This is a genomic window from Citrobacter sp. Cpo061, assembly GCF_030332845.1.
Classification (GTDB): Bacteria; Pseudomonadota; Gammaproteobacteria; order Enterobacterales; family Enterobacteriaceae; genus Citrobacter; species Citrobacter portucalensis.
Window position 1 is genome coordinate 1 of the sequence record NZ_JAOWHB010000013.1, and the last position, 57671, is coordinate 57671.

52 protein-coding genes (1 of these 52 running past the window's edge) are annotated in these 57671 nt (G+C 53.5%); 37 read left to right on the forward strand and 15 right to left on the reverse strand.

Annotated elements, in window-relative coordinates:
- Positions 1 to 317 precede the first annotated feature (317 nt).
- The 5 genes from OGX97_RS00605 (at position 318) to OGX97_RS00625 (ending at position 7237) form a co-directional block, all read left to right on the forward strand.
- The gene (locus OGX97_RS00605; RefSeq protein WP_279851027.1) at positions 318 to 1949 is read left to right on the forward strand and encodes a sensor histidine kinase; all 1632 of its coding nucleotides are present in this window, start codon (positions 318 to 320) and stop codon (positions 1947 to 1949) included.
- The gene (dcuR, locus tag OGX97_RS00610) at positions 1946 to 2665 is read left to right on the forward strand and encodes a two-component system response regulator DcuR (RefSeq protein ID WP_008786975.1); all 720 of its coding nucleotides are present in this window, start codon (positions 1946 to 1948) and stop codon (positions 2663 to 2665) included. The genes OGX97_RS00605 and dcuR overlap by 4 nt, the downstream gene beginning before the upstream one ends.
- Positions 2666 to 3382: 717 nt before the next feature.
- On the forward strand, positions 3383 to 4723 hold the full coding sequence (gene dcuB, locus OGX97_RS00615) for an anaerobic C4-dicarboxylate transporter DcuB (RefSeq protein ID WP_003031873.1): 1341 nt from the start codon (positions 3383 to 3385) through the stop codon (positions 4721 to 4723).
- 96 nt (positions 4724 to 4819) lie between these two features.
- The gene (fumA, locus tag OGX97_RS00620) at positions 4820 to 6466 is read left to right on the forward strand and encodes a class I fumarate hydratase FumA (RefSeq protein ID WP_008786974.1); all 1647 of its coding nucleotides are present in this window, start codon (positions 4820 to 4822) and stop codon (positions 6464 to 6466) included.
- Between the two features lie 147 nt (positions 6467 to 6613).
- Positions 6614 to 7237 carry a DUF2238 domain-containing protein gene (locus OGX97_RS00625; protein ID WP_279851026.1) on the forward strand — a complete coding sequence of 208 codons (624 nt, stop codon included), beginning with the start codon at positions 6614 to 6616 and terminating at the stop codon, positions 7235 to 7237.
- Positions 7238 to 7257: 20 nt separating this feature from the next.
- Here the strand turns inward: OGX97_RS00625 and OGX97_RS00630 are convergent, their stop codons facing one another.
- From OGX97_RS00630 to melA, 3 genes are all read right to left on the reverse strand, one after another.
- Positions 7258 to 7512, reverse strand: a complete 255-nt coding sequence (locus tag OGX97_RS00630; protein WP_032942140.1) for a SemiSWEET transporter — start codon at positions 7510 to 7512, stop codon at positions 7258 to 7260.
- A 2-nt stretch (positions 7513 to 7514) separates the two neighbouring features.
- Positions 7515 to 8945: a melibiose:sodium transporter MelB gene (gene melB, locus OGX97_RS00635; RefSeq protein WP_279851025.1), complete on the reverse strand. Its 1431-nt coding sequence runs from the start codon at positions 8943 to 8945 to the stop codon at positions 7515 to 7517.
- 92 nt (positions 8946 to 9037) lie between these two features.
- Entirely contained in the window at positions 9038 to 10393 is a 1356-nt protein-coding gene (gene melA, locus OGX97_RS00640) for an alpha-galactosidase (protein WP_008786970.1), read from the reverse strand.
- Positions 10394 to 10662: 269 nt separating this feature from the next.
- On the opposite strand from melA, the gene melR reads away from it, so the two are divergent.
- The 7 genes from melR to pmrB all read left to right on the forward strand — a co-directional run bounded on the left by melR (position 10663) and on the right by pmrB (position 20181).
- On the forward strand, positions 10663 to 11595 hold the full coding sequence (melR, locus tag OGX97_RS00645) for a transcriptional regulator MelR (RefSeq protein WP_003826756.1): 933 nt from the start codon (positions 10663 to 10665) through the stop codon (positions 11593 to 11595).
- A 237-nt stretch (positions 11596 to 11832) separates the two neighbouring features.
- Positions 11833 to 14094 carry an arginine decarboxylase gene (gene adiA, locus OGX97_RS00650; RefSeq protein WP_279851030.1) on the forward strand — a complete coding sequence of 754 codons (2262 nt, stop codon included), beginning with the start codon at positions 11833 to 11835 and terminating at the stop codon, positions 14092 to 14094.
- Between the two features lie 320 nt (positions 14095 to 14414).
- The gene (locus OGX97_RS00655; RefSeq protein WP_286591761.1) at positions 14415 to 15176 is read left to right on the forward strand and encodes an AraC family transcriptional regulator; all 762 of its coding nucleotides are present in this window, start codon (positions 14415 to 14417) and stop codon (positions 15174 to 15176) included.
- A 127-nt stretch (positions 15177 to 15303) separates the two neighbouring features.
- Entirely contained in the window at positions 15304 to 16641 is a 1338-nt protein-coding gene (adiC, locus tag OGX97_RS00660; RefSeq protein ID WP_057068400.1) for an arginine/agmatine antiporter, read from the forward strand.
- Positions 16642 to 16787: 146 nt separating this feature from the next.
- The gene (gene eptA, locus OGX97_RS00665) at positions 16788 to 18425 is read left to right on the forward strand and encodes a phosphoethanolamine transferase EptA (RefSeq protein WP_048236317.1); all 1638 of its coding nucleotides are present in this window, start codon (positions 16788 to 16790) and stop codon (positions 18423 to 18425) included.
- A gap of 4 nt (positions 18426 to 18429) precedes the next feature.
- On the forward strand, positions 18430 to 19098 hold the full coding sequence (gene pmrA, locus OGX97_RS00670) for a two-component system response regulator PmrA (RefSeq protein WP_008786966.1): 669 nt from the start codon (positions 18430 to 18432) through the stop codon (positions 19096 to 19098).
- Positions 19099 to 20181, forward strand: coding sequence for a two-component system sensor histidine kinase PmrB (gene pmrB / locus OGX97_RS00675; RefSeq protein WP_279851024.1), 1083 nt, complete (start codon positions 19099 to 19101; stop codon positions 20179 to 20181).
- Here the strand turns inward: pmrB and pmrR are convergent.
- Complete coding sequence (gene pmrR / locus OGX97_RS00680; protein ID WP_003826741.1) at positions 20175 to 20264, reverse strand: LpxT activity modulator PmrR; 90 nt, start codon at positions 20262 to 20264, stop codon at positions 20175 to 20177. The genes pmrB and pmrR overlap by 7 nt on opposite strands.
- A gap of 569 nt (positions 20265 to 20833) precedes the next feature.
- The gene (gene proP / locus OGX97_RS00685; RefSeq protein ID WP_003826737.1) at positions 20834 to 22336 is read right to left on the reverse strand and encodes a glycine betaine/L-proline transporter ProP; all 1503 of its coding nucleotides are present in this window, start codon (positions 22334 to 22336) and stop codon (positions 20834 to 20836) included.
- 699 nt (positions 22337 to 23035) lie between these two features.
- On the opposite strand from proP, the gene kdgT reads away from it, so the two are divergent.
- A complete protein-coding gene (kdgT, locus tag OGX97_RS00690) occupies positions 23036 to 24034 on the forward strand; it encodes a 2-keto-3-deoxygluconate transporter (protein ID WP_003826735.1) in 999 nt (332 codons plus the stop codon).
- Positions 24035 to 24064: 30 nt separating this feature from the next.
- Here kdgT and OGX97_RS00695 read toward each other — a convergent pair whose 3' ends face one another.
- Positions 24065 to 24958: a diguanylate cyclase regulator RdcB family protein gene (locus OGX97_RS00695; RefSeq protein WP_003826733.1), complete on the reverse strand. Its 894-nt coding sequence runs from the start codon at positions 24956 to 24958 to the stop codon at positions 24065 to 24067.
- On the reverse strand, positions 24955 to 27312 hold the full coding sequence (gene crfC / locus OGX97_RS00700; RefSeq protein ID WP_279851022.1) for a clamp-binding protein CrfC: 2358 nt from the start codon (positions 27310 to 27312) through the stop codon (positions 24955 to 24957). The genes OGX97_RS00695 and crfC overlap by 4 nt, the downstream gene beginning before the upstream one ends.
- Positions 27313 to 27853: 541 nt before the next feature.
- On the opposite strand from crfC, the gene OGX97_RS00705 reads away from it, so the two are divergent.
- The 16 genes from OGX97_RS00705 to phnP all read left to right on the forward strand — a co-directional run bounded on the left by OGX97_RS00705 (position 27854) and on the right by phnP (position 39986).
- A complete protein-coding gene (locus OGX97_RS00705) occupies positions 27854 to 28189 on the forward strand; it encodes a zinc ribbon domain-containing protein YjdM (protein ID WP_003031835.1) in 336 nt (111 codons plus the stop codon).
- A gap of 139 nt (positions 28190 to 28328) precedes the next feature.
- Positions 28329 to 28778: a VOC family metalloprotein YjdN gene (gene yjdN, locus OGX97_RS00710; protein ID WP_032942129.1), complete on the forward strand. Its 450-nt coding sequence runs from the start codon at positions 28329 to 28331 to the stop codon at positions 28776 to 28778.
- 132 nt (positions 28779 to 28910) lie between these two features.
- On the forward strand, positions 28911 to 29699 hold the full coding sequence (phnC, locus tag OGX97_RS00715; protein WP_125363590.1) for a phosphonate ABC transporter ATP-binding protein: 789 nt from the start codon (positions 28911 to 28913) through the stop codon (positions 29697 to 29699).
- A gap of 23 nt (positions 29700 to 29722) precedes the next feature.
- Positions 29723 to 30739: a phosphonate ABC transporter substrate-binding protein gene (phnD, locus tag OGX97_RS00720; RefSeq protein WP_060683108.1), complete on the forward strand. Its 1017-nt coding sequence runs from the start codon at positions 29723 to 29725 to the stop codon at positions 30737 to 30739.
- A gap of 133 nt (positions 30740 to 30872) precedes the next feature.
- Entirely contained in the window at positions 30873 to 31652 is a 780-nt protein-coding gene (gene phnE / locus OGX97_RS00725) for a phosphonate ABC transporter, permease protein PhnE (RefSeq protein ID WP_016155398.1), read from the forward strand.
- Positions 31653 to 31672: 20 nt separating this feature from the next.
- Positions 31673 to 32398 carry a phosphonate metabolism transcriptional regulator PhnF gene (gene phnF / locus OGX97_RS00730; protein ID WP_020996086.1) on the forward strand — a complete coding sequence of 242 codons (726 nt, stop codon included), beginning with the start codon at positions 31673 to 31675 and terminating at the stop codon, positions 32396 to 32398.
- Entirely contained in the window at positions 32399 to 32851 is a 453-nt protein-coding gene (phnG, locus tag OGX97_RS00735) for a phosphonate C-P lyase system protein PhnG (RefSeq protein WP_048227460.1), read from the forward strand.
- Positions 32848 to 33444, forward strand: a complete 597-nt coding sequence (phnH, locus tag OGX97_RS00740; RefSeq protein WP_008786957.1) for a phosphonate C-P lyase system protein PhnH — start codon at positions 32848 to 32850, stop codon at positions 33442 to 33444. Before phnG ends, phnH begins: the two co-directional genes overlap by 4 nt.
- Positions 33444 to 34511: a carbon-phosphorus lyase complex subunit PhnI gene (locus OGX97_RS00745; protein WP_235125785.1), complete on the forward strand. Its 1068-nt coding sequence runs from the start codon at positions 33444 to 33446 to the stop codon at positions 34509 to 34511. The genes phnH and OGX97_RS00745 overlap by 1 nt, the downstream gene beginning before the upstream one ends.
- Positions 34512 to 34557: 46 nt before the next feature.
- Positions 34558 to 35349, forward strand: coding sequence for an alpha-D-ribose 1-methylphosphonate 5-phosphate C-P-lyase PhnJ (gene phnJ / locus OGX97_RS00750; protein WP_049259807.1), 792 nt, complete (start codon positions 34558 to 34560; stop codon positions 35347 to 35349).
- The gene (gene phnK, locus OGX97_RS00755; RefSeq protein ID WP_003844769.1) at positions 35346 to 36104 is read left to right on the forward strand and encodes a phosphonate C-P lyase system protein PhnK; all 759 of its coding nucleotides are present in this window, start codon (positions 35346 to 35348) and stop codon (positions 36102 to 36104) included. The genes phnJ and phnK overlap by 4 nt, the downstream gene beginning before the upstream one ends.
- Before the next feature lie 317 nt (positions 36105 to 36421).
- Entirely contained in the window at positions 36422 to 37108 is a 687-nt protein-coding gene (phnL, locus tag OGX97_RS00760) for a phosphonate C-P lyase system protein PhnL (protein WP_003826708.1), read from the forward strand.
- Positions 37105 to 38241 (forward strand): alpha-D-ribose 1-methylphosphonate 5-triphosphate diphosphatase, encoded by a 1137-nt coding sequence (gene phnM, locus OGX97_RS00765; RefSeq protein ID WP_103015272.1) that lies wholly within the window; start codon positions 37105 to 37107, stop codon positions 38239 to 38241. Before phnL ends, phnM begins: the two co-directional genes overlap by 4 nt.
- Before the next feature lie 2 nt (positions 38242 to 38243).
- Positions 38244 to 38798 carry a ribose 1,5-bisphosphokinase gene (phnN, locus tag OGX97_RS00770; protein ID WP_008786953.1) on the forward strand — a complete coding sequence of 185 codons (555 nt, stop codon included), beginning with the start codon at positions 38244 to 38246 and terminating at the stop codon, positions 38796 to 38798.
- Entirely contained in the window at positions 38785 to 39219 is a 435-nt protein-coding gene (gene phnO / locus OGX97_RS00775; RefSeq protein ID WP_008786952.1) for an aminoalkylphosphonate N-acetyltransferase, read from the forward strand. Before phnN ends, phnO begins: the two co-directional genes overlap by 14 nt.
- An 8-nt stretch (positions 39220 to 39227) precedes the next feature.
- Complete coding sequence (gene phnP / locus OGX97_RS00780) at positions 39228 to 39986, forward strand: phosphonate metabolism protein PhnP (protein ID WP_235125792.1); 759 nt, start codon at positions 39228 to 39230, stop codon at positions 39984 to 39986.
- 52 nt (positions 39987 to 40038) lie between these two features.
- Here phnP and OGX97_RS00785 read toward each other — a convergent pair whose 3' ends face one another.
- The 4 genes from OGX97_RS00785 to OGX97_RS00800 all read right to left on the reverse strand — a co-directional run bounded on the left by OGX97_RS00785 (position 40039) and on the right by OGX97_RS00800 (position 43522).
- Positions 40039 to 40380 (reverse strand): HigA family addiction module antitoxin, encoded by a 342-nt coding sequence (locus OGX97_RS00785; protein WP_008786950.1) that lies wholly within the window; start codon positions 40378 to 40380, stop codon positions 40039 to 40041.
- A gap of 20 nt (positions 40381 to 40400) precedes the next feature.
- Positions 40401 to 40703, reverse strand: coding sequence for a type II toxin-antitoxin system RelE/ParE family toxin (locus OGX97_RS00790; protein WP_032942116.1), 303 nt, complete (start codon positions 40701 to 40703; stop codon positions 40401 to 40403).
- Positions 40704 to 40858: 155 nt separating this feature from the next.
- A complete protein-coding gene (yjdP, locus tag OGX97_RS00795) occupies positions 40859 to 41188 on the reverse strand; it encodes a DDRRRQL repeat protein YjdP (protein ID WP_003031807.1) in 330 nt (109 codons plus the stop codon).
- Positions 41189 to 41257: 69 nt separating this feature from the next.
- A complete protein-coding gene (locus tag OGX97_RS00800; RefSeq protein WP_235125812.1) occupies positions 41258 to 43522 on the reverse strand; it encodes a hybrid sensor histidine kinase/response regulator in 2265 nt (754 codons plus the stop codon).
- A 114-nt stretch (positions 43523 to 43636) separates the two neighbouring features.
- Here OGX97_RS00800 and OGX97_RS00805 point away from each other — a divergent pair, with 114 nt between their 5' ends.
- From OGX97_RS00805 to OGX97_RS00830, 6 genes are all read left to right on the forward strand, one after another.
- Positions 43637 to 45160, forward strand: a complete 1524-nt coding sequence (locus tag OGX97_RS00805; RefSeq protein WP_153753885.1) for a sugar ABC transporter ATP-binding protein — start codon at positions 43637 to 43639, stop codon at positions 45158 to 45160.
- The gene (locus OGX97_RS00810; RefSeq protein ID WP_008786947.1) at positions 45153 to 46148 is read left to right on the forward strand and encodes an ABC transporter permease subunit; all 996 of its coding nucleotides are present in this window, start codon (positions 45153 to 45155) and stop codon (positions 46146 to 46148) included. The genes OGX97_RS00805 and OGX97_RS00810 overlap by 8 nt, the downstream gene beginning before the upstream one ends.
- A gap of 88 nt (positions 46149 to 46236) precedes the next feature.
- Positions 46237 to 47178: an ABC transporter substrate-binding protein gene (locus OGX97_RS00815; protein WP_003826688.1), complete on the forward strand. Its 942-nt coding sequence runs from the start codon at positions 46237 to 46239 to the stop codon at positions 47176 to 47178.
- Between the two features lie 120 nt (positions 47179 to 47298).
- Complete coding sequence (locus OGX97_RS00820) at positions 47299 to 47982, forward strand: D-lyxose/D-mannose isomerase (RefSeq protein WP_032942114.1); 684 nt, start codon at positions 47299 to 47301, stop codon at positions 47980 to 47982.
- 14 nt (positions 47983 to 47996) lie between these two features.
- On the forward strand, positions 47997 to 48857 hold the full coding sequence (locus tag OGX97_RS00825; RefSeq protein ID WP_008786944.1) for a ketose 1,6-bisphosphate aldolase: 861 nt from the start codon (positions 47997 to 47999) through the stop codon (positions 48855 to 48857).
- Positions 48854 to 49858 (forward strand): carbohydrate kinase family protein, encoded by a 1005-nt coding sequence (locus tag OGX97_RS00830; protein WP_103285877.1) that lies wholly within the window; start codon positions 48854 to 48856, stop codon positions 49856 to 49858. The genes OGX97_RS00825 and OGX97_RS00830 overlap by 4 nt, the downstream gene beginning before the upstream one ends.
- Before the next feature lie 137 nt (positions 49859 to 49995).
- Here OGX97_RS00830 and OGX97_RS00835 read toward each other — a convergent pair whose 3' ends face one another.
- Positions 49996 to 50727 carry a response regulator transcription factor gene (locus OGX97_RS00835; RefSeq protein ID WP_234691939.1) on the reverse strand — a complete coding sequence of 244 codons (732 nt, stop codon included), beginning with the start codon at positions 50725 to 50727 and terminating at the stop codon, positions 49996 to 49998.
- Positions 50728 to 51015: 288 nt separating this feature from the next.
- Here OGX97_RS00835 and fdhF point away from each other — a divergent pair, with 288 nt between their 5' ends.
- On the forward strand, positions 51016 to 53163 hold the full coding sequence (gene fdhF, locus OGX97_RS00840; RefSeq protein ID WP_126957355.1) for a formate dehydrogenase subunit alpha: 2148 nt from the start codon (positions 51016 to 51018) through the stop codon (positions 53161 to 53163).
- A 91-nt stretch (positions 53164 to 53254) separates the two neighbouring features.
- Positions 53255 to 53938, forward strand: coding sequence for a Sel1 family TPR-like repeat protein YjcO (gene yjcO / locus OGX97_RS00845; protein ID WP_032934129.1), 684 nt, complete (start codon positions 53255 to 53257; stop codon positions 53936 to 53938).
- Between the two features lie 78 nt (positions 53939 to 54016).
- Here yjcO and gltP read toward each other — a convergent pair whose 3' ends face one another.
- The 3 genes from gltP to nrfF form a co-directional block, all read right to left on the reverse strand.
- Positions 54017 to 55327: a glutamate/aspartate:proton symporter GltP gene (gene gltP, locus OGX97_RS00850; protein WP_020996087.1), complete on the reverse strand. Its 1311-nt coding sequence runs from the start codon at positions 55325 to 55327 to the stop codon at positions 54017 to 54019.
- 344 nt (positions 55328 to 55671) lie between these two features.
- Positions 55672 to 56283, reverse strand: coding sequence for a heme lyase NrfEFG subunit NrfG (nrfG, locus tag OGX97_RS00855; protein ID WP_003826658.1), 612 nt, complete (start codon positions 56281 to 56283; stop codon positions 55672 to 55674).
- Positions 56280 to 57671, reverse strand: the 3' portion of a protein-coding gene (gene nrfF / locus OGX97_RS00860; protein WP_279851028.1) for a heme lyase NrfEFG subunit NrfF. 822 nt of this gene lie beyond the right edge of the window; the window shows 1392 of its 2214 coding nt (coding positions 823-2214); its start codon lies beyond the right edge, outside the window — the gene reads right to left on this strand; the stop codon is at positions 56280 to 56282. Before nrfF ends, nrfG begins: the two co-directional genes overlap by 4 nt.

Here is a 57671-nt window from a genome sequence, read left to right on the forward strand (position 1 = left end):
TGGAGGCGCATTATAGGGAGTTTCCTGCGGCCCGCAACCCTTAAATGACAGAAAAATGACTGACTGCTGCATTCCACAGCAAAACCCCGCCTTATACCCATTTACGCACAGAGTTATCCACAATCGTAAGGAAATTATCTGTAAGCGTCCCTGAAAAGGGAGAGAATCGGTATGAAAACCTCTATATAGAAAGAAATTCACTCTACGCTATATAAAGAAGAAGGACTGACAACTTAAGCGCCATAATCCCTACCACCTTTGAATTACGCACCCCATCAGGCAATAATACCCGCACAAACCGTGATTTCAGGACCGTGATGAGATACTCCCTGCAACGTACTGCTATACGTAAACGCCCGATGAAGCTTGGCACCACCGTGATCCTCATGGTTAGTGCAGTACTCTTCTCCGTGCTGCTTGTCGTTCATCTGATTTATTTCTCGCAGATCAGCAACATGACGCGCGATGCATTAGCGAGTAAAGCGCTTGCGGTCGCGCGAACGCTAGCCAACTCTCCGGAGATCCGCCAGGGACTAATGAAAAAGCCCGAGGAAAGCGGCATTCAGGCGATTGCCCAGGCGGTGAATAAGAGCAACGACTTTTTGTTTATCGTCGTCACTGATATGCAAAGCATTCGTTACTCCCATCCCGAAGCGCAGCGAATCGGTCAGCCATTTAAAGGTGATGACATATTGCTGGCCCTGCAGGGTAAAGAGAATGTCGCCATTAATCGCGGATTCCTGGCTAAAGCTCTACGTGTATTTACTCCTATCTATGACGAACATCACCGGCAGATTGGCGTGGTGTCGATCGGCCTTGAGCTAAGCCGGGTGACTGAGCAGATCAATAACAGCCGCGGCAGCATCATCTGGTCAATCTTATTTGGCGTACTGGTTGGACTGCTCGGTACATGGGTATTTGTCAAAGTCCTCAAGCGCATTCTGTTTGGCCTGGAGCCTTATGAAATCTCCAATCTGTTCGAACAACGCCAGGCGATGCTGCACTCTATAAAGGAAGGTGTTATTGCCGTTGACGAATGCGGTGAAGTGACCCTGATTAACCAGGCTGCGCAGGAGCTGCTGGATTATCACAAATCACAAGATGATGCCCAGCTCTCCACACTCAGCCATGCGTGGTCACAGGTGGTCGATTTTTCACAGGTACTACATGACGGAACGCCACGCCGCGATGAAGAGATCATGGTGAAGGATCGGCTACTCTTAATTAACACGGTCCCGGTACTCAGCAACGGTAAAATCATCGGTGCCATTTCAACCTTCAGAGATAAGACTGAAGTCCGAAAACTAATGCAACGTCTGGATGGTATGGTCAACTATGCCGACGCACTTCGTGAACGATCCCACGAATTCATGAATAAATTGCACGTGATTCTGGGATTATTGCATCTGAAAAGTTATAAGCAGCTTGAAAATTACATCCTGAAGACCGCAAACAATTATCAGGAAGAAATTGGCTCACTGTTAGGAAAAATAAAATCACCGGTGATCGCAGGATTTTTACTCAGTAAGATTAATCGCACATCTGATTTAGGCCATAGTCTGGTCATTAGCAATGAAAGCCAGTTACCGGAAAATAGCAACGAAGATCAGGTGGCGGTGCTGATTACCGTTCTGGGGAATCTGATTGAAAACGCCCTGGAAGCGCTAGGTCAAGAACCTGGTGGTGAGATCAGCGTATCCTTGCATTATCGACACGGCTGGTTGCATTGCGAAGTGAATGACGATGGTCCGGGGATTGCCCCCGAAAACATTGAGCACATCTTTGAGAAGGGCGTTTCGTCAAGAGGAACCGAACGGGGCGTTGGTTTAGCGCTTGTTAAACAACAGGTTGAAAACGTTGGCGGTAATATTTCCGTCGAGTCTGAACCAGGGATCTTCACCCAATTTTTTGTACAGTTACCGTGGAATGGTGAGAGGGCCAGCAGATGATCAATGTCTTAATTGTCGATGACGATGCAATGGTAGCGGAATTAAACCGCCGTTATGTCGCGCAACTCTCCGGTTTTCACTGCTGCGGCACAGCCTCCACGCTGGAGAAAGCAAAAGAGATAATCTTTCATAGCGGTCATCATATCGATCTGATTTTGCTAGATATTTATATGCAAAAAGAAAACGGTCTGGACCTGCTACCGGTTCTGCACAGCGAAGGTTGCAAGTGTGATGTCATCGTCATCTCTTCCGCCGCTGATGCCACCACCATCAAAGATTCACTTCACTACGGTGTTGTTGACTACCTGATCAAACCTTTCCAGGCTTCCCGGTTTGAAGAGGCGCTCACCGGCTGGCTGCACAAGAAAAATGAGATGGACAAGCATCAGTATTATGAACAGTCTGAGCTTGACCAGCTGATTCACGGCAGCTCTTCCAATGAACAGGAAGCACGGCGCTTACCTAAAGGGTTAACGCCACAAACGTTACGCACGCTGTGTCAGTGGATTGATGAGCACCAGGATCAGGAGTTCTCCACGGATGAGCTGGCCAACGAGGTCAATATCTCGCGCGTCTCTTGCCGTAAATACCTTATCTGGCTCGTCAATTGTCACATCTTATTTACCAGCATCCATTATGGCGTGACCGGCAGACCTGTTTATCGTTATCGCGTGCAGGCTGAACACTACTCATTGCTTAAACAATATTGCCAATAAATACACTTGGGATTATTTGTTATTTGAAAGTAACAATTATTAAAATAATGAAAAATCCCAATTTCACCAGCTGGCACTGTAAAATTATAAATTTGCGTTAGATCAAATATATTTGTATCCGGCATGTTAAATGTATTATTTTAATATTGACAAACATCACACTGTTTTTAATTTCAAAATCGCTAACAAAAGTTAATTAAGTATTATCTAACTCGCAGAGTGTGTATTTTTACCCATAAAGGATTAGTCTGAAATTAACCAGACATACAAAATCTAGACTGGTAGCAATGGAGACCATGCTACGTACCATGGACACCGTACATTTTTGTGAGCAAATAAAAGTATCCCCACGCCAACTTCATCACATCATGAAATGGCGTGACCGTGATCACATAAATAACCCACTCACTCATTCTGTCGGTGGTTCATGTAATAGCGGAAAACGCAAAACAGATAAATTACAGCGTCAACCGCGGCTCTCCATGTTCAGCTCTGCTTCCCATCGCCTGAGGATTCTCTCCTCTGATCAAAGCCACAGAAAAAAACTAAATATCGCCATAACTTTAAAAAAACATTCTAGCAAGACATTTGAACATTAATCGCAAATACGGACATATCGAATACTGACCATTTTTTGATGCTTATTCTGGCAAAAAAGAATGTGGCACAGATCCATTTTTCAAAAAATTGACTGGGTTTTTCGCGAGGGTAAATAAAATGTTATTTAGTATACAACTTCTCATAATATTAATATGTTTGTTTTATGGTGCCAGAAAGGGCGGTATCGCGCTGGGTTTATTAGGCGGTATCGGCCTGGTCATTCTGGTTTTCGTTTTCCATCTCCAGCCGGGTAAACCACCTGTAGATGTCATGCTGGTTATTATTGCCGTGGTGGCCGCATCGGCAACCTTGCAAGCCTCCGGCGGCCTTGACGTTATGCTGCAAATCGCTGAAAAGCTGCTGCGCCGTAACCCAAAATACGTTTCCATCGTCGCACCTTTCGTTACCTGCACCCTGACGATTCTCTGCGGTACAGGGCACGTAGTATACACCATCCTGCCAATCATTTATGACGTTGCCATTAAGAACAATATTCGCCCGGAACGTCCGATGGCGGCGAGTTCTATCGGCGCGCAGATGGGGATTATCGCCAGCCCGGTTTCTGTAGCCGTGGTGTCACTGGTGGCAATGCTGGGTAACGTAACGTTTGAAGGCAAGCATCTCGAATTCCTCGACCTGCTCAGCATCACCATCCCGTCTACCCTGTTGGGTATCCTGGCGATCGGTATCTTCAGCTGGTTCCGTGGTAAGGATCTGGATAAAGATGAAGAGTTCCAGAAGTTCATTTCCGTACCTGAAAACCACAACTATGTGTATGGCGATACCGCCACGCTGTTAGACAAAAAGCTGCCGAAAAGCAACTGGCTGGCCATGTGGATCTTCCTGGCTGCTATCGCCGTTGTTGCCGTGCTTGGCGCGTTCTCTGAGCTGCGTCCTACCTTTAGCGGCAAACCGCTGTCAATGGTGCTGGTTATCCAGATGTTCATGCTGCTGACCGGTGCGCTGATTATTATCTTGACGAAGACCAATCCCGCTTCAATATCTAAAAACGAAGTCTTCCGTTCCGGTATGATCGCGATTGTGGCGGTGTACGGTATTGCCTGGATGGCCGAAACAATGTTCGGCGCGCACATGACAGAAATCGAAGGTGTGCTGGGCAATATGGTGAAAGAGTATCCGTGGGCCTATGCAATTGTTCTGCTGCTGGTATCCAAATTTGTAAACTCCCAGGCAGCGGCGCTGGCAGCGATTGTTCCGGTCGCGCTGGCAATCGGGGTTGATCCCGCGTACATCGTGGCTTCTGCTCCGGCATGTTACGGTTACTACATTCTGCCGACCTACCCGAGCGATCTGGCTGCTATCCAGTTTGACCGTTCCGGCACCACCCACATCGGCCGCTTCGTTATCAACCACAGCTTCATTCTGCCTGGCTTGATCGGCGTAAGCGTATCCTGTGTCTTTGGTTGGATCTTCGCCGCAATGTACGGTTTCCTGTAATCACAGTTCGCGTGCCGTCCACGTTGGTACGGCACGCCACCATGAAGACACAGAGAATTTTAAAATTCCTGAGAAAAATGAAAAGGCTGGAAGCAAATGTCAAAAGTTGAATTCACTTACCAGGCGGCTTTCCCACTGGGGGAAGACAAAACTGAGTACTACCTGCTGACATCCGATCACGTCAGCGTCGGCGAGTTTGAAGGCGAAACAATCCTGAAAGTAGCCCCTGAAGCACTTACGCTACTGGCCCAGCAAGCCTTCCACGATGCCTCCTTCATGCTCCGCCCAGAACACCAACAGCAAGTCGCCTCAATTCTCCATGATCCCGAAGCCAGCGAAAACGATAAGTACGTGGCGCTGCAGTTCCTGAGAAACTCCGAAATCGCCGCCAAAGGCGTGTTGCCAACCTGCCAGGACACCGGTACGGCAATCATCATGGGTAAAAAAGGTCAGCGTGTTTGGACCGGCGGCGGCGATGAAGCGGCGCTCTCCAAAGGCGTATTTAATACCTATATCGAAGATAACCTGCGCTACTCGCAAAACGCGGCGCTGGATATGTACAAAGAAGTAAATACCGGCACCAACCTGCCCGCACAGATCGATCTGTACAGCGTGGACGGTGACGAATACAAATTCCTGTGCGTGGCCAAAGGCGGCGGCTCAGCCAACAAAACCTATCTGTATCAGGAAACCAAAGCGCTGCTGACTCCCGGCAAACTGAAAAACTTCCTGGTTGAGAAAATGCGCACGCTGGGTACCGCAGCTTGCCCTCCGTATCACATCGCATTCGTTATTGGCGGTACGTCAGCGGAAAGCACCCTCAAGACGGTGAAGCTGGCCAGCACACACTACTATGACGCGCTGCCGACTGAAGGTAATGCTCACGGCCAGGCGTTCCGCGATCTGCAACTGGAACAAGAACTGCTGGAAGAAGCGCAGAAACTCGGCCTTGGTGCTCAGTTCGGCGGGAAATACTTCGCACATGATATCCGCGTGATCCGCCTGCCTCGCCACGGCGCGTCCTGCCCGGTTGGTATGGGTGTTTCTTGCTCCGCAGACCGTAACATTAAGGCCAAGATCAACCGCGAAGGGATCTGGATTGAAAAACTGGAACATAACCCAGGTCAGTACATTCCGGAATCTCTGCGCCAGGCGGGCGAAGGCGAAGTGGTTAAAGTTGACCTTAACCGCCCAATGAAAGAGATCCTCGCCCAGCTCTCTCAGTACCCGGTTTCTACTCGTCTGTCACTGAGCGGTACTATCATTGTTGGTCGTGACATTGCCCACGCGAAGTTAAAAGAACGTATTGAGTCCGGCGAAGGTCTGCCGCAGTACGTGAAAGATCATCCGATCTACTACGCAGGTCCGGCCAAAACGCCTGCAGGCTACCCGTCCGGTTCTTTAGGTCCAACCACCGCGGGTCGTATGGACTCCTACGTTGACCTGTTGCAGTCTCACGGCGGCAGCATGATCATGCTGGCAAAAGGTAACCGTAGCCAGCAGGTGACTGACGCCTGCCACAAACACGGCGGCTTCTACTTAGGCAGCATCGGTGGACCGGCAGCGGTACTGGCGCAGCAGAGCATTAAGCATCTGGAATGCGTGGAATACCCGGAGCTGGGTATGGAAGCTATCTGGAAAATCGAAGTAGAAGATTTCCCGGCTTTCATTCTGGTCGATGACAAAGGCAACGATTTCTTCCAGCAAATCGTCAGCAAACAATGCGCTAACTGCGCGAAGTAACCCATTCGGCCCGGCACTGGACTGGCACTAAATTTTTGGCGTCAGTCCAGCGATCCCCCCGGGCCAACTTTATCCCCCCATTTACTGGTATTGAATTTTTGCCGTTCACAGGGAATAGTGACCTTTTCCATTACGTGTGAATTCGCAATGCTCCGCACTCTGAACCCCACAATCTTGCGCACCGGCGCATTGATCCTGGCGCTGATTCTTATCTACACCGGTATCTCTGCCTCGGAGAAAATCACCTGGCTGATGGAAGTCACGCCAGTCATTATTGTCGTCCCGCTGTTGCTGGCTACCATGAAGCAGTACCCATTGACGCCGCTGCTTTATACGTTGATTTTCTTGCACGCCATCATTCTGATGGTAGGCGGGATGTATACCTACGCCAAAGTCCCCGTCGGTTTTCAGGTTCAGGAATGGCTGGATCTCAGTCGAAACCCCTATGACAAGCTGGGCCACTTCTTCCAGGGGCTGGTACCAGCCCTGACGGCAAGAGAGATTTTAGTGCGCGGCAATATTGTCCGTGGTCGTAAGATGCTGGCATTTTTGGTCTGCTGCGTAGCACTGGCGATTAGCGCAATGTATGAACTGATCGAATGGTGGGCTGCGCTGGCAATGGGACAAGGTGCGGATGACTTCCTTGGCACGCAGGGTGACCCGTGGGATACCCAGTCGGACATGTTCTGCGCCCTGCTCGGTGCGTTAACAACGGTCCTCGCACTGGCGGCCTGGCACAATCGGCAGTTGAAAACGGCCGGAGAGCGCTAACGCTTCTCCGGCAATCTACGCTACCTACTGCGGTACTTGATAACCAAAATCGGCAAGGCGAACAACAGTGTCAGAAAGTTCGCCATGCTGACGGCAGTATCTTCAATCAATAATCCGTAAATCAGCCACAAAACCAGCCCGCACACAAACATCACATACATCAAACCGGAGATGCCTTGCGTATTGCGGGTGGTAATAACCTTAATGGCTTGCGGCAAGAAAGAGAGCGTCGTCAGGCTGGCCGCCAAATATCCAATCAACGAATGCCATTCCATCGCTACGCCTTCACATCGCCTGGAGCCACTACCGCAATAGCCGGGATATCCGGTTGCTCATAGTGCTGCGGCACCTTGCGATACTTATCCAGTAAATGGATCTGGATCCTGCGCAGGGTGTCGCCATTCAGTCGATAAAAGCGGAAATACAGGACTAAGGTCACCACAAAAAAGAGTGCGGGTAGCGCTATCATAATAAACTGCATGCCAACGATGGTTTCGGCAGACTGCGCGACATTTGGCGCGTAATTAATCACTCCGAGTATCAACGCGATAAAGAAAGCGGCAAATGCTGACCCACCTTTTACCACCATTGTCTGCACCGAATAAGCGATACTTTCACAACGAATATTAAGTTTGTATTCGCCGTAATCAACGGTATCTGCCACCATAATGACCTGCAACACCCAGAAAAGCGCAGAACCAATATTCAGTAAAACACCCGCTATAACAATCAGTAAGATATTATGGAAATCTGCCAGCGCCATCACCAGTAGTACGCTACAGCTAAGCACCGGCAACACCGATGCCCCAGCCCACAAGATCCGTCGTGACAACGCGTTTACCAGCCGAGGAAAGAAAATCAGCGTCAACAGGTTTGCCGCACCTGCGTAAGACATGTAGTACGGGAAGAGACTTGCATCGCCAATGACGTAGGTAAAATAGTAAATGGCAAAGCCAGCAATGATATTGGATGCAATATTGTAAGCCAGTGCCATACCTAACAGGCAGGATAGCTGGTCATTTTTATAGATAAGCCCAACGATCGCTTTCAACCCAAGACGACTGCTGTCTGCCGTGGCCTCACTGCCTGACGAATAAACCTCATGCACATTCCGTAGCGTCACAACGGTGGAAACGATAAAGAACGCGATGAGAATTAGCGTAAACATCTGAAAACCAAAACCACGATCTGCTCCGCCAACATAGCTCACAAAAGGCAGCGTCACGCCTGCGGTAACAAACCCAGAAAGGCTGGCGAAGAAACGGGGGTACGGCACCAGTTGTTCACGCTCGCGTTTATCCAGCGTAATGGTTGGCACCAGTGACCAGAATGGAATATCCATAATGGTGTAGGTCATTCCCCATAATATATACGTCACGCAAACAAATACGACCTGCGCAGTACCCTCAAAAAGATGTGCGCTAAAAAGCAAAAACAGCACCAATGAGTTCGCCAGCGTACCGAGTAAAATCCAGGGTTTAAATTTCCCCCAGCGCGATCGGGTGGCGTTCACAATCCAGCCCATGATGGGATCGTTTACCGCATCCCAGATCCTTGCCGCCAGGAACAACGTTCCGACCAGCCCCACCGATAATCCCACTACGTCGGTGTAGTAATACATCAGGTACATGTACACAATACCGATGGCGAAATCCTTACCAAACGCTCCAAATCCATAACTGAGTTTTGTTGTCAGAGATATGCTCATAGGGTATCGGGTCGCTGTTACCAGCGCCCGCCTTCTGTAAGAGGAAACGTCAGAGGTTAAACGCCGGATACAATGCCCGGCGTGATTGTGTATTAACGGTGCAGCCAGGCCGGCAGCCAGTCGCCGTGAGACGCGATCAGGTCGTCCACCAGCGCATAAATCTCTTCAATCCCCAGTACCGCGGCGGTATGCGGATCCATCATCGCCGCGTGATAAACGCGATCGCGATTCTCCGTCAGGATGGCTTCCGTTAGCAGGGTCTGAACATTGATATTGGTTTGCATCATGGCCGCCAAATGTGACGGGAGAGTCCCGACTTTCGTTGGCTGAATACCATTTGCATCGACCAGACAAGCGACTTCAACGCAGCAGCCTTGCGGCAGGTTATCGATCAGATTGTCATTGCGAACGTTGCCATACACGACGCTCGGTTCACCGGTCCAGATAGCGTTCATGATAGTGCTGGCATATTCGCGCGACGGTTTAATGTCGATCCGCTCAGCCGTTTTGTACTCTTCCAGCTCTTTTTTCCAGTTCGCCAACTGTTCCACACAACGTTTCGGATATTCATCCAATGGCACCTTATAGCGCTCAATCAGATCTTCACGCCCCGGTTTGATAAACCACGGCGTATATTCGGCGAAGTGCTCCGACGATTCGGTGACGAAGTACCCCAGTTTTTTGAACATTTCATAACGCACAATGTTCTGGCAACGGGTATTACCGTGAATATTCGGTTTCGGCGCCTGACCGGATTCATAGGCCGCCAGCAGCTCCGGGTAGAGATTCACATAGGCACCGTCCGCCGTTTTGCGCTCCAGCTCCAGATAAAACGCCATATGGTTGATCCCGGCACTGCGATAGCGCAAAGAAGCAGGGTCGATGTTCAGATCGCGGGCCAACTCCTCCGCCGTCCCCTGCACCGAATGACACAACCCAACCTGCTTAATATGCGGATAGCGCGCATACATTGCCCAGGTGTTCATTGCCATCGGGTTAACGTAGTTAAGCATTGTGGCCTGCGGACAAACTTCGGTCATATCCTCACAAATCTGCCATAAATGCGGGATGGTACGCAGCGCGCGCATGATGCCGCCCGGCCCCAGCGTGTCGGCAATCGTCTGCTCCAGGCCATGGCGTTTACACACCGTAAAATCGGTGACGGTACAAGGTTCATAGCCGCCGATCTGGAAAGCGACCACCACAAAATCAGCATCCTGTAATGCTGCTTTTTGATCGGTATAGCAGGTGATTCGTCCAGACGCGCCCGCAGAATCCATCAACTTGCGCACAACAACGTGTGATTCTTCCAGACGCGTAGGATCGAGATCCATCAAGGCGATATGCGCAGATTTAAGCGCATCGCGGTGAAAGACGTCCCCAAGAATATTTTTGACGAAAATCGTGGAACCGGCGCCGATAAAGGTAATTTTGGGTGCAGACATCATGACTCTCCAGAACATTAGTGAACACAGTCATGGTGGCACAGCGCATAGATGAAAACCTCCGACTTCCCTGCTGAGCATTCCCATAAACTCAGATCATCACTCTGCGCCCTATTGGATCTGAGTTTATGGGACAAAATCACCCAAAAAGCAGAGTATGCGGCCGCAAAATGTCGCTATGCTCAATGGTAACGGTCCAATTTGTGTCCTGATTCTCAGCCTTAATACGTGTTAAATGACATGATTCTGATAATTCAGGAAATGGAGCAACCATGAGTACATTACCGACATCGCCTCTCCCTCCCGATCCGCACATGTGCAGTAGCGATGAAGAACAAACCCGCAGCCCGCTATCGCTGTACTCAGAATATCAACGGATGGATATCGAGTTGCGCTCACCGCATGCTATGCCTGCCAGCCACTGGCATGGGCAGGTGGAGATCAATGTCCCGTTTGATGGTGACGTCGAGTACCTTATCAACAACGAAGTCGTGCAGATAAAACAGGGACACATCACGCTATTCTGGGCCTGTACACCGCATCAGCTCACGCGTCCGGGCAGTTGCCAAAGTATGGCTATCTTCAATTTACCGATGCACCTTTTCCTCTCCTGGCCGCTGGATCGCGAGCTGATCAACCATGTTACCCATGGAATGGTCATCAAATCGCTGGCGTCGCAGCAGTTGAGCACCTTTGAGGTTCAGCGCTGGCAACAGGAACTGAGCAACCCGAACGAACAAATTCGCCAGCTCGCCATTGATGAAATTGGTCTGATGCTCAAACGGTTTAGCCTTTCCGGTTGGCAGCCTATCCTGGTCAATAAAACCTCGCGGACCCACAAAAACAGCGTGTCGAGGCACGCCCAGTTTTACGTCAGCCAAATGCTGAGCTTTATTGCCGACAACTATGATCAGGCGCTCACCATCAACGACGTCGCGGAACACGTGAAGCTCAACGCCAACTACGCGATGGGGATTTTCCAACGCGTAATGCAACTCACCCTGAAGCAGTACATCACGGCAATGCGGATCAATCACGTCCGCGCATTGCTTAGCGATACCGATAAAACCATTCTCGACGTTGCGTTGACCGCCGGATTCCGATCCAGCAGCCGTTTTTATGACACCTTCAGCAAGTTTGTCGGCATGTCGCCGCAGCAGTACCGCAAACTAAGCCAGCAGCATCGGCAAACAATCGCTGGTTGATATCATTCGGCAATATCAGTATCAGCCAAAAAAATATTCCCCCTGTCGATAAACGGCGGTGAAAAACCGCCAACAAGCAAACATAACCCACTGTTTAAAAACAAATTAAACACAAATCAGACTATTTTTTACCCGCTTTACAGCCCATTTTGACAGGATAATACTTGCCTGCGTCACATTCATACGGTGTGTCTGCAATTCATAGATTGCAACCTTTCCACAACCGGGTAAAAGATGATGAAAGTATTAATTGTTGAAAGTGAGTTTCTGCATCAGGACACCTGGGTCGGTAGCGCTGTCGAACGTCTGGCTGACGCATTAAGCCGCCAAAATGTTACCGTCATTAAGTCCACCTCATTCGACGATGGTTACGCAATCCTCGCCGCCAATGAAGCCATTGATTGCCTGATGTTCAGCTATCAAATGGAACAACAAGACGAGCACCTGAACGTCAGGCAATTGATCGGCAAGCTCCACGAGCGCCAGCAAAACGTACCTGTTTTCCTGCTGGGCGATCGCGAAAAAGCCACCGCATCGCTGGATCGCGACCTGCTGGAGCTTGTCGATGAATTCGCCTGGATTCTGGAAGATACCGCAGACTTTATCGCCGGTCGCGCCGTTGCGGCGATGACCCGCTACCGCCAACAACTTCTGCCACCGCTGTTCAGCGCACTGATGAAGTACGGCGACATCCATGAATACTCCTGGGCAGCACCGGGGCACCAGGGCGGCGTCGGATTCACCAAAACGCCAGCCGGTCGTTTCTACCATGATTACTATGGTGAAAACTTATTCCGTAGTGACATGGGTATTGAACGTGCATCGCTCGGCTCGCTGCTGGATCATACCGGCGCGTTTGGCGAGAGCGAAAAATATGCCGCCCGCGTGTTTGGCGCTGATCGCTCCTGGTCCGTGGTGGTCGGGACTTCCGGCTCTAACCGCACCATCATGCAGGCTTGTATGACCGACAACGACGTCGTGGTGCTGGATCGTAACTGCCATAAATCCATCGAGCAGGGGCTTATCCTCACCGGGGCAAAACCGGTGTACATGGTGCCAAGCCGCAACCGGTACGGCATTATCGGGCCTATCTACCCGCAGGAAATGCAGCCTGAAACATTGCAGAAAAAGATCAGCGAAAGCCCGCTGACCAAAGGTAAAGCCGGGCAAAAACCGTCTTACAGCGTTGTGACCAACTGTACCTACGACGGTGTTTGCTACAACGCCAAAGAGGCCCAGGACCTGCTCGCGCAAACCAGCGATCGCATCCACTTCGATGAGGCCTGGTACGGCTATGCTCGCTTCAACCCAATTTACGCCGATCACTACGCCATGCGTGGCGCGCCGGGCGATCATAACGGTCCTACCGTTTTTGCCACCCACTCGACCCACAAACTGCTGAATGCGCTTTCTCAGGCATCTTACATTCACGTTCGTGAAGGTCGTGGGGCCGTGAACTTTTCCCGCTTTAACCAGGCGTACATGATGCACGCCACTACCTCTCCGCTGTATGCCATCTGCGCCTCAAACGACGTGGCGGTCTCCATGATGGACGGTAACAGCGGCCTGTCGCTCACCCAGGAAGTGATCGACGAAGCGGTCGATTTCCGTCAGGCCATGGCACGGTTGTACAAAGAATTCACCGCCGAAGGCGACTGGTTCTTCAAACCGTGGAACAAAGAGATTGTGACCGATCCGCAGACCGGCAAAACCTATGACTTTGCCGATGCGCCAACCCAACTCCTGACCACCGACCAGAACTGCTGGGTAATGCGCCCGGGTGAATCCTGGCACGGATTTAAAGACCTGCCGGATAACTGGAGCATGCTGGACCCGATCAAAGTCAGCATTCTGGCTCCGGGGATGGGCGACGATGGTGAACTGGAAGAGAACGGCGTACCGGCTGCACTGGTCACCGCCTGGCTTGGCCGTCACGGCATCGTGCCGACCCGTACCACCGATTTCCAGATTATGTTCCTGTTCTCCATGGGGATTACCCGCGGGAAATGGGGCACACTGATCAACACGTTGTGCTCTTTCAAACACCATTACGATGCCAATACCCCGCTGGCACTGGTGATGCCAGAACTGGTTGAGGAACATCCAGACACTTACGCCAACATGGGCATTCACGATCTGGGCGACACCATGTTCGCCTGGCTGAAAGAGAACAACCCTGGCGCACGTCTTAACGCGGCCTACTCCGGCCTGCCTGTTGCTGAAATCACCCCGCGTGAAGCCTATAACGCGATAGTCAGCGATAACGTTGAGATGGTGGCCATTGAAAATCTGCCGGGTCGTATAGCCGCGAATTCCGTTATTCCTTACCCACCAGGAATTCCGATGCTGCTGTCCGGGGAAAACTTTGGCGACGCCAATAGCCCGCAGATTAGTTATCTACGTTCGTTGCAGTCCTGGGACCACCACTTCCCTGGATTTGAACATGAAACCGAAGGAACGGAAATTATTGACGGTGTGTACCACGTTATGTGCGTGTAAGCATAATGTCGTTTTATAGATAGTCCGATGTTTAAGGTAGACATGTCATGCTTGAGTAATTCCTGAGTATTGCTGCAAAACAATAACATTGTCATACCTTTTTGCGCGGGACCACCCCGCGCTTTTTTTATTCGCAAATAGCGCCTTTCCACTTGCGTACAAAAATGTGTACATAAGAAAAATCCCGCCAAACATTGTAATTAATTTCAGACACGTTATTTTATTGCAGTCCTGGTTTCATCATACAATTTCAATTTAGCCGATTTGGCTCATCTGATGTTGAGCTACGGTGTTTTATGTTCATATTCCTGGAGTTGGGTATGAGGCTTTGCAGCAAAGAAGCTTGTGTTGTTGTATTAACGGAGAAGGATGTTTGGTTAAGGATTAACGGTAAAGAAGCCATCAGTTTAAAAGCTAATCATATGGCACTGGTGGCATGCGATAATAATATTATCGATTTCTCATCACTTAATAACGCATTGGTCGTACATATCAGCCGCGATATCATTAAAGATTATCTGCGCTTTTTAAATAAAGACCTTTCACAGATCCCACTCTGGCAACGCAGTACCAGCCCAGTGATGACCGCCGCGTGTCTGACGCCGGATGTCTTCAGGGTGGCTGCCCAACACAGCGTAATGGACACAGTGAACGAAGCTGAAAGAGAACGTACGCGCTCGCTACTGTTCACGGTGTTATCACGCTTTCTCGACAGCAAAAAGTTTATTTCTTTGCTCATGTATATGCTACGCAACTGTATCAGCGATAGCGTTTATCACATTATTGAGAGCGATATACATAAAGACTGGAATTTAAGCATGGTTGCCAGTTGCTTATGCCTGAGTCCCAGTTTGTTAAAGAAAAAGCTCAAAAGTGAAAATACAAGTTACAGCCAAATAATTACCACATGTCGCATGCGATATGCCGTCAATCAATTACTGATGGACGGCAAAAACATTTCTCAGGTCTCTCAACTGTGTGGATATAACAGTACCTCATACTTTATCTCCGTATTCAAAGAGTTCTATGGGATGACGCCTCTGCATTATGTTAGCCAACATAGGGAGCCATCCGCCGCCTGATTTTTAATCAGTTAGCGATAAGCCATAATAATATCAGCATTAGCGATACCCCAGCTCCGTCATCATTAAATAGACTTTTGACGAGGTATGATAAGGCGTCATTTATCCTTATCAGGAGTTAAAAAATATGTCGACGGATGCTGATGCTCACAAAGTGGGCTTAATCCCCGTCACCCTTATGGTGTCGGGGAATATTATGGGTTCCGGTGTATTCCTGCTACCCGCAAACCTTGCGTCAACTGGCGGGATTGCAATCTACGGATGGTTGGTCACGATTATCGGTGCTCTGGCACTGTCGATGGTGTACGCCAAAATGTCGTCCTTAGACTCCAGTCCCGGTGGTTCTTATGCTTACGCCCGCCGCTGCTTCGGTCCTTTTTTGGGCTACCAGACCAACGTGCTGTACTGGCTGGCCTGCTGGATTGGTAACATCGCCATGGTGGTCATTGGCGTCGGTTACCTGAGCTACTTCTTCCCCATCTTAAAAGATCCGCTGGTCCTGACGCTAACCTGCGTCGTAGTGCTGTGGATCTTCGTATTACTGAACATTGTCGGACCGAAAATGATCACCCGCGTGCAGGCCGTAGCAACGGTACTGGCACTGGTGCCAATTGTCGGGATTGCCGTCTTCGGCTGGTTCTGGTTCCGCGGTGAAACCTATATGGCAGCCTGGAACGTCAGCGGGATGAACACCTTCGGCGCGATTCAAAGCACTCTGAACGTCACCTTGTGGTCATTTATCGGGGTGGAAAGCGCCTCCGTTGCGGCTGGCGTGGTTAAAAATCCCAAACGTAACGTACCTATCGCTACCATGGGCGGCGTGCTGATTGCCGCTGTTTGCTACGTGCTCTCCACCACCGCAATCATGGGTATGATCCCTAACGCGGCGCTGCGTGTATCAGCCTCCCCGTTCGGTGATGCCGCACGTATGGCGCTGGGTGACACCGCTGGGGCGATAGTTTCCTTCTGTGCTGCTGCCGGGTGTCTTGGTTCTCTGGGCGGCTGGACGCTGCTTGCCGGGCAAACCGCCAAAGCCGCAGCCGATGACGGCCTGTTCCCACCGATTTTTGCCCGCGTGAACAAAGCCGGTACGCCAGTGGCCGGGTTAATTATCGTCGGCATCCTGATGACCATCTTCCAGTTCAGCAGCATGTCGCCGAACGCAGCGAAAGAGTTTGGTCTGGTCTCTTCGGTTTCCGTTATCTTCACCCTGGTGCCGTATCTGTACACCTGCGCCGCGCTGCTGCTGCTCGGCCATGGTCACTTTGGTAAAGCACGCCCGATGTACTTACTGGTGACCTTTATCGCCTTTATCTACTGCATCTGGGCGGTTGTCGGTTCCGGCGCCAAAGAAGTGATGTGGTCGTTCGTCACGCTGATGATCATCACCGCGCTGTACGCATTGAACTACAACCGGATCCATAAAAACCCGTATCCACTGGATGCCCCGGTAAACAATAACTAACGCCAACAATCGTCGTGGCCCGATGGCGTAAGTTCATCGGGCCAACGTTCTCCTACCGCTCTTCGAAAAATCAACATTAAGAACTTAAGGTTGGCTTAATTTTACTTTGAGAGGATTTGCGCCACATAGTCGATGGAACCCCCTTAATGTTAAAGCTCTTGTTTAAAAGGCCCACTCTCGGGCTAATCAGCTGGCTTCTGCTGATCTCATTTTATCTTGCGACTTTCCTGAACATTGCGTTCTACAAACAAGTGCTGCAAGACCTGCCTCTGGACTCTGTGCGTAACGTGCTGGTGTTTTTATCAATGCCGGTGGTCGCGTTCAGCGTCATGAACATTGTGCTGACGCTGGCCTCATTCCTGTGGCTTAATCGCCTGGTGGCGTGCATTTTCATTCTGGTTGGCGCATCGGCCCAATATTTCATCATGACCTACGGCATCATCATCGACCGCTCGATGATCGCCAATATGATGGACACTACGCCCGCCGAAACCTTTGCTTTGCTGACGCCGCAAATGCTCATCACGCTCGGGGTGAGCGGCATTCTGGCCGCGCTCATTGCCTGCTGGGTAAAAATTAAACCGATCACGCCAGTTATGCGCAGCATACTGTTTCGTGGCGCGAACATTCTGATCTCCGCGCTGCTGATCGTGCTGGTCGCTGCGTTCTTCTATAAAGATTACGCCTCACTGTTTCGCAACAACAAAGAACTGGTGAAATCCCTCAGTCCATCCAACAGCATTGTGGCGACGTCATCCTGGTATTCACACCAGCGACTGGCCCACCTGCCGCTGGTGCGCATTGGCGAGGATGCACATCGCAATCCGTTGATGGTGAAAGAAAAGCGTAAGAACCTGACGATTGTGGTTCTCGGCGAGACCTCGCGCGGCGATAACTTCTCCCTGTCAGGCTACTCGCGCCAGACCAACCCGCTGCTGGAAAAAGATGATGTGGTCTATTTCCCCCGCACCACATCCTGCGGAACGGCAACGGCAGTATCAGTACCCTGCATGTTCTCGGATATGCCACGCGCGCACTACGACGAAGAACTGGCACAGCATCAGGAAGGCGTACTCGATATCATTCAGCGGGCGGGAATTAACGTTCTGTGGAACGATAACGACGGCGGCTGCAAAGGGGCTTGCGACCGGGTTCCACACCAGAATATGACTAAGCTGAACCTGCCAGGGCAGTGTATTGACGGCGAATGCTACGATGAAGTCCTGTTCCACGGGCTGGAAGAGTACATTAATAATCTGCAAGGCGACGGCGTGATTGTGCTGCATACCATCGGCAGCCACGGTCCGACCTATTACAACCGCTATCCTGCGCAGTTTAAGAAATTTACGCCAACCTGCGATACCAACGAAATCCAGACCTGTTCGCAGCAACAGTTGGTCAATACTTACGACAACACCATTCTTTACGTTGACTATATTGTTGATAAAGCGATCAATATACTGAAAGAACACCAGGATAATTTCACCACCAGCCTGGTCTATCTTTCCGATCACGGCGAATCCTTAGGGGAAAATGGCGTCTATTTGCACGGCCTGCCGTATTCAATTGCACCAGATACGCAAAAACATGTGCCGATGCTGCTGTGGCTCTCCGAGGATTATCAGCAACGCTATCAGGTCTCTCAGACATGTTTGCAAAAACGGGCAAGCTCAGAAGACTTCTCGCAGGATAATCTCTTCTCAACTCTGCTGGGATTAACGGGCGTGCAAACACAGAAATATCAGGCGGCAGATGATATTCTGCAACCCTGCCGGGGAGGCTAAACGAATGAAAATCCTGATTGTTGAAGACGATACGTTGTTATTACAGGGACTGATACTCGCTGCGCAAACAGAAGGCTACGCCTGTGATGGCGTGTCAACCGCCCGTGCAGCCGAGCAGTGTCTGGAGACCGGACATTACAGTCTGGTTGTTCTGGACCTGGGCTTGCCGGATGAAGACGGTTTGCACTTCCTGACCCGCATCAGACAGAAGAAATACTCTCTCCCCGTGCTGATCCTCACCGCCCGTGACACGCTCAAAGACCGGGTCAGCGGGCTGGATGTGGGTGCCGATGACTATCTGGTCAAACCGTTCGCACTGGAAGAACTGCACGCCCGCATCCGGGCACTTCTGCGTCGCCACAACAATCAGGGTGAAAGTGAATTAATTGTCAGCAATCTGACGCTGAATATCGGTCGTCGCCAGGTGTGGATGGACGGACAAGAGGTTATCTTAACGCCGAAAGAATACGCGCTCCTGTCGCGTCTGATGCTCAAGGCAGGCAGTCCTGTTCACCGGGAAATTCTGTATAACGACATCTACAGTTGGGATAACGAACCGTCGACCAATACGCTGGAAGTGCACATTCACAATCTGCGCGATAAAGTGGGGAAATCACGTATCCGCACGGTCAGGGGATTTGGCTATATGCTGGTCGCCACTGAGGAAAGCTAAGTGAAGCTGCTGCAATATCTAAAACGACCTCTCCCTCTTCGCCAACGGTTAATACTGACGATCGGTCTAATTCTGCTGGTCTTTCAGCTCATTAGCACCTTCTGGTTGTGGCACGAAAGTACCGAGCAAATACAGTTATTCGAACAGGCGCTGCGCGATAACCGTAACAACGATCGCCACATCATGCATGAGATCCGCGAGGCTATCGCCAGCCTGATCGTCCCCGGCATCTTTATGGTCAGCCTGACGCTGCTAATTTGCTACCAGGCGGTGCGACGTATTACCCGCCCTCTGGCAGATCTGCAAAAAGAGTTAGAGGCGCGAGCAGCCGATAACCTGGCCCCGATTGAAATTCACAGCTCAACCGTTGAGATCCAGGCCGTTGTCTCAGCGCTCAATGACCTGGTAACGCGGCTGACCAGCACTATTGAAAACGAACGTTTATTTACCGCCGATGTCGCCCACGAACTGCGCACACCGCTGTCAGGCGTTCGCCTGCATCTGGAATTATTATCCAAAACCCATAAGGTCGACGTTACGCCGTTGATTGCCCGCCTTGATCAAATGATGGACAGCGTATCGCAGCTGCTGCAACTCGCCCGCGTCGGGCAGTCGTTTTCAGCCGGGAGCTACCAGCATGTCAAACTGCTGGAGGACGTTATTCTGCCCTCCTACGATGAACTCAGCACCATGCTGGACCAACGTAAACAGACGCTGCTCCTGCCACAAAGCGCGGCGGACGTTGTCGTGCGTGGCGATGCTACGCTGTTGCGGATGCTGCTACGAAATCTGGTGGAAAACGCGCATCGTTATAGCCCGGAAGGCACCCATATTACGATTAGCCTGAACACTGAGCATGATGCCGTCCTGGCCGTCGAAGATGAAGGGCCGGGCATTGATGAAAGTAAATGCGGGGAGTTAAGTAAAGCATTCGTCCGAATGGACAGCCGTTTTGGTGGGATTGGGCTGGGGCTGAGTATTGTCAGTCGTATCACCCAGTTACATCAGGGTCATTTCTATCTGCAAAATCGCCAGGGAGCCAGCGGCACTCGCGCATGGGTGGAATTGGCGAAAGATCAGTAAGAGCTCACCCACACATACAAAAAGCTGCTGACGATCAGCACGCTGCACACGGTGGTCAAACTTTCATAAATACGGGTTTTCATGACACTCTCCTCCGAAACTATGGAGGAGAGTTTGCCTGACACAGATTAAGCCAACCTTAAGTTGATATCATAAGACACCTTATCCGGCCTACTGAGTACAACACTGCCCGTAGGCCTGATAAACGTAGTGCCATCAGGCATTAACACGAATGCCCGGGCCATGCGCCGGATGGCGGCTAGCGCCTTATCCGGCCTACGAAAGTACAACGCTGCCCGTAGGCCTGATAAACGTAGTGCCAAGGCATTAACACGAATGCCCGGGCCATGCGCCGGATGGCGGCTAGCGCCTTATCCGGCCTACTGAGTACAATGCTGCCCGCAGGCCTGATAAACGTAGTGCCATCAGGCAATAACACGAATGTCCTGGCCATGCTCCGGATGGCGGCTAACGCCTTATCCGGCCTACTGAGTACAATGCTGCCCGTAGGCCTGATAAACGTAGTGCCATCAGGCAATAACACGAATGCCCGGGCCATGCGCCGGATGGCGGCTAGCGCCTTATCCGGCCTACGAAAGTACAACACTGCCCATAGGCCTGATAAACGTAGTGCCATCAGGCAATAACACCGTTACTCTTCAATACGCGGATGCTGCTGCACCAGACGCGTGCGCTTAACCTGTAGCTCAGCAATTTCCTGATCGATATCTTCGATTTTCTGTTCAATGTTATCGTAGTGTTCGCCGAGGATCTCTTTCGCTTCCTGAATATCCGAAGCAGCAGGTGTCGCGCCTTTCAGCGGCTGATTAGCCGTCTCTTTCATGGTCACGCCGGTAATTAAACCTACTACCGCAATCACCATCAGATAATAAGCAGGCATCATCAGATTCTGCGAGCTTTCCACCAGCCATGCGGCCAATGTCGGAGTCAGACCGGCGATTAATACCGAGATATTAAACGCGGCGGCCAGCGCACTGTAGCGAATATGCGTCGGGAACATCGCCGGTAACGTTGACGCCATCACCCCGGTAAAGCAGTTGAGGATCACCGCCAACATCAGCAACCCGGCGAAAATCAGGCCGATAACATTACTGTTAATCAGAATAAATGCCGGAATCGCCAGCACAAACAGCGCAATACTGCCCATGATCACAAACGGACGACGCCCGAAACGGTCGCTGAGCAACCCCATAATCGGCTGCACAAACAGCATACCAATCATGATGGCGATAATAATCAACACGCCGTGGTCTTCAGAGTAATGCAGGTTATGCGACAGATAGCTCGGCATATAGGTGAGCAGCATGTAGTAGGTGACGTTGGTGGCAATCACCAGACCAACACATGCTAACAGGCTGCGCCAGTGCTTAGTTGCAATCTCTTTAAACGAGACCTTAGGACCTTCCTGCAGACCCTGACGATCGCCCTGCTCCAGTTTATCCACGTGCTGCTGGAACGCCGGCGTCTCTTCCAGCGCATGGCGCAGGTACAGACCAATCAGCCCTAACGGTAGCGCCAGGAAGAACGGAATACGCCAGCCCCACTCAAGGAAGTTATCCTCGCCGACGATAGTTGAGATCAGGACCACCACGCCCGCGCCCAGCACAAACCCGGCAATCGAGCCGAAGTCCAGCCAACTGCCCATAAATCCGCGCTTTCGGTCTGGCGAGTACTCTGCGACAAAAATCGATGCCCCGGTATACTCTCCGCCGACCGAGAACCCCTGAGCCATCTTACATAGCAACAGCAGAATCGGTGCCCAGATACCAATTGAGGCATAAGAGGGAATAAGACCGATACAGAAGGTACTGATCGACATAATCACGATGGTGATAGCGAGTATCTTCTGACGACCGTATTTATCGCCGAGCATACCGAAGAACAATCCGCCAAGCGGTCGAATCAGAAAGGGAACAGAGAAGGTGGCGAGTGCGGCAACCATCTGCACGCTGGGGTCAGCCCCCGGGAAGAACACTTTACCTAATGCGTAAGCAACAAATCCATAAACACCAAAATCGAACCACTCCATCGCATTACCTAACGACGCTGCGGTAATGGCTTTTCGCAATTTACCGTCATCAATGATGGTAACGTCGCGCAGCGTTATCGGTTTTATTTTTTTCCTTTTTAGCATACTCGTCCTCATAGACTTAGCCCTGTCACGCTCCAGTTCGAGTCCCCTAACGCCCATGCGTCAGGGTCATCACCGAGCGGGGAATGCACAGGCGCATTCCCTGTAACAAGCGTAGCAGGTTTACTTACACTGACGAGAAACGCACAGTACAACCGAACCTGTTGACGCCTGATTGGGCGGTTAATGACCTCTTTACCCTAACAGCGTTTAAATTTGTGATCAACTTCACATATAGTTTTTCATTTCGTCAACATGCGTAAATTAGGTCATTCTTAGTCAGCTTTTTTACATGTAATGCTTGCGATTTACTGACAATTAAATACAAGAATAAATCGCTTTATTGCTCCAACAATCACAGCGGTCACTATTATTCTGCTAGCAAAAAAACCACCTAATCCCTTCACAAAAAGATCACAGCTTTTTTAATAATCAGAGCGACCGGGAATTTTTGCGCGGAATATGTGATGAAGATAACTAAAACATCGTTTTATTTTGATTGAATCAATGTTCCTGTGAATGCAAACTAATTCCAGACGCAATATCCCTGGGAGCAGCAACACGCTCAACGTATGCCGCGTTAGATTTTATAAAACAAAGAGATAGCGATTTTCTTTGTTAAGAAACACCAGTAACTATTTGAATTTATTAATTTTTACCCTCTTGCGCGAGTTTTAGCAGCGACAAGACATGAGGACGTTTATGAAAATTAAAGCCACGATTGAACGCATCCCCGGCGGAATGATGTTGATTCCTCTGTTATTAGGCGCAGTGTTAAATACGTTAGCTCCGGATACCGGTGCGTATTTCGGTTCGTTTACCAAAGGAATGATCAGCGGAACGGTACCGATTCTGGCAGTGTGGTTTTTTTGTATCGGCGCATCTATCGATTTGCGAGCAACCGGTACGGTATTACGCAAGTCCGGTACGCTGGTAATAACCAAAATAGCCGTGGCGTGGGTAGTGGCAATGATTGCTGCTTCATTTATTCCTGATACCGGTATTCAAACCGGGTTCTTTGCAGGCCTCTCAGTTTTGGCAATTGTCTCCGCAATGGACATGACCAACGGTGGTTTGTACGCCAGCCTGATGAACCAGTACGGCACCAAAGAAGAGTCCGGCGCATTTGTGTTGATGTCTCTGGAATCCGGTCCGTTAATGACCATGGTGATCCTCGGCTCTGCGGGTCTGGCCTCCTTCGAGCCACACCATTTCATCGGCGCGGTATTACCGTTCCTGATTGGCTTTACGTTGGGCAACCTGGATCACGACCTGCGTTCTTTCTTCAGCAAAGCCACACCGGTGTTGATCCCGTTCTTCGGCTTCGCGTTGGGTAACACTATTAACCTGAGCGTGATCGTTGATACCGGTCTGCTGGGTATCCTGCTGGGTGTCGCGGTTATCGTCATCACCGGTATCCCGCTGATTATTGCTGACCGTGTTATTGGTGGCGGGAACGGTACAGCAGGCGTCGCAGCCTCTTCAGCAGCAGGTGCTGCGGTAGCAAACCCGGTGATTATCGCCCAGATTAACCCGGCGTTCGAACCGGTTGCCGCATCCGCTACGGCGCTGGTTGCCGCCAGCGTAATTGTCACCGCCATTCTGGTGCCGATTATCACCGCGCTGTACGCCAAACGTTTTAATAAAAACCTGGTCGCCAACGAAGCGGTGGCCACCCCGGCAGACTCTCTGCACCACTAAACCTGCCTTTATCCTACTCACCAGCCCTGCTCAATTGACGAGCAGGGTCGGTGCAAAAATCTCCTCAACCATCGCATCGACCAGCCGCTTTGCCGAACACAATCGCGGCATTCCCAGCGCCACATTTTGCCAACGCTGCGTCACCGACCAGCTTACCGGATGACGTTGCGCATCGCACCAGCTCCCCAGCCAGCTCAGCATATCGTTATACTCGCCCGATCCGCCGACAGCTGGCGTGCTGAGCCAATGATGATAATAATGACGCGTAGCGGGCGCTGCATTCACGCTGTCCGCCAATGCCTGAGCCGCCATGGTTCGCAGGTTATCTTTTAGCATTAACACCACATCGGCATTCGCTAACCGGCAGGCATCACCAAAAGCTCCCCAACGTAGCTCCTCCAGCGCGACAAAACAGCGTCCTGGTAACGACCAGCCGTCATACGCGCCAGCCCGCCAGCGGGTAAAAATTTGTTCGCTATGCTCGCCCGCCTGAACCGTGAGGCCGCGCTGGGTCAGCGCCTTCTCTTTATACGCCGCGCGTTGGGTAAACCAGTCAGTCAGTGAATTTATTTGCTGTAAAAGACCGGGGGTTGAAAGCCCACGCGGGTGTTCTGTTTGTTGCAAAAACATCAGCCCTTCGGCGATCCGTACTAGCGCCAGATGACCCGGATCAATCATGCCTGCCAGCTTCTCCACCAGCTTAAGGCGCATCACCAGATGCTCGCTGGACACTCCCGCCATCACCCACGCACGCAGTTGCGTCTGGGATAACACTTCCTGCGTCAGACGCGCACGCAGCCGCTGCTGCTGTTGCAGAAAACCGCCGGAACGTTTGGTTTCATCTCCCTGAACCAGATCGACCATAAACTTCGGGTAGACACACTCCAGCGTCCTCCCGGGGCCTTCCAGTAAAACGTTAGTCATGTGTGCTCGGTTGCAAAAAGGGTATTGATATCGTCACGCAGCAATCGGGAATCTTCATAAAGCCATGCCGCAATCGTAATGCGCTGCTGCAATTGCTCATTCATTGCATTCACCGCGGATTCATTTTGTTGGCGTAGCGTCAGACTCTCACTCAGACTCGACTGCAATTGCGCCAGGCACAGAGAGAAATCAGCAAAAAATGTGGCCATGCCAGCCGTAACGGAGATATCGACCTGAGCAGCTAAAGCTTTACGAATTTGTTGGCAAAACTGGGAAACGTACTGCACAAGGTTTTTATGCAATGCGCCCATATCAATGAGATAACGCGTTTTTGTTTCGACGTAATCATTCCATCCCCAGTTGGGTTGATTTAGCCAACGAGAGAAAGTGTCACGCACCACACCGCCAGTAGACGGCGCATTTTCTGCCGGAATATCCTGCTCAATGGCCTCGTTAAACAATTGGCGGGTATTGAAATTAAACATCGCCGTATGGAACGCTGGAAAACGGATCCGCGCACGAAAACCGGCGTGGTTTAGCTCCTCTTTCACCCTTTGCTCAATTGGCCGCATCGCGTCATTTAGCGCCCGGGAGAGCGTCGACTCAAGCTGTTCAAAACGCAGGGCTAAGTCCCGGCTGATGCTTTCCTGCGCCGCCAGCAATACCCCCTCACAGGACGAGCGAATTTTATCTAACACAATTTTCGCCTGCCCTTCATCATGCAGCACCAACATCTCTCCGGCCATTTCTGCCGTATTCACAGCATTCCCCAGACCGTGTTGTGACATCATCAGGACGTTTTCTTTGACAAAGAACGTGTTGATACCGCAAAGAATCTCAGTCTGTTGCTCACTGAGATAGGCAGCGGCAGCCTCCAGCGCCAGTTCTACTTCATGGCTGACTTCATCGCTCACCCGCCCCTGGCTCACTTCTAACTGCTGCATATCCTCTTCAATATGCGTGATGTTCAGCCGCAGTTTGTCATAGGCGACCGTTAACCCGTGGGCGCGAAATTCCAGATATTCGTGCACGCTTTGTGCATAGTTCAATAACTTATGTGACGCTGAGCGAAGTGCATACAGCGAAGCATTAGCATAAGCGGCGTGGATCACTTTCTGAATTGGCTGTTCAAACAGCGAGTCTTCCCACAACAGGTCGGCGGCATGGCGGATGTGTTCTGTATCGTCAAGATCGGTGGTGCGCCAGCGTCTGCCAAGCGCCGCTTCGGCAAAATCCTGCACCCAACGTTGCTCCTGATGATCCGGCAGTCGCCCGCGCGTCGTCAGCTCATGACGCGCCCTGTTCGCCAGATAGCCCCACATTGAGGAGACCGGATAAATTCTTTCAGGGGCAATTCCGCCTTGCATCAACGTGCCGGAAATCAACGCCCGCACCTGTTCTTCATCATCACTGTTGCGGTCTTTCTGATCGAACTTGTTCACCAGCGCATACAGCGGTACTGACTTGCCGACCGCCATAATCGCCTGACGCACTTCCTCATCGGAAATCGATTTCAGTTGGGTGTAATCCAACACCGCCAGCACCGCAGAGGCCCGCACCAGCTGTTCATTGAGCATTTTTTGTAAGTGCGGTTGTCCTGCCTCGTTCGGCCCCGGCGTATCCAGCAGCGTTAATTGCCCTGGGTAGCTTGCCTGTCCGGCCAAATGGACAAACTCAACTTCAATAACCGGAATATGCTCAATCGCGGCATAGGCGGCAAAAGGAAAATCAACGTCCAATGCTTTTGACAGGCGCACCAGGTCGTTCAGGCTTTTAAGGCAATGGAAAATAGGCTGTGCGCCAAGATAATACCGTTCAAATGCCACACCATTTTCAATATGTTGCAGCAGGACATTCATATCCTTGTCAATTTCCAGGGTCTGCGTAAGACGCAGGCGATCGCACTCGCGCACGCGCTGCTGCAAAACCTTCATTAAGGCATCGATCGGCGCGACATGTGAAAAATGCAGCACCGGCTCTTTCTGCCCCGGCGTATGGCGTATTAGCGTTGGTAACGCCGTCATGGGGCGATTACGATTAGGTAACACCTCTGTCCCCACAATCGCGTTAATCGTCGTCGATTTTCCCGCTTTCATCGTGCCAACAATCGCCAGCACCATTTCCAGACGCGTAATCTTGCGCAGCTCATTATTGAGCGTTGCTTGCTGGACATCCATGCCACGCGCGCTGAAATGCAGGGGCTGAACAACCTGACTGCTATGCTCTCCTTGTTTTAGCGCGACATCATCCAACGACGTCATAGGCAATTTTTGCAATTGCCTGAGATGTTCAAGCGAGAGCATCAGCAAGCGTTCCGCTTCCTGACTTAATTCATATATTGTCTGTGTGTGCATGGAAAATTTTTCCTTAACGCAAATGGCATTGCTTTTATTTAGCCCAATCGTTTTATTTATAGATTTTTTGGCTTTTATAATTACGTATAGAAATAATTAAAATCAAAACAACCAATTGATATTATTAAAATAAATTTGGTGTATAACCGCTGGCCTGATGCCTCTCACTTATGAAAATAAGTAAGAAAGATAGACAGCGTAGTTCAGTTTTAAAAAATGCCAGCGGAATCCCCCTACTAAATTTAAGGGGGTCAATGATATTCAATCACAATGACTTAGGCATTTCTAAGCAATGTTACCTATGAATATCAGATATTTCGCCTCACCTTATCTTAAATATCTAAGCGTAGCAATTTCCCTTAAAAAATATTCCGCCATACTTTCATTGAGGTGAAAGCAAAGGGTCTTTGCAGCAGATCATTTTGCGTAATCGCGCAGTAGTCCCGACAAATGCAGGGATTTTATGTATAATTGCGGCCTTTTTCGGCAATCTGCCATTTTTTGGGCGCATTTGCCCCTGCTGACTTTTGAGGAAATCCACATGTCATTACCACACTGCCCGCAATGCAACTCCGAATACACTTACGAAGATAACGGCATGTTCATCTGCCCGGAATGCGCTCACGAATGGAACGATGCTGAACCGGCGCAGGACAGCGACGAACTGATCGTTAAAGATGCCAACGGCAACCTGCTGGCTGACGGCGACAGCGTTACCGTCGTGAAAGACCTGAAGGTAAAAGGTAGCTCTTCCATGCTGAAGATTGGTACCAAAGTGAAAAACATTCGTTTGGTTGAAGGTGACCACAACATCGATTGCAAAATCGATGGCTTTGGCCCAATGAAGCTGAAATCTGAGTTTGTGAAAAAGAACTGATGCAAATTGCCTGATAGCGCGACGCTAATCAGGTCAACACCAGCTCATCTGCCAGGCGGGAAGCTCATACTTCCCGCCTGGTTTATTTTTGCAGACGCTAACTACACTTAATTGGCTTCTTTTACCTGAGGTAAAGATTATGCCGCTAAGTCCCTATATCTCCTTTGCAGGCAACTGCGCTGACGCTATCGCCTACTATCAAAAAACGTTAGGCGCTGAGCTACTCTACAAAATCAACTTCGGTGAAATGCCCAAATCGGCGCAGGATAGCGAAGATGGTTGCCCTTCAGGCTTGAAATTCCCCGACACCGCCATCGCCCACGCCAACCTGCGCGTTGCGGGCAGTGACATCATGATGAGCGATAGCGCCCCGGACGGAAATGCTCACTACTCTGGCTTCACGCTGGTGCTCGACACGCAAAACGTCGATGAAGGCAAACGCTGGTTTGATAACCTGGCAGCAAACGGAAAAATCGAAATGGACTGGCAGGAAACCTTCTGGGCCCACGGTTTCGGTAAAGTGAGCGACCAGTATGGCGTGCCGTGGATGATCAACGTCGTCAAACAACAGCAACCCCCTACAGAGTAATCCAACGGGAGGCCAGCCCTCCCGTACTGTCATCAAACAGCGCTCAACTCTTCATCGTCGAGTAACCATCCCTTAACGAAAACGTCACATTGATCCGCCACGATGGGGCCACTTTTTTAGGGAGGCCGCATCATGCAAACGATTATTCGCGTCGAGAAACTCTCCAAGTCCTTCAATCAACATCAGGCGCTCAATGCGGTTGATCTGAACATCTGTTCCGGTGAGATGGTGGCTCTGCTTGGGCCGTCTGGCTCCGGCAAATCCACCCTTTTACGTCATTTAAGCGGTTTGATCACCGGTGATAAATCCCCCGGTAGCCGCGTCGAGCTGCTGGGCCGCACCGTTCAACATGAAGGCCGCCTGGCGCGCGATATCCGCAAAAGCCGCGCCCACACCGGCTACATCTTCCAGCAGTTCAATCTGGTGAACCGCCTGACGGTGCTGGAGAACGTCCTGATTGGCGCGCTCGGCAGCACGCCGTTCTGGCGTACCTGTTTTAGCTGGTTTAGCCAGGAACAAAAACAGCGTGCATTACAGGCGCTGACCCGCGTGGGCATGGCGCACTTTGCATACCAGCGCGTTTCCACGCTTTCGGGCGGTCAGCAGCAGCGCGTTGCAATCGCCCGCGCACTGATGCAGCAGGCCAAAGTGATCCTCGCCGATGAGCCGATTGCTTCGCTGGACCCGGAATCCGCCCGCATCGTGATGGACACCCTACGCGACATAAACCAGACCGACGGCATCACCGTGGTCGTCACGCTGCATCAGGTGGATTACGCCCTGCGCTACTGCGAACGCATCGTCGCGCTGCGCCAGGGCAACGTCTTCTTTGATGGCAGCAGCCAGCATTTTGATAACGATCGTTTTGACCATCTCTACCGCAGCATGAACCGCATCGAACAGAGCGCGCAGGCTGCCTGACATCCCCACAATGAGGAATGGAAATGAGTTATAGAACAATTGCCGCGCTGGCTTTCACCAGCATGTTTAGTCTCAGCACACTGCTCACCCCGGCCCATGCCGAAGAGCAAGAAAAAGCGCTGAACTTTGGCATTATTTCGACCGAATCACAGCAAAACCTGAAACCGCAGTGGGAACCGTTCCTGAAGGACATGGAAAAATCACTGGGCGTGAAAGTGAACGCCTTCTTCGCCCCGGACTACGCCGGGATCATCCAGGGAATGCGCTTTAACAAAGTTGATATCGCCTGGTACGGCAACCTCTCGGCAATGGAAGCGGTGGATCGCGCTAACGGGCAAGTGTTTGCCCAGACCGTCGCCGCCGACGGATCCCCAGGTTACTGGAGCGTGTTGATCGTTAACAAAGACAGTCCGATCAATAACCTGAACGATCTGATCGCCAAACGTAAGGATCTGACCTTCGGCAACGGCGATCCCAACTCAACGTCAGGCTTCCTCGTCCCCGGCTACTACGTCTTCGCCAAAAACAACATCTCCGCCAGCGACTTCAAACGCACCGTTAACGCCGGACACGAAACCAACGCGCTGGCCGTCGCCAACAAGCAGGTCGATGTCGCCACCAACAACACCGAAAACCTCGACAAGCTGAAAACTTCCGCGCCGGAAAAACTGAAAGAACTGAAGGTGATCTGGAAGTCGCCGCTGATCCCGGGCGATCCGATCGTCTGGCGTAAAAACCTCTCCGAAACCACCAAGGACAAGGTGTACGACTTCTTTATGAATTACGGCAAAACGCCGGAACAGAAAACCGTACTGGAACGCCTGGGATGGGCACCGTTCCGCGCCTCCAGCGATCTGCAACTGGTGCCGATTCGCCAGTTGGCACTGTTTAAAGAGATGCAGGGTGTGAAGGACAACAAAGGGCTGAACGAGGAAGAGAAAACCAGCAAAACCTCGGCATTGAAAGCACAGCTCGATGACCTTGACCGTCTGACCGCCGCACTGGGCGCTATGACCAGCGTCACCAAAGCGGTGCAGTAAACCTGGTGACCAAATTGTAGGCCTGATAAGCGCAGCGCCATCAGGCAATGCAAGGGATTCCATGCCGGATGGCGGTGCCAGCACCTTATCCGGCCTACAACAGACCCGAAACATCGACACCCAGGAGCTAAACATGCAAACCATCACCGTCGCCCCGCCCAAACGTAGCTGGTTCTCGCTGCTGAGCTGGGCCATTCTTCTCGCCGTGCTGGTGGTCTCGTGGAAAGGTGCCGAAATGGCCCCGCTCACGCTGATCCAGGATTCCGGCAATATGGCGACCTTCGCCGCCGACTTCTTCCCGCCGGACTTCAGCCAGTGGCAGGACTATCTCGGTGAAATGGCCGTCACCCTGCAAATTGCCGTCTGGGGGACTGCCCTCGCCGTTGTGCTGTCGATTCCCTTCGGCCTGATGTGCGCCGATAACCTCGTGCCGTGGTGGATTTACCAGCCAATGCGTCGCCTGATGGACGCCTGCCGCGCCATCAATGAAATGGTCTTCGCCATGCTGTTCGTGGTCGCCGTCGGGTTAGGCCCATTCGCCGGGGTGATGGCGCTGTTTATCCACACTACCGGGGTGCTCTCCAAGCTGCTTTCCGAAGCGGTAGAAGCTATTGAGCCAGGTCCGGTAGAAGGCATTCGCGCCACCGGTGCCAACAAAATTGAAGAGATTCTGTACGGCGTTCTGCCACAGGTCATGCCGCTGCTTATCTCTTACTCGCTGTATCGCTTTGAATCCAACGTTCGCTCGGCCACGGTGGTCGGAATGGTGGGTGCAGGCGGTATTGGCGTGACCTTATGGGAAGCGATTCGCGGCTTTCAGTTCCAGCAAACCTGCGCCCTGATGGTGTTAATCATCGTCACCGTCAGCCTGTTGGATTTCCTTTCCCAGCGTTTGCGTAAGCACTTTATCTGATTAGCGAGGCATTGATTGCTATGCACTTGTCTACACATCCGACCAGTTATCCAACGCGTTATCAGGAAATTGCCGCGAGACTTGAGCAGGAGCTACGTCAACATTATCGCTGCGGTGACTATCTGCCTGCCGAGCATCAGCTTGCCGCGCGCTACGAGGTAAACCGCCACACCCTGCGCCGCGCCATTGACCAGTTGGTTGAACGCGGTTGGGTTCAGCGTCGTCAGGGCGTCGGCGTGCTGGTGCTGATGCGCCCGTTCGATTACCCGCTTAATGCCCAGGCGCGCTTTAGTCAGAATCTGCTGGACCAGGGCAGCCATCCCACCAGCGAAAAACTGCTGGCGGTGCTGCGTCCGGCCTCCAGCCACATTGCCGATGCGCTCAGCATAAACGAGGGCGATAACGTGATTCACCTGCGCACCCTGCGCCGGGTTAACGGCATCGCACTGTGCCAGATCGACCACTATTTTTCCGACCTCTCGCTGTGGCCGCTGCTGCAAGGCTTCAACAGCGGTTCGCTGCATGACTACCTGCGCGAACAGTCCGGTCTGACGCTGCTACGCACGCAAACGCGCATCAGCGCCCGCCGCGCGCAGGCCAAAGAGAGCAAGGTACTGGAAATCCCCAATATGGCGCCGCTGCTGTGCGTGCGCACCCTGAACCACCGTGAAGGCGAAGAACACGCGGCGGAATACTCCGTCAGCCTGACCCGCGCCGACATGATCGAATTCACTATGGAGCACTGAATGCATTTCGATACCGCCACCCGCCAGCGCTGGATGCGCGCGCTGGCTTACAGCAATGCCGATGCCCTGAACGCCCGCATCACCGCGCTCAAACTAACGCCGGACTATGAACTTATCCGCGCCCCGGAAAGCGGACTGATGCAGATCCAGGCCCGTATGGGCGGTACCGGCAACCGCTTCTTTGCCGGCGACACCACGCTTACCCGCGCAGTGGTACGCCTGCAGAGCGGCACGCTGGGTTACAGCTACCTGCTGGGACGCAATAAACAACATGCCGAGCAGTGCGCGGTGATTGACGCACTGCTGCAGGAACAAACGCATTTCCAGAACCTAATGGAAACCTTAATTGCCCCGCTGGAAGCGGAACGCGATGCGCTGATTAACGCACGCCGTGCCGAAGTCAACGCCAGCCGGGTCGACTTCTTCACGCTGGTACGCGGAGATAACGCATGACACGATCTACAGCACTTCTGACCGCTTTTAATTTACCCGTTCAGGATGCTCAGCAGAGCTTTCGTCGCCTGCTGAAAGCCATGAGCGAACCGGGCGTAATCGTCGCCCTGCATCAACTGAAACACGGCTGGCAGCCGCTGGGTCTGGCAACCACCAGCGTGCTGCTGACCCTGGTCGATGGCGACACGCCGGTCTGGCTGGCGCCGTCGATGGATAACGATATTGCCCGCCAGAACCTGCGTTTTCATACCAACGCGCCGCTGGTGGATCAGCCGCAGCTGGCGGCCTTTGCCGTCGCCGACGAGCGCATCAGCAGCGAACAGCTTAACGCCCTCTCCGCCGGTTCAGCCGTCGCGCCAGAGACCAGCGCCACGCTGATTGTGCAGGTCTCTGGCTTAAGCGGCGGACGCATGCTGCGTCTGACCGGCGCGGGCATCGCCGAAGAGCGCATGATCGCGCCACAGCTGCCGGAATGCCTGATTCATGAACTCACCGAACGCCCGCACCCGTTCCCACTGGGGGTCGATCTGATCCTCACCTGCGGCGAACGCCTGCTGGCTATTCCGCGAACCACCCATGTGGAGGTGTGCTGATGTACGTCGCCGTCAAAGGGGGCGAAAAGGCGATAGCCAACGCCCACGCCCTGCAGGACAACCGACGCCGGGGCGATGAAACCATTGCTGAACTGAGCGTGGCGCAAATCGAACAGCAGATGAACCTGGCCGTTGACCGGGTGATGACCGAAGGCGGTATTGCCGACCGTGAACTGGCGGCACTGGCGCTGAAGCAGGCCAGCGGCGATAACGTCGAAGCCATCTTTTTGCTCCGCGCCTACCGCACTACGCTGGCAAAAGTGGCGGTCAGTGAACCGGTTAACAGCGCAGAAATGCGCCTTGAGCGCCGAATCTCGGCGGTCTACAAAGATATTCCCGGCGGGCAACTGTTGGGTCCAACCTATGACTACACCCATCGCTTGCTGGATTTTACCCTGCTGGCCAATGGCGAAACGCCGCCTCTGCGCAGCGCAGACGGCGTGCAGGATGCCTCCCCGCACGTCTTTTCCCTGCTGGCCAACCAAGGGCTGGCAAAGCGTGAAGAGGATGATGGCGCGACACCCGACGACATCACCCGCACACCGCCGGTTTATCCCTGTTCACGTGCTTCACGCCTGCAACAGCTGATGCGCGGCGACGAAGGCTATCTGCTGGCGCTGGCCTACTCCACCCAGCGCGGCTACGGGCGCAATCACCCGTTTGCCGCCGAAATCCGCAGCGGCTATGTGGCACTGGAAACGGTGCCGGAAGAGCTGGGATTTGCGGTGAACATCGGCGAACTGCTGATGACCGAATGTGAAATGGTCAACGGGTTTGTCGCGCCAGAAAATGAATCCCCCCATTTTACCCGCGGCTACGGGCTGGTGTTCGGTATGAGCGAACGTAAAGCGATGGCGATGGCGCTGGTGGACCGCGCCCTACAGGCAGCCGAATACGATGAAACGGTCACAGGACCGGCGCAGGACGAAGAGTTCGTGCTGGCGCATGCGGATAACGTCGAGGCGGCGGGTTTTGTTTCGCACCTCAAACTTCCCCATTACGTCGATTTCCAGGCCGAACTGGAACTGCTCAAACGCCTGCAACAGGAGGCCACCCGTGACCACTAACCTCTCCGGCTACAACTTTGCCTATCTTGATGAGCAGACCAAACGCATGATCCGCCGCGCCATTCTGAAAGCGGTGGCAATCCCGGGTTACCAGGTCCCGTTTGGCGGACGTGAGATGCCGATGCCCTACGGCTGGGGAACCGGCGGTATTCAGCTTACCGCCAGCGTGATTGGCGAGCCGGACGTACTGAAGGTGATTGACCAGGGCGCAGACGACACCACTAACGCCGTGTCGATTCGTAATTTCTTCAAGCGTGTGACCGGGGTGAATACCACTGAGCGTACGGAAGATGCGACGCTGATCCAAACCCGCCACCGCATCCCGGAAACGCCGCTGGTGGAAGATCAGATAATCATCTTCCAGGTACCGATCCCTGAGCCGCTGCGCTTTATCGAACCGCGTGAAACGGAAACTCGCACCATGCACGCACTGGAAGAGTACGGCATCATGCAGGTAAAACTGTATGAAGATATCGCCCGCTTCGGCCATATTGCCACCACTTACGCCTATCCGGTGAAGGTCAATGACCGCTACGTCATGGACCCGTCGCCCATCCCGAAATTCGACAATCCAAAGATGGACATGATGCCAGCCCTGCAACTGTTTGGCGCTGGCCGCGAAAAGCGTATCTATGCCGTTCCACCTTACACCCGCGTGGAAAGCCTCGATTTCGACGATCACCCGTTTACCGTGCAGAGCTGGGATGAGCCTTGCGCCATCTGCGGCTCAACCCACAGCTATCTCGATGAAGTGGTGCTCGATGACACCGGCAAACGCATGTTTGTCTGCTCCGACACCGACTACTGCCGCCAACAGAGCGAGGCCCTCAGCAAATGACGCAACCGCTGCTTTCAGTCAACAACCTGACCCATCTCTACGCGCCGGGCAAAGGCTTCAGCGATGTCTCTTTTGACCTGTGGCCAGGCGAAGTGCTGGGCATCGTCGGCGAGTCCGGTTCCGGCAAAACCACGCTGCTGAAATCGATCTCTTCACGGCTGACGCCGCAGAGCGGTGAGATTTTGTATCAGAACCGTTCGCTGTACGGCATGAATGAGGCCGACCGTCGCCGTCTGCTGCGCACCGAATGGGGCGTGGTGCATCAGCATCCGCTGGATGGCCTGCGCCGTCAGGTCTCCGCAGGCGGCAATATCGGCGAACGTCTGATGGCCACCGGCGCACGTCACTACGGCGACATCCGCGCCACCGCGCAGCGCTGGCTGGAGGAGGTAGAGATCCCTGCCTCGCGTATCGACGATCTACCCACCACCTTTTCTGGCGGCATGCAGCAGCGCCTGCAGATTGCCCGCAACCTCGTCACCCATCCCAAACTGGTGTTTATGGACGAACCTACCGGCGGGCTGGACGTTTCCGTACAGGCCAAACTGCTGGACCTGCTGCGCGGCCTGGTGGTGGAACTGGATCTGGCGGTAGTGATTGTCACCCACGATTTGGGCGTCGCGCGCCTGCTGGCCGACCGTTTACTGGTGATGAAGCAAGGTCAGGTGGTGGAAAGTGGGTTAACTGACCGCGTGCTCGACGATCCGCATCATCCGTATACCCAGCTGCTGGTGTCGTCGGTGTTGCAGAACTGATTTTTTGTTGTGCCGGATGTCGGCTACGCCTTATCCGGCCTACGGAGCGGCATCGCTTGTGCCGGATGTCGGCTACGCCTTATCTGGCCTACGGAGCGGTATCGCTTGTGCCGGATGGCGGCTACGCCTTATCCGGCCTACGGAGCGGCATCGCTTGTGCCGGATGGCGGCTACGCCTTATCCGGCCTACGGAGTGGTATCGCTTGTGCCGGATGTCGGCTACGCCTTATCCGGCCTACGGAGCGGCATTGGTTGTAGGCCTGATAAGCGAAGCGCCATCAGGCAATCGAACGCAAAAATGTCTAAAGAGGCTAAAAATGAACGCGATCCGCGTTGAAAATGTCAGTAAAACCTTTGTCCTGCATCAGCAAAACGGCGTGCGTCTGCCGGTGCTGCAAAACGCCACTCTGGACGTTAAAAGCGGCGAATGCGTGGTGCTGCACGGTCACTCGGGCAGCGGCAAATCCACATTGCTGCGTTCGCTGTACGCCAACTACCTGCCGGATGAAGGACACATCCACATCCGCCACAGCGATGAATGGGTCGATCTGGTGCAGGCCCCGGCGCGCAAAGTACTGGAGGTTCGCCGTTCAACCATCGGCTGGGTGAGCCAGTTCCTGCGCGTGATCCCGAGGATTTCCGCGCTGGACGTGGTGATGCAACCGCTGCTGGATCTGGGGGTCTCCCGTGAGGAGTGTGCAGCCAAAGCAGCTAACCTGCTTACCCGCCTGAACGTGCCGGAGCGGTTGTGGCACCTGGCGCCGTCGACCTTTTCCGGCGGCGAACAGCAGCGCGTCAACATCGCTCGCGGGTTTATCGTCGATTACCCAATTCTTCTGCTCGATGAGCCTACCGCCTCGCTGGACGCCAAAAACAGCGCCGCCGTCGTCGCATTAATTGAAGAGGCGAAAGCCCGCGGCGCAGCAATTGTCGGCATTTTTCACGATCAAACCGTGCGCGACCGCGTAGCGGATCGTCTGCATCTGATGGGAACAACAGCATGATTATCAATAATGTAAAGCTGGTACTGGAAGATGAAGTGGTGCAAGGATCGCTGGAAATCGAGGGCGGGGTCATTCGCACCTTTGCAGAAAGTCCGAGCAGCCTACCTGAGGCGCTGGACGGCGAAGGCGGCTGGCTGTTACCAGGGCTTATCGAGCTGCATACCGATAATCTCGACAAATTTTTCACCCCGCGCCCGAAGGTAGACTGGCCTGCCCACTCGGCGATGAGCAGTCACGACGCGCTAATGGTCGCCAGCGGCATTACCACCGTGCTGGACGCGGTGGCAATTGGCGATGTACGCGACGGCGGCGACCGTCTGGAAAATCTGGAGAAGATGATCAATGCAGTCGAAGAGACGCAAAAGCGCGGGGTCAATCGCGCCGAGCATCGCCTGCACCTGCGCTGTGAGCTGCCGCATCACACTACCCTGCCGCTGTTTGAAAAACTGGTCAGCCGCGAGCCGGTAACGCTGGTGTCGCTGATGGATCACTCGCCAGGCCAGCGTCAGTTCGCCAATCGCGAGAAGTACCGCGAGTATTATCAAGGCAAGTATTCGCTCACCGACGAGCAGATGGCCCGCTATGAAGAAGAACAGTTAGCGCTGGCGGCGCGTTGGTCACAGCCCAATCGCGCGGCGATTGCCCAGATGTGTCGTGAGCGCCAGATTGCGCTGGCGAGCCATGATGATGCCACCCATGATCATGTGCTGGAATCGCACCAGCTTGGCAGCGTGATCGCCGAATTTCCCACCACCTTCGAAGCGGCTGAAGCCTCGCGCCAGCATGGTATGAACGTGCTGATGGGCGCGCCGAACATCGTGCGCGGAGGATCTCATTCCGGCAATGTGGCGGCGCATAAGCTGGCTGAGCTGGGGCTTTTGGATATTCTCTCTTCCGACTATTACCCCGCCAGCCTGCTCGACGCGGCATTTCGCGTAGCGGATGACGACGCCAACCGCTTTACCCTGCCGCAGGCCATTCACATGGTGACCCGCAATCCGGCGCGGGCATTAAATCTCGACGATCGTGGCGTTGTTGCCGAAGGCAAACGCGCGGATCTGGTGCTGGCACACCGCAAAGGCGGCAACATCCATATCGACCACGTCTGGCGTCAGGGCAAAAGGGTATTCTGACTATGGGTAAACTGATCTGGCTGATGGGGCCATCCGGCTCCGGTAAGGACAGTCTGCTGGCCGAACTCCGCCAGCAGGAACCGGCGCAACTGCTGGTGGCGCACCGTTACATCACCCGCGCCGCCAACGCCGGAAATGAAAATCATATTGCGCTGAGCGAACAAGAGTTTTTTACCCGCGCCGGGCAGAACCTGCTGGCGCTGAGCTGGCACGCCAATGGCTTCTACTACGGCGTTGGCGTGGAGATTGACCTCTGGCTACACGCCGGTTTTGATGTGGTGGTCAACGGCTCACGGGCGCATCTGCCCCAGGCGCAGGCCCGTTACGGCACATCTTTACTCCCCATTTGCTTACAGGTTTCTCCGGCGATTTTACGCCAGCGCTTGCAGGCTCGTGGACGGGAGAGCGAAACGGAAATCGCCGCCCGTCTTGAGCGCGCAGCCCGCTACGCCCCGTATGACTGCCACGTCCTGAACAACGATGGAAGTTTGCTACAGTCTGTCGATACACTACTCACACTGATGGGACGCAAGGAGAAGAAACATGTCTGTCTGTGAATTACGCCGCGCTACGCTATACGATACCGATGCGGTTTATGCGCTCATCTGTGAGTTGAAACAGGGTCAATTCGACCTGCAGGCCTTTAGTGCCGGATACGCCGCAAATCTGCAAGATCCCAATATGCACTACCAACTGGCGCAGCTCGACGGACAGGTCGTCGGCTTGATCGGTCTGCACCTGCAGTTTCATCTGCACCACGCTAACTGGATTGGCGAAATACAGGAACTGGTGGTGATGCCGCAGGCGCGAGGATTAACGGTAGGCAGTCAGTTACTGGCCTGGGCCGAAGCCACCGCGCGCGAAGCGGGTGCAGAGATGACCGAGCTTTCCACCAGCACTCAACGCCTTAACGCTCACCGTTTTTATCAGCGCGAAGGCTATACCCAGAGCCATTTTCGCTTCACTAAACCGTTGTAGGGGGAGCCATGAGTCTGACCATTACGCTGACGGGAACGGGCGGCGCGCAGCTGGTGCCGACATTTGGCTGCGACTGTGCGGCCTGCCAACGAGCACGCTTACAGGCGCAATACCGTCGACGCCCTTGTAGCGGGGTGGTCAGGTTCAATAATGCGGTGACGCTGCTGGACGCGGGGATCCCGCATCTGATGGACGAATGGCCGGCGGGCAGCTTCCAGCAGTTTCTGCTGACCCACTATCATATGGATCATGTGCAAGGGCTGTTTCCGTTGCGCTGGGGTGTGGGGGCGACTATCCCAGTGTACGGTCCGCCGGATGAACAGGGTTGCGACGATCTGTTTAAGCATCCCGGCATCCTCGATTTTAGCCATACCGTGGCACCGTTCGTGGTGTTCGACCTGCAAGGATTGCAGGTAACGCCGCTACCGCTCAACCATTCAAAGCTGACGTTTGGTTATCTGCTGGAGACCGCACATAGCCGCGTGGCGTGGCTCTCCGATACCGCCGGACTTCCCGACAAGACGTTGAAGTTTCTCCACAATAACCAGCCTCAGGTGATTATCATCGACTGCAGCCATGCCCCGCGCGCCGAGCCACCGCGCAATCATTGTGATTTAAACACCGTTATCGCATTGAACGACTTCATCCGCTGCCCACGGGTGATCCTGACGCATATCAGCCATCAGTTTGATCTGTGGATGATGGAACATCCGCTACCAGTAGGGTTTGAGGCAGGATATGACGGAATGGAGATTGTGCTGGAGTAAGGAAATTTGCCGGATGCGATGAAAACATCTTATCCGGCCTACAAACAGATGATTAAGCGACTTTTTTTGCGCCGACATCTCGCTGCGCAATAAAATCTTTAACTGAAACAATCCGGTTCAGTTCTTCTTGCGCCCGCATGTCATTTTCAACTTCCCACAGGTCAACCGCCGCCTGTAGGTTACGCCAGAAATCAACGGAGGTATCGAACGCTTTTGCCAAACGAAACGCCATATCCGTTGTTAATTTGCGATTATTGTTGACCAGTGCGCTCACTGTATTGCGGTGAACATGCAGAATTTCAGCCAGATCGTTGATTTTCAGATCAAGCGGTTCCAGGTATTCATATTGCAGGATATCACCCACAGTCGTTGGTTTTCTGGATGCCTGTTTCATATCGTTACCTTACGTTTTCTCTAATAGATGTGTGGATCTAAGTACACATCTTCGGCCTTACCATTAATCCATTTAAATATTAATCGGTACTGCTTGTTTACTCTGATTGAAGAATATTCCTGTAACTTTCCGGTTAACTCTTCATATCTGTTACCGGGTGGCGAGCGCAAATCCCGATGCGAAACAGCCGCATTAATGATATCCAGCTTTCTGGCTAATGCAGTGTGAATATCCGCAGGTATTTTTCTGTGCGATGTCGCCCGTTCAAAAAAATCTTCAAGCCATGTATCCCGAAAATTTCTGATATTTAATGATTTAGACATTCCATTGCCAGCACCTTTTCCATAAGCATAGAGAGATTGTAGTGCATACATGCACTGTGCTCAAGTGCATTCATTAACATAAAATGGTGAGCCGTTGGGCGAGCAGATAGATCCCTGCCAGAAAGATAAAATACCCATAAATTTAATCGTTACCGCTAACGATCGTAATCTTCTTCCATTCTGCGCTCTTCGTCTTCTAACTGACGCCGTTCTTGATCGAGCTGGCGCTGACGGTCATCCAGTTGGCGACGTCGATCTTCAAACTGGCGGCGGCGATTGTCATATTGCCTGCGCCGGTCGTCACTCATCTGGCGCTGCCAGCTTTCATCACGGGAGTCATCATAATCCCGCCCGTTGTCCGGTTTGTATGCGTCGTTAATCGCCTGCTGAATATTACCAATGGCGTCATCGATAATATCCGCCTGTGCCGATACGGTGGTCAGCATTAGCAAACTAAAAAGAAGGAATGTCGCGGAGCGTTGCATAAAACCAGCCTCATCAAGAAACTCGCCCCACGGTAATCAAAGCGTATTTGCGCGGGTAGCGGAGGAATCTCAATTACGCGAATGCCGCAGCGCCTGCGCCAGTTCTCCCCGAGTAAAAGGCTTACGCAATAGCGCCACATCCGGCAACGCCGGGTTATGCGCCGGGCGTAAATCCTGACCGCTTATCAGCAGGATGGACAACTGCGGATAATGTGCCTGGGCATGGTTAACCACATCCACGCCGCTTAAACCACCTGGCAGCATTAAGTCGCTGATAAAAATATCAATCTCGGATGAAGCCGCCAGCATATGCATCGCCTGTTCCCCGTTGGCGGCCTCTAACGTCAGGTAGCCCAGCAGGTGTAACTGCTCGCACAACGTCTGGCGTACATCGGCTTCATCTTCAAGCACCAACACCAGTTTTTCACCGCTGTTCGCCGCATGTACCGCCACCGGTTCTGCCTGAGCCTGCACCGGCACAACGGCGCGAGGCAGTTGTAGCCTGACCGTCGTTCCCTGCCCGGGAGCGCTTTCAATCTCCACCCGACCTCCGGACTGGCGCACAAAACCGTAAACCATCGACAGCCCCAGTCCGCTGCCGCTACCGGTCTGTTTGGTGGTGAAAAACGGTTCGAAGACCTGGGCTTTCACCTCCTGTGACATCCCGCTCCCCTGGTCGGCCACCTCCAGCATCACCATATCCTGCTTGCGCCCATCGCTGCGCGTGACCCGCTGATTCCAGGTACGGATTTTAATCGTGCCCGCCTGCCCGTCCATGGCGTCACGGGCGTTCATCACCAGATTGATAATGGCGTTTTCCAGTTGGCTGACGTCAATCCACGCGGGCCAGGCGGGAGACTGGGCTTCAATCTCCAGCGTCAACGTGGCCGGAAGAGAGTGGCGCATCAGTTCGCCCAGATTTTCCAGCAGCGTTTTCAGCTCCACCGCATGAGGGTGCAACGACTGTTTGCGCGAAAAGGCCAGCAGTCGCTGGGTAAGCAACGCCCCACGCTCGGCGGCTTTTAGCGCCCGATTGACCCGTGGCGCATCGGGCGACTCCGGATTCACCAGATCCAGACTGCCAATAATAACCGCCAGCAGGTTATTGAAATCATGTGCTAATCCCCCCGTCAGTTGCCCCACCGCCTTCAGCTTTTGGCTGTGCAACAGCGCCTCTTCCAGCCCCTGACGCTCGGTGCGATCGATTTCCATCTGGCTGGTTTTTTCTTTTAGCAGTCGGGTGGTGTGCTCCAGCGACGCCGTATTCCGGGCAAAGACGCTAAAAGCGCGGGCCAGTTCGCCTAACTCATCACGCCGCTGCAGGGCCGGGACGCTGACGTCTGATTCACCGTGCGCCAGCCGGGTCATCGCCCGTGAAATGGCCGTCAGGTTGGAACCGAGATTACGGTAGATATACCACCCGGCAAAACCGGTGATCACCACCGCCAGCAGCGCAAACACTAAAATAAACATCGCGCCGGATTGCAGTTCCTGATGGCTTTGCGCCACCCGTTGCTCTGAGATCAGCGCCACCTGCGAGGCATACTGATTGATATCGCTGTTGAGGATCGCCACCAGCGCTTTGATATGAAACATATACCAGTTGATGGCCAAATCGCTCTGCTCCAGCGCGGAAGAGAGCGGCTCCAGCTTATGCAGCTCCTGGTTGAAGTCGTTGAGGATACCGCTAATTAGCGGACTAGCATGGCGCAAGGGAAGCGCAGGCATCACCGCATCCAGTTGTTTCACCACCGAACGCGGCGTGGGCGTGTCGATGGCGGCAACAATTAAGCGGTCCATCTGCCCCAGCAGCGCATCATCCTGCGCGCCGGTCAACTTTTGCAGATGACGTAAATAGCTTTGATTTTGATACAGCGAACTGAGCAACGCGTTACGCTCCAGGTGTCGCCGCTGCCCGCGCTTCAACATCCCTTCTACGCTGCTTTGTAGTTCATTACTGCGCTGGATAATACGCTCGACCAGCACCGGCTCTTGCTGTGCCAGCGGCGCGGTAGCCAGTTGTTGCAGCGACTGCTTCAGCGCCCGCTGGGTCTCCTGCAGCCGCTCCGCTTCCCCTTTGTATTCCAGCGCCCCGACCACCTGCGACAACCGCACCGCCGCCGTCGCCACGTTCGCCGTATCCCGCGCCAGGTTCATGCTGCCGGTCATGTCGTCAACGGTTTGCTGCTGCACCTGCTCCTGAATCTGACTGGCATGCTGAAAACCCAGCACCGCCACGCCGCTCACCATCAGCGTGACAGCCACCACCAGCAGATTGAAGAACAGCAATCGTCCGCGCGCACTGGCGAAAAAGTGACGTCCCGGTTGCGGCATATCACGCTCCGTGAAGAAAAATCGCAATATGACAAATATGAACGGCTTCTGACATTTTGCATTTACATTCCTGTGATGGACTGCTGATATCGGCCACCCCACAGGAGATCCGCCATGAGCAGGACACCGGTTCTGGAGATGCGCAACATTGCTAAAGCGTTTGGCAAATTTTACGCGCTGAAAGGGGTCGATTTAACGGTCTGGCCGGGCGAGATTCATGCCCTGATGGGCGAGAATGGCGCGGGGAAGAGCACCCTGATGAAGATCCTCGCAGGCGCCTATACCGCCACCAGCGGTGAGATCCTGATTGACGGTCTGCCGTTCCATATTCGCGGTCCTAAAGATGCACTTAGCGCAGGCATCACGCTGATTTATCAGGAGATGCAGCTCGCGCCGAACCTGACGGTAGCGGAAAATATCTTTCTTGGCAGCGAGCTGTCGCGCGGCGGGCTGGTCCAGCGTAAAGAGATGGTCATGCAGTCGCAGAAAGTCATCGACCGACTCGGCGCCCAGTTTAAGGCCAGCGACCGTGTGATGACGTTGACCATCGCCGAACAGCAGCAGGTGGAAATTGCCCGCGCCCTGCACCGTAACAGCCGCATTCTGGTAATGGATGAACCCACCGCCGCCCTCTCCTCACGTGAAACTCACCGCCTGTTTGAACTGATCATGCGCCTGCGCGATGAGGGGATGGCGATTATCTACATCAGCCACCGCATGGCGGAAGTGTACGAACTCTCGGACCGCGTCAGCGTCCTGCGCGATGGGCAATATGTTGGCAGCCTGACCCGCGACAAGCTCAACGCCTCGGAGCTGGTACGCATGATGGTGGGCCGTCCGTTGAGCGATCTGTTCAACAAAGAGCGCGACATTCCCTTAGGTAAAGCACGCCTCAATGTTCATCACCTGACCGACGGCCATAAAGTCCAGCCGTGCAGCTTGCTGGTGCGCTCCGGGGAGATCGTCGGCCTGGCCGGGCTAGTCGGTGCCGGGCGTTCTGAACTGGCTCAGCTGATTTTTGGCGTGCGTAAAGCCATCGGCGGCATGATTGAAGTAGACGGTGAACCGGTAGTGATCCACTCCCCCCGCGAGGCGATTGACCACGGCATTGGCTTTCTGACGGAAAACCGCAAAGAACAGGGATTATTTTTAGAGCTGGCAGCGGCAGAAAACATCACCATGGCAACGCTGGAGCGTGACGCCAACTGGGGCATGCTCGATCGCAAAAAGGCGCAGGCTATTTCCGATGACGCCATCAAGCTGCTCAACATCCGCGTGCCGCACGCACAGGTACGCGCGGGTGGGCTGTCCGGCGGAAATCAGCAAAAACTGCTGATTTCACGCTGGGTCGCGATCGGCCCACGTATTTTGATCCTCGATGAACCCACGCGCGGCGTGGACGTCGGTGCCAAAAGCGAGATCTACCGGATCATGAACGATATGGCGCGCAAAGGCGTAGCGATCCTGATGATCTCCAGCGAGCTGCCGGAAGTCGTCGGTATGAGCGATCGCGTGTATGTCATGCGGGAAGGCAGTATTGCCGGCGAGCTGAACGGACAAAGTATTACCCAGGAAAATATTATGACGCTGGCAACCGGCGTGAACGACTCCCACCATCAGGCGGTACCCCATGAATAATCCAACCACTCCCCAGCAGGTGGCAAAATCCGCCTCCGCAAAAAAAATGCTGATGAGCGATCTGATGCAAACGGTCGGCATCTTACCGATTCTCATCCTGATTGTGGCGGTATTTGGCTTTATCGCGCCTAACTTTTTTACCGAAAGTAACCTGCTGAATATTACCCGTCAGGCCTCGATCAACATCGTGCTGGCGGCTGGCATGACCTTCATTATTTTGACCGGCGGGATCGACCTCTCGGTTGGCTCGATTCTCGGTACCACCGCTGTCGCAGCCATGGTCGTTTCTCTTATTCCTGAGCTTGCCATGCTATCGATTCCGGCGGCGCTGATGCTCGGTCTGGTGCTGGGATTGTTTAACGGCGCGCTGGTCGCTTTTGCCGGACTACCGCCGTTTATCGTCACGCTTGGAACCTATACGGCGCTGCGCGGTGCGGCCTATCTGCTGGCCGACGGTACAACGGTGATTAACTCCAATATCAGCTTTGAGTGGATCGGTAACAACTATCTCGGCCCGGTTCCGTGGCTGGTGGTCATTGCGCTGGCGGTGGTGGTGGTGTGCTGGTTCATTCTGCGCCGCACCACGCTCGGCGTTCATATCTACGCGGTCGGCGGCAATATGCAGGCCGCACGTTTAACCGGCATCAAAGTGTGGCTGGTGCTGCTGTTCGTCTACGGCATGAGCGGTTTGCTCTCAGGTCTTGGCGGGGTGATGAGCGCCTCGCGGCTGTATAGCGCCAACGGCAACTTAGGCATGGGTTACGAGCTGGACGCCATCGCGGCGGTGATCCTCGGCGGCACCAGCTTTGTTGGCGGGATCGGCACCATCACCGGCACGCTGGTGGGGGCGTTGATAATCGCCACGCTCAATAACGGTATGACGCTGATGGGCGTCTCCTATTTCTGGCAACTGGTGATCAAAGGGGCGGTGATCATCATAGCGGTGCTGATCGACAAATACCGTACCCGACACCATCAAAGTGCATAGACAAGCTTACTGGCCTACTCATTCGTAGGCCTGATAAGCGCAGCGCCATCAGGCGTATAACAACAATACCCTACGTGAGGAAACGAGTATGCGTTTGAAGCCATTAGTGACCGCGCTCTGTGCTGGCGCCCTGCTTGCTGCAGCTCCGTTTGTGCAGGCAAAAGAACTGAAATCGATTGGCGTTACGGTGGGCGATCTGGCCAACCCGTTCTTCGTGCAGATCACCAAAGGCGCGGAGCTGGAAGCACGCAAGCTGGCAGGTGATAGCGTTAAAGTAACGCTGGTTTCCAGCGGTTACGATTTGGGGCAACAGGTGTCGCAGATCGACAACTTTATTGCCGCAAAAGTCGACATGATTATCCTTAACGCCGCCGACTCCAAAGGCATCGGCCCGGCGGTAAAACGCGCGAAAGACGCCGGGATCGTGGTGGTTGCCGTTGACGTGGCGGCGGAAGGCGCAGACGCGACCATTACCTCCGATAACACCCAGGCAGGTGAAATGGCCTGTAAATACATTACCGACCGCCTGAAAGGCAAAGGCAACGTCGTCATCATCAACGGGCCGCCGGTTTCCGCCGTCCAGAACCGCGTGGAAGGCTGCCAGACTGAGTTCAAACGCCACCCGGACATCAAGGTGCTGTCGCATAACCAAAACGCCAAAGGCAGTCGCGAAGGCGGGCTGGAGATCATGACCGCGCTGCTGGCGGCGAATCCGAAGATCGACGGCGTATTCGCCATTAACGATCCGACGGCGATCGGTGCCGATCTGGCGGCAAAACAGGCGCAGCGTAGCGAATTCTTTATTGTCGGCGTAGATGGATCCCCGGACGGTGAAGAAGCGCTGAAGCGCGAAAACTCACTATTTGTGGCGACTCCGGCACAAGATCCGCAGGTGATGGCTGCCAAAGCGGTCGAAATCGGCTATGACATATTGCAGGGGAAACCCGCCCCGAAAGAACCCGTACTGATCCCGGTGACGATGATCGATAAAAACAACGTCGGCAGTTATAAGGGTTGGACGGTTAAATAGCCCGCCACAACAACGCCGGATGGCGGCAAAAATGCCCTATACGGCCTACAAGATCGCTATGAATTTGTAGGCCGGATAAGCGCGGTGCCATCCGGCATTATATTAAGGAGGATTCAGCCGATGAAACGCTCCGCAATAAACGAGATCCTTGGCCACACGCGCCAGTTTTTCTCTCAGCACGACGTGCATCTCCCCCCTTTTGCCAGCTTCCCCCCGACCCAATGGCGCAAGCTTGATGCTGCAGCCTGGAGCGAAGTGTTCGACCTTAAGCTCGGTTGGGATGTCACCGCATTTGGCGGCAACAATTTCGCCGCGCAAGGGTTAACGCTGTTCACTCTGCGTAATGGCTCGCCGAAAGGCATGCCTTACGAGAAATGCTACGCCGAGAAAATCATGCATGTTCGCGATGCGCAGGTCACGCCGATGCATTTTCACTGGCGCAAACGCGAAGACATTATCAATCGCGGCGGCGGCAATTTAATTGTGGAACTGTGGAATGCGGGGATCCGGGAACAAACGGAGGAGACCGACGTGAGCGTAGTGATTGACGGCTGTCGGCAAACCCATGCAGCGGGCAGTCAGTTACGCCTGACGCCGGGTGAAAGCATCTGCCTGCCGCCGGGCCTGTATCACAGCTTCTGGGCGGAAGAAGGTTTTGGCGACGTGCTGGTCGGCGAGGTTTCTTCTGTTAATGACGACGACCACGATAATCACTTTTTGCAACCGATCGCCCGCTATAACGACATTGAAGAAGACGAGCCGGCGCAGCTGGTGCTGTGTAACGAATATCGCCTGTTCCGCTAACCAAGGAGCGCATTATGCCGTTGATATCTCTCGCTGATGGTCTTGCCCATGCCCGTGAGCATCACTATGCCTTAGGGGCATTTAATGTTCTGGATTCACACTTCCTGCGCGCGCTGTTTGCCGCAGCTAAACAGGAACGTTCGCCGTTTATCATCAATATCGCCGAGGTGCATTTTAAATATATCTCGCTGGATTCTCTGGTCGAAGCGGTCAAATTCGAAGCCGCCAGGCATGACATTCCGGTGGTGCTGAACCTTGACCACGGCCTGCACTTTGAGTCAGTGGTGCGGGCGCTACGCTTAGGTTTCAGTTCAGTGATGTTCGATGGTTCCACGCTGGAGTATGAAGAAAATATCCGCCAGACCCGCGAAGTGGTGAAAATGTGCCATGCCGTCGGCGTGTCGGTGGAAGCCGAACTGGGTGCGGTGGGCGGTGATGAGGGCGGCGCGCTGTACGGTCATGCCGACGAGTCGCTGTTTACCGACCCAATGATGGCGCGTGATTTCGTCGACAGAACCGGGATTGACGCGCTGGCGGTCGCCATTGGCAATGCCCACGGCAAATACAAAGGCGAACCGCTGCTCGACTTCCCGCGTCTGGACGCCATTCGCCAGCAGGCGGCAATCCCGCTGGTACTGCACGGCGGCTCCGGCATCAGCGACGACGATTTCAAGCGTGCGATTGAACTCGGCATTCACAAAATCAACTTCTATACCGGCATGTCGCAGGCGGCGCTGTCGGCGGTAGAAACACGGATGGCGAATCGCCAGCCGCTGTACGACGAATTCGCCGAACTGCTGCTCGGCATTGAAGAGGCCATTACCGATACCGTTTCGGAACAGATGCGCATTTTTGGCAGCGCGGGACGGGTCTGATGGAACGCAAAGGCGTTATCGCCGCAGGCAACATGCTGGTCGATCACGTGCATCAAATTGTGCAGTGGCCGGAACGTGGCTGGCTGGCGGAAATCACCCGTAGCGAACGCGCCACGGGCGGTGCGCCGCTTAATGTGCTGCTGACGCTGGCAAAAATGCACACTGGGCTGCCGTTGCAGGCGGTGGGGTTAATCGGTCAGGACAGCGACGGCGACTACATTATGGCGATGCTGGAGCAGTATCACGTTAATCGCCAACACGTGCAGCGCACCACATTCGCCCCCACGTCGATGTCGCAGGTGATGACCGATCCCAGCGGTCAGCGCACCTTTTTCCACTCGCCCGGTGCCAATCGGCTACTCGATCTGCCTGCGTTTGAGCAACTGGATACCTCGATGAAAATCTTCCATCTGGGATATCTGCTGCTGCTCGACAGTCTGGACATGCCGGATGAGGAGTTCGGGACGCGTAGCGCACGGCTGCTGGCGCAAATGCGCGACAACGGCTTTGAAACGTCGCTGGATCTGGTCTCACGTAAGGGCGACCCGCGCTATCAACCGCTGGTGATGCCAGCCCTGCGCCATCTCGACTATCTGGTGATTAACGAGCTGGAAGCCGGGGAGTTCAGCGGGCTGGAGATCCGCCAGCCCAACGGCGAACTGCATATTGCGCACATCGCCACCGCCGCACGCGAATTATTGAATGCAGGTGTACGCCAGCGGGTGGTGATCCACTGTCCGGAAGGTGCCTGGGGTGAAGCGCCGGATCTGCCGGGCGTCTGGATCCCGTCGCAGTACCTGGCGCAGGAGGAGATCGTTGGCAGCGTCGGAGCGGGAGATGCGTTTTGCGCTGGATTTTTGTATGGCTGTCATGAGCGCTGGTCGCTGACGGACAGCGTCAGGTTGGCACACGCCTGTGCGCGGGCAAGCTTGCTGTGCGCGAATGCGATAGATGGCGCGAAGACGCTGGCAGAGTTGAAAGCAGAAATGGCTGACGCCTGATGCGCTACGCTTATCAGGCCTACGACCGCATCGTCCGGAAATATGCCTGATGCGCTGCGCTTATCAGGCCTACAGAGTTGTTATCGCTTTTGTAGGCCGGATAAGGCGTTTACGCCGCATCCGGCAACTGCACACGTTCACGCCGCCTTATCGTGATGTTGCACGTCGGCGGCAAACACATAACCCAGCCCGCGCAGGGTTTTGATCAACATTGGCTGGTGCGGGTTGTTCTCTATTTTTCGCCGCAGCCGCATGATTAACACGTCAATAGTGCGGTCAAACACCTCTACGCTGTCGCTGCGCGTCAGCTCCAGAAGCTGTTCCCGGCTCAGCACCCGGCGGGCATTTTGGGCCAGCGCCAACAGCAGGCTGTATTCCCCCTGCGTCAACTCCACCTTCAACTGCTGGGGATTATGCAGCTGGCAACCGGCGGTATCCAGATGCCAGCCATTGAAAGAAAGCCCCGTGGTTTGCGGGCCGCCGCTTTCTGCCGTTAACACGCCAACGCGTCTGAGCACCGCCTTTACCCGCGCCACCAGCACCCGCGCATTGAACGGCTTACCGATATAGTCGTCAGCCCCCATTTCCAGCCCAACAACCACATCCGACTCGCCGCCTAAGCCCGTCAGCATGACTACCGGTAATCCGGGTCTCATCTTTTGCACCTGCTGCAACACCATCAGACCGTTGATATCGGGCAACATCATGTCCAGCAATACCAGAGCGATATCCGGCTGAGTCTCAATGCAGCGCAGCGCCTCCTGCCCGGTGTGACAGGCGGTCACCGTAAAGACGTGTTCGCTCAGCACATCCTGTAAAAGCGTGCAGACAGCGATGTCATCATCCACAACCAGTATGGCTGGCTTCATTGTTTTTCCCCATTTCTGGCCAACTTAAATGAGTGTGATTGATTCTGCACAGAGTGACAGCGATAAGGCACAAGGATGTGCGGGAAACATAACCTCGGTCACACTGCCGGGGCGTCACGTATTGGAGATTCGTCACGTCAAATATGACGACAGCCTGTTTTTCGTCAGGGTTTTGCGCAAAATTCGCCCGTAATATCGACTAATGCCCCTGATAAAAACATGGCATAAAAGATGCATAACAAAAACGACAAGCGCGTATGCGCGATTTGATTAACTGGAGCGAGACCGATGAAAAAAGTCGTCACGGTTTGCCCATATTGCGCATCAGGTTGCAAAATCAACCTGGTGGTCGATAACGGCAAAATCGTCCGGGCTGAAGCGGCGCAGGGGAAAACCAACCAGGGTACCCTGTGTCTGAAGGGCTACTATGGCTGGGATTTTATCAATGATACCCAGATCCTGACCCCTCGTCTGAAAACCCCTATGATCCGTCGCCAGCGTGGCGGCAAACTGGAATCTGTTTCCTGGGATGAAGCGCTGAATTACGTCGCCAGTCGTCTGAGCGCCATCAAAGCGAAGTATGGCCCGGACGCTATTCAGACGACCGGTTCATCTCGCGGTACAGGTAACGAAACCAACTATGTAATGCAAAAATTCGCGCGCGCCGTTATTGGTACCAATAACGTTGACTGCTGCGCTCGCGTCTGACACGGTCCATCGGTTGCAGGTCTGCACCAATCGGTCGGTAACGGCGCAATGAGTAATGCTATCAATGAAATTGATAACACAGATTTAGTATTCATCTTCGGGTACAACCCGGCGGATTCCCACCCGATCGTGGCGAATCACGTGATTAATGCTAAACGTAACGGGGCGAAAATCATCGTCTGCGATCCGCGCAAAATTGAAACCGCGCGTATTGCCGACATGCACATCGCGTTGAAAAACGGCTCGAACATCGCGCTGCTCAACGCCATGGGGCATGTCATCATCGAAGAAAAACTGTACGACCAGGCGTTCGTCGCCTCCCGTACGGAAGGATTCGAAGAGTATAGCAAGATCGTCGAAGGCTACACGCCGGAGTCCGTCGAAGATATCACTGGCGTTAGCGCGCAGGATATTCGTCAGGCTGCACGTATGTATGCCACGGCGAAAAGCGCGGCAATCCTGTGGGGCATGGGTGTTACCCAGTTCTATCAGGGCGTGGAAACCGTGCGTTCACTGACCAGCCTCGCAATGCTGACCGGCAACCTCGGTAAGCCGAGCGTGGGCGTTAACCCGGTTCGTGGGCAGAACAACGTTCAGGGCGCATGTGACATGGGCGCACTGCCGGATACTTATCCGGGCTATCAGTATGTGAAAGATCCGGCTAACCGCGAGAAGTTCGCTAAAGCCTGGGGCGTGGAAAGTCTGCCTGCTCATACCGGCTATCGCATCAGCGAACTGCCGCACCGTGCAGCGCATGGCGAAGTACGCGCGGCGTACATCATGGGTGAAGATCCATTACAAACCGATGCTGAACTCTCCGCAGTGCGCAAAGGCTTTGAGGATCTGGAACTGGTCATCGTGCAGGATATCTTCATGACCAAAACTGCCGCTGCCGCAGACGTTATTTTACCGTCTACGTCATGGGGTGAGCATGAAGGCGTATTCTCCGCAGCTGACCGTGGCTTCCAGCGCTTCTTTAAAGCCGTTGAGCCGAAGTGGGATCTGAAAACGGACTGGCAGATTATCAGTGAAATCGCCACCCGTATGGGCTACCCGATGCACTACAACAACACCCAGGAAATCTGGGACGAGTTGCGTCATCTGTGCCCGGATTTCTACGGCGCCACTTACGAGAAAATGGGCGAACTGGGTTATATCCAGTGGCCTTGCCGCGACACCTCAGAAGCCGACCAGGGTACGTCTTATCTCTTCAAAGAGAAGTTCGACACCCCGAACGGCCTGGCGCAGTTCTTCACCTGCGACTGGGTAGCGCCAATCGACAAACTCACTGAGGAGTACCCGATGGTACTGTCTACAGTGCGTGAAGTCGGCCACTACTCTTGCCGTTCGATGACCGGTAACTGTGCGGCGTTGGCCGCGCTGGCGGATGAACCGGGCTATGCCCAGATCAACACCGCCGACGCAGAACGCCTGGGCATCCAGGATGAAGAGCTGGTGTGGGTGAACTCGCGTAAAGGCCGGGTCATTACCCGCGCGGCAGTCAGCGATCGTCCAAACAAAGGCGCGATTTACATGACCTACCAGTGGTGGATTGGCGCATGTAATGAACTGGTAACCGAGAACTTAAGTCCGATTACCAAAACGCCGGAGTACAAGTACTGTGCTGTAAACGTTGAACGCATTGCCGATCAGCGCGCTGCGGAGCAGTATGTCATTGATGAGTACACCAAGCTGAAAGCCAGCCTGCGCGAAAGCGCGATGGGTTAAGCTTCCCCTGACGGCCTCCATTCGGAGGCCGTTTTTTTATGCACATAATCTCTCTATACTGTTCATTCCCTACACTAAATCTAAATATAAGATGAAACGACTTTTCGCCTTGATGGTGTTAATGACATGCTTTGTCCATGCCGAAGAGCCCGGTAGTCAGTTTTTGAAAGCCGCCGAGTCCGGAGACCGACGTGCACAATATTTCCTCGCTGATACCTGGTTTAGCTCAGGCGATTTGGGTAAAGCGGAATATTGGGCGCAAAAAGCCGCCGACAATGGTGATGCCGATGCTTACGCATTGCTGGCACAAATTAAGATTACCAATCCGGTCAGTCTGGATTACCCCCAGGCCAAAACGCTGGCGGAAAAAGCGACCCAGGCAGGCAGTAAAACTGGGGAAATTACGCTGGCGCGTATTCTGGTCAACACTCAGGCTGGACACACCGATTACCCCAAAGCCATTACCTTGCTGCAAAACGCCTCCGAAGACCTGGAAAATGATTCCGCTGTCGACGCGCAAATGCTGCTTGGGCTGATTTACGCCAACGGCGTGGGTATTCCCGCAGACGATGAGAAAGCGACGTGGTATTTCAAGCGTAGCTCAGCCATTTCCCGCACAGGTTATTCCGAGTACTGGGCCGGAATGATGTTCTTAAACGGTGAGCAGGGTTTTATCGTGAAGAATAAACAGAAGGCACTGCACTGGCTGAATCTGAGCTGTACGGAAGGATTCGATACCGGCTGCGAAGAGTTTGATAAGTTAACCAACGGGTAGTCGTTGTAGGCCTGATAAGCGTAGCGCCATCAGGCAACCCGGAGCAGGTTGCCGGATGGCGGCGTTGCCTTATCCGGCCTACAAGGCGGTCTTATCAAATTTACCTAATACTTCGCGCTCATAGGCCAGCGCTTTTTTGCGGTCAAATTTGTGTTCCCACTTGGAGATAACCAGCACCGCCAGTGCGTTACCCACCACGTTCAGCGCGGTACGCGCCATGTCGAGAATACGGTCAACACCAGCAATAAACGCCAGGCCTTCCAGCGGGATCCCCACGCTGCCAAGCGTTGCCAGCAGCACCACGAATGATACGCCCGGCACGCCCGCAATCCCTTTCGAGGTCACCATCAACGTCAACACCAGCACGATTTCCTGCCACAGCGACAGGTCGATACCATACAGCTGCGCAATAAAGATCGCGGCAATACTCTGGTACAGCGTTGAACCATCAAGGTTGAATGAGTAGCCGGTCGGCACCACAAAGCTGGTGATTGACGCCGGTGCGCCGTAGGCTTCCATCTTCTCGATAATACGCGGCAGTACGCTCTCGGAGCTGGCGGTAGAGTAAGCCAGAATCAACTCGTCTTTCAGAATGCGGATCAGGATCCAGATGCTCAAACCGCAGATACGCGCGACAATCCCCAACACCACCAGCGCGAAGAACAGGATGGCAAAGTGCACCAACAGCACCAGCTTCGCCAGCGGCCACAGGGAGGCAAAACCGAAGTTCGCGACGGTAACGGCAATCAGCGCGAAAACGCCGACTGGCGCATAGCGCATAACCATGTGGGTCACTTTAAACATGGTTTCGGAAATAGAGCGGAACACGGTAACCAGCGGTTCGCGATGAGTGGCTGGCAAGGAAGACAAACCTAAACCGAACAGCACCGAGAAGAAGATAATCGGCAGCATATCGCCTTTTGCCATCGAGGCGACGATATTGGTCGGCACCAGTGACAAAATTGTCCCCATCAAACCATGCGCGTGGCTCTGTACTTCTGCAGTCGTGCTTTGATATTTCGAAATATCCACGGTCGCCAGTTGCGACATATCAATCCCGGAACCCGGCTGGAACACATTAGCCAGCGTGATCCCAAGGATAATCGCCACGGTGGTGATCACTTCGAAATAGAGAATAGTTTTGGCGCCAATGCGGCCCAGCTGTTTTGCATCACCGACTCCGGCGATACCGACAACCAGCGTAGAGATGACAATGGGCACAACGATCATTTTGATCAGATGGATAAAGATATCGCCCGCCGGTGACAGCAGGTTTACAACCAGCCATTCACGGCTGTCACTATGGTAATGCAGGTAACTCCCTAGCAGAATGCCCAGCACCATGGCGATTAGAATCTGCCATGCCAGGCTGACTTTCAAATTTTTCATAACAACGGACTTCCTCGATGGAGCGCTATTCCACATGCGGTGTGTGGGAATAGTACATACTGAAAGGGTATGAATTGTGTTGCGTTCGTTTATGGAGTTTTTTAACGCTTATTATCATTATCATCTGCATGGCATTCCGCGCAACCCTCTAAGAACAGGGCTTTTGGCTGATTTTATGCATAAAAATGCAATTTTATCGCGGTATTGATGAATAACTTTTTGTTATAAAAGAATTTTAATATGTTCAAAAATGAAGAAGTCATGGTGTGAGTTTTTTTCGCCAATTTGTTCGTTTGCCTGTTTTTTAAACAGGCCAAATGATACAAATCACAAAAAAAACAAATTTATTTTTGCCGATTCTGCAATAACTTCGCCATATTAATAGAGTCAACGAGCTGTGCCCGGTTCACCCTAGGCGAGTTTAAATCCATAACCTTTTGCCACACTGAAATAGCCTGGGCGTAGTCTGCCTGCATAAACGCATCTGAGGCTAACAGCATCAGCGCGGTGACCTCTGCCGGGTCCAGCGCCAGAGCCTTATCAATCATCTCGCGAGTGGGCGGCGTCATATGTTGTCCGGCCTGGTAATACAATACCGTTGCCATCGCTGAATAGATCTCAGCATTTTCACCGCCGACACGCAGCGCCTGTTCGTAGGCCAGCAGCGCATTATGATACGCGTTTTGCCAAAGATAGTACTCCCCGAGTTGCGCCCATTTCACGCCGTCCTGGGGATTAGCGCGAATCTGCGATTGCAGCAAAAGCAACTGTTTTTCCTGAACATTTTCATCGGAGAAAGCATGTAAAGGGTCTGCCAGTCTCGTTTGCTCCTGACGAACCGCCTGCCATTTTGGCGTCAACAAGTAGCCTCCAATGCAGGCCACAACCATCAGCACAGCCGCAGCGGTCAGCCGCTTCACAGGCATTGGGCGTAACAGCGGTTCGGACTGGTTCATTGTTCACCTTCCTCCGTATGCTGACGTCTTCTCACTCGCCAGACCACCACCCCTACCAGCAATAACAACAGGCACGGTAACGCCCACAGCAGCAGCGTTTGCTCGTTCAGCGGCGGATTATAACGAACGAAGTCACCGTAACGCTCGGTCATCCATGTCGTGATCTCGGCTTCGCTTTTCCCTTCCGCCACCATGCTATAAACCTGATGGCGCATACTGACCGCTACCGGCGCATTGGATTCCAGTAGGTTTTGGTTCTGACACTGCGGGCAGCGAAGCTGGCTGGCAATGGACAGCGCTTGTTCCTGCTGTTGCGGATTTTCAAAGCGCCAGGTATCCACAACCTGGGCATGGGTGGTAAAAGGTAGAAAAATCAGTAAAGCCACAAGTAACATCGTTTTGCCGGATGGCGGCGTGAACGCCTTATCCGTCCTACCCTGCTTTTCACTCGTAGACCTGATAAGCGCAGCGCCATCAGGCAAAAACTCTGGATGCTTCCTTCCTCGCCATGCGCTCAGCAGCGCGCCAAGGACCATTAATAGTCCCCCACCCCAAATCCAGCGCACGCCGGTCTGCACGTACAAACGCATGGCATAGCGGTCAGGTCCGGTTTTTTCACCCATTACCGCGTACCAGTCATGCATCAGATTCCAGCGGATCCCCGGCTCCATCATCTGTTGACGGCGCGCGGCATAGAAGCGCCTTTCGGGTTGCAGGCTGCCAATACGTTTCTCATTGTGCCACAGCGTGATCTGCGCTTTTTCACTGGTGTAGTTACCTTTGGCTTCCAGGTCGAGACGCTCAAAACGGAAAATGTAACCCGCCAGTTCAACCTGCTGCCCAGGGCTCAGGTTCAGGCTTATCTCCTGACGGCTACCGCTGGAAAAGACGATCCCCGCCGCAAACACCAGCACCCCGGCATGCGCCAGCAGTGCCGGAAGCTGGATGCGGAAAGACACGTTGCGGCTTCTGACCGTTGCCAGCACGATAACCAGCAGCATCAGCAGGCCAAAGGGCAGCGTAGCGCGATTAAAGTACGGTGCGCCTACGGAGAGCCGTCCCCAGCCGAACAGCCCGTAAATCATCGGGTAGAGCGTGCCAATCAACACAATCAGCAGCACCGCACTAAAGAGCAGTAGCGCAACCAGAATCAGCATCTCGCGTGACCAACCGCCAAAACGCGCATTCTGCCGGACTTGCTGGCCCCGCCAGGCGTACAGCCCGAGCGACGCCAGACTCAACACGGTAAACAGCGCAAACAGCGGCGCGGCGCGGACGTTATCCAACGCGAAAGCATGCACCGAAACGAGAATACCGGAACGTACAATCAGCGTCCCAAGCAGCGATAAAATCAGCGTGACGATCGCCAGCAACAGCGACCAGTGGCG

Bases quoted from the DNA above. Each gene is read 5' to 3' on its own strand.
- OGX97_RS00605 (WP_279851027.1), top strand. From the start codon at position 318: ATGAGATACTCCCTGCAACGTACTGCTATACGTAAACGCCCGATGAAG.
- dcuR (WP_008786975.1), top strand. From the start codon at position 1,946: ATGATCAATGTCTTAATTGTCGATGACGATGCAATGGTAGCGGAATTA.
- dcuB (WP_003031873.1), top strand. From the start codon at position 3,383: ATGTTATTTAGTATACAACTTCTCATAATATTAATATGTTTGTTTTAT.
- fumA (WP_008786974.1), top strand. From the start codon at position 4,820: ATGTCAAAAGTTGAATTCACTTACCAGGCGGCTTTCCCACTGGGGGAA.
- OGX97_RS00625 (WP_279851026.1), top strand. From the start codon at position 6,614: ATGCTCCGCACTCTGAACCCCACAATCTTGCGCACCGGCGCATTGATC.
- OGX97_RS00630 (WP_032942140.1), bottom strand. From the start codon at position 7,512: ATGGAATGGCATTCGTTGATTGGATATTTGGCGGCCAGCCTGACGACG.
- melB (WP_279851025.1), bottom strand. From the start codon at position 8,945: ATGAGCATATCTCTGACAACAAAACTCAGTTATGGATTTGGAGCGTTT.
- melA (WP_008786970.1), bottom strand. From the start codon at position 10,393: ATGATGTCTGCACCCAAAATTACCTTTATCGGCGCCGGTTCCACGATT.
- melR (WP_003826756.1), top strand. From the start codon at position 10,663: ATGAGTACATTACCGACATCGCCTCTCCCTCCCGATCCGCACATGTGC.
- adiA (WP_279851030.1), top strand. From the start codon at position 11,833: ATGAAAGTATTAATTGTTGAAAGTGAGTTTCTGCATCAGGACACCTGG.
- OGX97_RS00655 (WP_286591761.1), top strand. From the start codon at position 14,415: ATGAGGCTTTGCAGCAAAGAAGCTTGTGTTGTTGTATTAACGGAGAAG.
- adiC (WP_057068400.1), top strand. From the start codon at position 15,304: ATGTCGACGGATGCTGATGCTCACAAAGTGGGCTTAATCCCCGTCACC.
- eptA (WP_048236317.1), top strand. From the start codon at position 16,788: ATGTTAAAGCTCTTGTTTAAAAGGCCCACTCTCGGGCTAATCAGCTGG.
- pmrA (WP_008786966.1), top strand. From the start codon at position 18,430: ATGAAAATCCTGATTGTTGAAGACGATACGTTGTTATTACAGGGACTG.
- pmrR (WP_003826741.1), bottom strand. From the start codon at position 20,264: ATGAAAACCCGTATTTATGAAAGTTTGACCACCGTGTGCAGCGTGCTG.
- proP (WP_003826737.1), bottom strand. From the start codon at position 22,336: ATGCTAAAAAGGAAAAAAATAAAACCGATAACGCTGCGCGACGTTACC.
- kdgT (WP_003826735.1), top strand. From the start codon at position 23,036: ATGAAAATTAAAGCCACGATTGAACGCATCCCCGGCGGAATGATGTTG.
- OGX97_RS00695 (WP_003826733.1), bottom strand. From the start codon at position 24,958: ATGACTAACGTTTTACTGGAAGGCCCCGGGAGGACGCTGGAGTGTGTC.
- crfC (WP_279851022.1), bottom strand. From the start codon at position 27,312: ATGCACACACAGACAATATATGAATTAAGTCAGGAAGCGGAACGCTTG.
- OGX97_RS00705 (WP_003031835.1), top strand. From the start codon at position 27,854: ATGTCATTACCACACTGCCCGCAATGCAACTCCGAATACACTTACGAA.
- yjdN (WP_032942129.1), top strand. From the start codon at position 28,329: ATGCCGCTAAGTCCCTATATCTCCTTTGCAGGCAACTGCGCTGACGCT.
- phnC (WP_125363590.1), top strand. From the start codon at position 28,911: ATGCAAACGATTATTCGCGTCGAGAAACTCTCCAAGTCCTTCAATCAA.
- phnD (WP_060683108.1), top strand. From the start codon at position 29,723: ATGAGTTATAGAACAATTGCCGCGCTGGCTTTCACCAGCATGTTTAGT.
- phnE (WP_016155398.1), top strand. From the start codon at position 30,873: ATGCAAACCATCACCGTCGCCCCGCCCAAACGTAGCTGGTTCTCGCTG.
- phnF (WP_020996086.1), top strand. From the start codon at position 31,673: ATGCACTTGTCTACACATCCGACCAGTTATCCAACGCGTTATCAGGAA.
- phnG (WP_048227460.1), top strand. From the start codon at position 32,399: ATGCATTTCGATACCGCCACCCGCCAGCGCTGGATGCGCGCGCTGGCT.
- phnH (WP_008786957.1), top strand. From the start codon at position 32,848: ATGACACGATCTACAGCACTTCTGACCGCTTTTAATTTACCCGTTCAG.
- OGX97_RS00745 (WP_235125785.1), top strand. From the start codon at position 33,444: ATGTACGTCGCCGTCAAAGGGGGCGAAAAGGCGATAGCCAACGCCCAC.
- phnJ (WP_049259807.1), top strand. From the start codon at position 34,558: ATGATCCGCCGCGCCATTCTGAAAGCGGTGGCAATCCCGGGTTACCAG.
- phnK (WP_003844769.1), top strand. From the start codon at position 35,346: ATGACGCAACCGCTGCTTTCAGTCAACAACCTGACCCATCTCTACGCG.
- phnL (WP_003826708.1), top strand. From the start codon at position 36,422: ATGAACGCGATCCGCGTTGAAAATGTCAGTAAAACCTTTGTCCTGCAT.
- phnM (WP_103015272.1), top strand. From the start codon at position 37,105: ATGATTATCAATAATGTAAAGCTGGTACTGGAAGATGAAGTGGTGCAA.
- phnN (WP_008786953.1), top strand. From the start codon at position 38,244: ATGGGTAAACTGATCTGGCTGATGGGGCCATCCGGCTCCGGTAAGGAC.
- phnO (WP_008786952.1), top strand. From the start codon at position 38,785: ATGTCTGTCTGTGAATTACGCCGCGCTACGCTATACGATACCGATGCG.
- phnP (WP_235125792.1), top strand. From the start codon at position 39,228: ATGAGTCTGACCATTACGCTGACGGGAACGGGCGGCGCGCAGCTGGTG.
- OGX97_RS00785 (WP_008786950.1), bottom strand. From the start codon at position 40,380: ATGAAACAGGCATCCAGAAAACCAACGACTGTGGGTGATATCCTGCAA.
- OGX97_RS00790 (WP_032942116.1), bottom strand. From the start codon at position 40,703: ATGTCTAAATCATTAAATATCAGAAATTTTCGGGATACATGGCTTGAA.
- yjdP (WP_003031807.1), bottom strand. From the start codon at position 41,188: ATGCAACGCTCCGCGACATTCCTTCTTTTTAGTTTGCTAATGCTGACC.
- OGX97_RS00800 (WP_235125812.1), bottom strand. From the start codon at position 43,522: ATGCCGCAACCGGGACGTCACTTTTTCGCCAGTGCGCGCGGACGATTG.
- OGX97_RS00805 (WP_153753885.1), top strand. From the start codon at position 43,637: ATGAGCAGGACACCGGTTCTGGAGATGCGCAACATTGCTAAAGCGTTT.
- OGX97_RS00810 (WP_008786947.1), top strand. From the start codon at position 45,153: ATGAATAATCCAACCACTCCCCAGCAGGTGGCAAAATCCGCCTCCGCA.
- OGX97_RS00815 (WP_003826688.1), top strand. From the start codon at position 46,237: ATGCGTTTGAAGCCATTAGTGACCGCGCTCTGTGCTGGCGCCCTGCTT.
- OGX97_RS00820 (WP_032942114.1), top strand. From the start codon at position 47,299: ATGAAACGCTCCGCAATAAACGAGATCCTTGGCCACACGCGCCAGTTT.
- OGX97_RS00825 (WP_008786944.1), top strand. From the start codon at position 47,997: ATGCCGTTGATATCTCTCGCTGATGGTCTTGCCCATGCCCGTGAGCAT.
- OGX97_RS00835 (WP_234691939.1), bottom strand. From the start codon at position 50,727: ATGAAGCCAGCCATACTGGTTGTGGATGATGACATCGCTGTCTGCACG.
- yjcO (WP_032934129.1), top strand. From the start codon at position 53,255: ATGAAACGACTTTTCGCCTTGATGGTGTTAATGACATGCTTTGTCCAT.
- gltP (WP_020996087.1), bottom strand. From the start codon at position 55,327: ATGAAAAATTTGAAAGTCAGCCTGGCATGGCAGATTCTAATCGCCATG.
- nrfG (WP_003826658.1), bottom strand. From the start codon at position 56,283: ATGAACCAGTCCGAACCGCTGTTACGCCCAATGCCTGTGAAGCGGCTG.